The sequence below is a fragment of the Microbacterium sp. genome, from assembly GCF_041641055.1.
In the GTDB taxonomy this organism is placed as follows: Bacteria; Actinomycetota; Actinomycetes; order Actinomycetales; family Microbacteriaceae; genus Microbacterium.
This window is the reverse complement of record NZ_JBEPZB010000024.1, coordinates 1-47,080: the sequence shown is the minus strand read 5'-3', so window position 1 is coordinate 47,080 and position 47,080 is coordinate 1. Positions and strand designations below refer to the sequence as shown.

Sequence of the window (47,080 nt, the reverse complement as noted above, 5' to 3'; positions counted from 1 at the left end):
GTAGTCCGAACACCTAGTTCGAGACTTTACGCGATCCCCCTTCTCGGGTTCGATTGCGTGCATGTGCGCGGCGCTGGCCGACATCTCCGTCGAGGCTCTACTCACCTGTAAACATAGAGTTGGCTCCAGAGACGGCCGTGAGGTGGCTGAGTCCACTGGTGCGCATGTCGTCGTTGAGCTCGGTCGACACGGCGCGGGTGTCTCCGACCGCGAGACCGGGGAGCAGACCCGCCCCGGGCTCCGGAAGCATCGATGACCGCTCCACGAACCCGGCGCGGAGATGGGCGGCCACCGCGAACACCCCGGACGCAGGAGCCTCGACGGCCGCCGCGCTCGTGTACACGACCAGCGCCGACCGCTCCCCCGGATCCGTCGCCGAGGCTTCTCCGGTCACCCTCACCTGTGAGCCGAGGTCGAACCCGTCTGCGGGCTCGATGCCGATTCGCACGGGCGCCGATGCCGGAGCGACATCCCCTGGCGAACCGATCCCGGTGAGCTGCACCTCCATCCACAGCCGCCCGTCGCGCCCGACCGACGCCGAGGAGGTCACCTCCCCCGTCACCTCGACCACCCGACCATCCCACGAGGCCACGCTCTCGCGCGCGGGCGCAGCGGCCAGGACGGTGACGGAGACCGCGGCGATCACGGCGAGAACGACGAGAACGAGCCCCACCACGGATGCCGAGTCGCCAGGACGCCGCATCTTCCACAGCAGGAGTCCCACCGCGCCGAGCACGCCTGCGAGCACGCACCATCCCGCTGCTGGCGGCACGAACACGCAGACAAGGGCGACGAGCCATGCGGCCCCGGCGATCGGCAGCAGACGCAGATCCCGCCTCATGCGGGCACGGCGTCGAGCAGCCGAACCCGCGGAGGACTCCTCATCGTCGACCTGTGCATCAGGACAACCTAGGCGCGCGCCTCCGCCCGCGGGGCCACTTCACCCGCTGAAGGTGGACAACACGTCGGTGCCGGCACGATGTGTAGAGATGCCGAGCGCAACGCGCGGCACCGATGACCGGGCGAGACTTCGACGGCTAGGAACTGCTCGAGTCGATGAAGTGCGCGAGCGTGCTCACTGTCCGAGGCCGACGCGGTCGACCTTGCGGTGGTAGCGCATTCCCGCGAGGCCACCGAGGATCGCGCCGACGAGGGTCACGATCGCCGCGCCGACGGCCGTCAGGATGCCGGTGACGGTCGCGGTCTCAGGAGTGACCGGGATGCGCGGGAACCCCTGCAGGTTCCCCAGGATGTCCCACTGGGAACCGGCGATGGCGGTGACGATCGCGAGGATGATGGCGACGGCGATCGCCCAGATCCAGACGGCGATCCCTTGCTTTGCTCCGCTGAAACGCGCCATGCGGCCGGCGACGTATCCACCGGCGAAGTACGACACCAGCAGCACCAGCCCGATCACGATGATGGCGACGATGCCCCCGGCGCCGAATGCCTGGTCCGCTGCCTCGTCGACCGACGTGCCCACGTTGAGCCCGATGGCCGCGCCGATCGCCGCGGCGAGAGCCGTGAGGAGGACGGTCGTGCCCATGGCGGTCAGCCACCCGAAGAAGGCGGTGCCGAACTTCATGCCGCCGAACTCGTCCTTCTCGCGTCGATGGACGTCGTCGCGGAGGGTACGCGCGTCCACTTCGGCTGCGGCCCTCGCCGACTCCGGGGCCGAACGGGGCGGGGCGGTCTCGACCACATGATCGGTGCGCACGGTGTCCGCCGATGCCGGCACGTACGCAGGATCCGATGCCGGCACGTACGCAGGATCCGAAGCAGGGACGGGCCGAGAGGCGTCGTCTGCGCGGCGGGAGTCATCCGGGGTGCTGTGCGGAGTGGTCATGCGATGAAGCTAGGTCCCCGGCCCGCAGCCGTCGAAGACGCTTGCTCGAACGCGGGAATGCGCGTATCCTTCCCGGCCCGAGCATCGGTGCCTTCACACCTCCGCGCCAGCCCGCTAACGTGTCTCGGGTGAGCAAGGGCGAGCGCGAGGATGCCGGTGACCCGCCGTCGAATGCGCACCGAGCAGACCTCGAGCAACGGCTGGGCGAGCTTCACCGACAGCTCGAGGACCTCTCTCGGGATCGTCTTCGTTGGCCGCAGGGAGCGCCTCTGCATCTGCAGGAACGGTCCGAGGAGCTCGAGGGCGAGGCTGACGAGATCCGGAAGCAGCTCGGACTTCCGGCCGCACTTGGACGGCCACCACGCCGGAGCTGGCCGGGCTGGGTCGTGCTGGTCACCGCAGCCGCACTGATCCTGTGGGGCGTGTACCAGTTCGCGCGATGACCCCGACGTCAGTCCAGGTGCGAGGAGAGCTCTGCGATGATCTCCCCCACGATTCGCCGGGCGCCAGCCAGCTCCCCGACCAGCGCGATGAGATCCGCCAGCCGCGACGACGGCGCCTCATGGGTGCGTGCGATCTGCAGGTTGGCCCTGAGAGTCAACGACACCCCGGACAGCCCGGCCTCCAGCGCCTCCAGCCCGACGGCCAGATCCATGTCGAGGTGACGGTTGCCGACCTCTGCGAGGAGCCGCGCCTCCGGGATGAAGGCGAGACCGATCCTGCCGAGAGCGGCTGTGGATTCGGCTGCCTCTATCGCGGCGTCCCTGACCCGAGGCTCTCGGTCTTCATCGTCGCTCGGCAGCGCCAGGGCCTCGCCGAAGCGCGCAGACACGATGCCGTCGGCCTCGACAGCCTGCAGTGCATCCCCACGCAGCGCCGCCACGCGCTCGGCGCACTCCGCCGCGCGGGGATCATCCGGCGTATACCCCGCGACCATGCTCAGCAGCGACGCTCCGAGGCCGAGCATGACGCCCGATGCCGCTCCACCGCCGGGAGAGCCCTGCGGCTGCCCGAGCGCCTCGAGCCACGCGTCCATGGGCGTGGACGGCGGGATGTCCGGGGAATCTTCCATGCAGGTCAGAATATCCGCCGCCTCCTCCTCGTCCGAGCCACCACCTCACACCCGCACACCGTCGCGGATCCCGGCGAGCATCTTCTCGCCGATCCCTGGCACGCCGAGCAGATCGTCGACGGACTGGAACCGACCGTTCTCCTCCCGCCAGGCGATGATGCGCTCCGCCAGCGCCGGACCGATCCGAGGCAGGGTCTCCAGCGCCGCCTGATCGGCGGTGTTGAGATCGATCAGATCGTCCGCCGGCTGGGGCGCTCCCTCCTCCGCGGCGACGCCGACCACGGGGACGAGGATCTGTTCGCCGTCTGCGAGGACGCGGGCGAGGTTGATGGCCGACAGGTCGGCATCCACAGTGGTCCCGCCGGCCGCCGCCACGGCGTCGACGAGCCGGGAGTCGAGGTCAAGGACATAGAGTCCTGGGCGCTCCACCGCTCCGAGGACATGCACGTACAGCTCACCCGACGGTCCCGGGGACGCAGAACCACCCGTCGTGAGCGGCACGGAATCGCTCGGCGGCGCTTGACCGCGCAGCAATCCGAGCCCGACGGCAGCCGACAGCACCACCAGCGCGAGCACGATCGCCGCGCCGAGGCCGAGCCGGAAGCGGCGTGGCCTCGGCGCTTCGGTCAGGGCGTCGGGCATCCCGCCACGCTAACTGCGGACCGGGACGCCGGACAGACATCCGGCCGCCCTGCGGGGAGAGTCCCCGCGGACGGCCGGATGTGCAGAGCAGGTCTGCAGATTGCGCGGGCGCTCAGCCCTTGACGACGATGCTGACGATCTTCGGAGCTCGCACGACGACCTTGATGATCTCGCGGTCGCCGATCGAGCGGATCACCCGCTCATCGGCACGGGCGAGCGCTTCGAGCTCGGCCTCGCCGATCCTCGCGGGCACCTCGAGCTGCGCACGGACCTTGCCGCCCACCTGCACGACGGCGGTGACCGTGTCCTCGACGAGCAGGGCCGGGTCGGCCGAGCGCCAGGTGACGAGTCCGACCGAAGGCTCGTGACCGAGGATCTCCCACATCTCCTCCGCGGTGTGCGGGGCGATGAGGTCGAGCATCACGGCGACGGTCTCGGCCGCCTCGCGCACCGCCGGGTCCGCCGGGCCGGCGGCACCGTCGATCGTCTTGCGAGTGACGTTGACCAGTTCCATCAGGCGCGCGACCAGGACGTTGAACTTCGTCTGCTCGACGAGCCCGGGAGCATCCGCCAGCAGCTTGTGGGTCGCACGGCGCAGCATCGCGTCTCCGCCGGCGAAGACGACGTCGACGGGAGACGAGACCTCGTGGGCGATGCGCAGCGCGCGGGCGAGGAACTTCTGCGCACCGGTCGTCGAGACGTCGGCCCAGTCCTTGTCGTCCTCCACGGGTCCGGCGAAGGCGAGGCCGACGCGCAGAGCGTCGGCTCCGTAGGCATCCAGCTCCTCCTCGAAGAGGACGAGGTTGCCCTTGCTCTTCGACATCTTCGCGCCGTCGAGCAGCACCATGCCCTGGTTGATCAGGTTGGAGAACGGCTCGGTGAAGTCGATCAGCCCCATGTCGAACAGGACCTTCGTGATGAACCGCGCGTAGAGCAGGTGCAGGATGGCGTGCTCGACGCCGCCGATGTACGAGTCGACGGGCGACCAGCGCGCGGCCTGAGCCGGGTCGAACGCGACGGTGTCGCTGTTCGGCGACAGGAAGCGCAGGAAGTACCAGGAGCTGTCCACGAACGTGTCCATGGTGTCGGGGTCGCGCAGCACCGGGTCACCGGTCGCGGCGTCGACGGTGCGCACCCAGCTCTCGGCCGCGCCCAGCGGCGACGATCCCTTCGGCTTCAGGTCGAGACCCTCGACGCTCGGCAGCTTCACCGGCAGCTGGTCCTCCGGCACCGGGATGATGCGCCCGTCCTCGGCATGCAGCATCGGGATCGGCGTGCCCCAGAACCGCTGGCGCGAGATCAGCCAGTCGCGGAGGCGGTAGTTCTTCGCCGCCCGACCGGTGCCGGATGCCTCCAGCTGCTCGATCGCGCGGGCGATCGCGTTGCGCTTGGACAGGCCGTTCAGCGGACCGGAGTTGATCATCCGCCCCTCGCCGGTCAGAGCGACCCCGGTCGAGGCCGGGTTCTGCTCGTCGAGCGCGGCTCCGGTGTCGATCGGCACCCCTTCGTCATCGACCTCGATGACGGCCATCGCACCGGTGATCGGCGCCGTCGTGTCGACGACGACCTTGACGGGCAGGTCGAAGGCGCGCGCGAAGTCCAGGTCGCGCTGGTCATGTGCCGGCACAGCCATCACGGCGCCGTGTCCGTAGTCGGCCAGCACGTAGTCCGCCGCCCACACCGGCAACCTTTCCCCGTTCACCGGGTTGATCGCATACCGCTCCAGGAATACGCCGGTCTTGGGGCGGTCGGTCGACTGACGGTCGACGTCGGTCGTCTTCTGCACATCCGCCAGGTACGACAGGAAGCGCTCGCGCACCTCGGCCGGGGCATCCGCCGCCAGTTCGGTGGCGAGATCCGAATCGGGGGCGACCACGAAGAAGGTGGCGCCGTGCAGCGTGTCGGGGCGCGTCGAGAACACCGTCACCGGCTCCTCGCGTCCCTCGATGCGGAAGTCCACATCGGCACCGATCGAACGGCCGATCCAGTTGCGCTGCATCTGCAGCACCTTGTGCGGCCAGAAGCCCTCGAGCTGGTTCAGGTCGTCGAGCAGGCGGTCGGCGTAGTCCGTGATCTTGAAGTACCACTGGGTCAGCTTCTTCTTCACGACCTCGGCACCGCAGCGGTCGCAGCGTCCATCGACGACCTGCTCGTTCGCGAGCACGGTCTGGTCGTTCGGGCACCAGTTGACGGCGCTCTTCTTGCGATACGCCAGACCACGCTCGTGCAGCTTCAGGAACAGCCACTGATTCCAGCGGTAGTACTCCGGGTCGGACGTGTGCAGCACGCGCGACCAGTCGAAAGAGACGCCGTAGTTCTGGAAGGCCTGCTTCTGCTGCGCGATGTTCTGGTACGTCCACTCACGCGGGTCTGCGCCCTGACGGATCGCGGCATTCTCCGCGGGCAGTCCGAAGGAGTCCCAGCCGATCGGGTTGAGGACGTTGTGACCGCGGTGACGCCAGAAACGCGCCACGATGTCGGAGTAGAGGTAGTTCTCCGCGTGCCCCATGTGCAGGTCGCCGGAGGGGTACGGGAACATCGCCAGCACGTAACGGCGTGGCCGCTTGTCGTCGTCGCCGCCGGTGAGGAACGTCTCGTTCTCCGCCCAGTACTTCTGCCACTTGGCCTGGATAGCGTGCGCCGAGGAGGACTCCTCGTCGACGGGAGAGGTGGACAGGTTCTCAGACAACGAACGCACGACCAATCTGGAGGGAAACAGGGATCAGTTCAGGATATCGGAAGCCCAGGCCGCGGGCGTTTCCGCGCCCAGCGCTGCCAGGGGCGCCCGTGCCTTCGTCGATACCTCCGCGATCTCGGCCGCGGCGACCGATCGCCAGGTGATGCCGCCCCCGGCTCCGACGATCGCCCGGTCGGGTTCGACGACGATGCTGCGGATGACCATCGCCAGGTCGAGCGCTCCTCCCGCGTCGATGTAACCGAAGCAGCCGGCGTAGATGCCGCGCGGACCGCCCTCCAGTTCGTGCAGCCGTGTCATCGCCGAGAGCTTCGGGGCTCCGGTCATGCTGCCGGCGGGGAAGGATGCATCGAGGAGCGCCCCGACCGTGGTGCCGGTGGCCGCCGTGCCGCTGACGGTGCTGACCAGCTGATGCACGGCCGGGTAGGTCTCGACCGCCCACAGCGCCTCCACCCGGACGGTTCCCGGATCGCACACCCGCGAGAGATCGTTGCGCATGAGGTCGACGATCATGACGTTCTCGGCGCGCTCCTTGACGTCTGCGGCCAGCTCCGCGGCGAGCGCGGCGTCGTGCACCGCATCGCGTCCACGCGGTCTCGTTCCCTTGATCGGGCGGGTGCGGATGACTCCGCCTCCGGCGTGGAGGAACTGCTCGGGGCTCGCGCTCAACAGCGCGCGACCGCCGATGCGCAGGAATCCGCCGTGGTGGGCGGGCGTCGCCGATCGCAGCCGGCGATACGCCGACACCGCGTCATGCGCTCCGGCCACGGTGAAGCGCGTGGTGAGGCACAGCTGGTAGGCGATCCCGGCGCGGATCAGGTCCCGGCAGCGTTCGATGAGCGCGGCGTATTCGTCCGGCGTGTGCCTCGCCTCCACAGCAGGTGCCACCCCGGCGTCCTCCACCGGGCCTACGCGCTCGCCGTGCTGTACGACGAACGACGCCCAACCGTCGAGCTCCGTCTCCGCGGCCAACACCCACACGGTGCCCGTCGCATGATCGAAGGCCGCGTATCGGGTGACCCGCAGCCAGGCGCCGCCCGGGGCATCCGCAGCGTCCGACACCGGTGTCCCCGCGGCGTGCGCCCCGGTCTCGTAGTCGTACCAGCCGACCCAGCCGTCTCGAAGCGGAGGATGAGCGGGATCGGCCAGCACGGCGGTGTCGAGTCGCACGCCCGAGGGGATGGTCGACGGCTCCCCGGTGCCCACGAAGCTCCAGCCCTGCTGCGCCTCGTCACCCGCGTCGAGCCAGAACACGTCCGAGCACTCCTGTTCGAGCGCGAGGAACAGCGCTTCGGGGTCGACGCCGACCGAGAGGACGCGGGCGCTCACACGTTCGGGCACGTTCTCAGCCTAGGCCGCGCCGTCTCCCGTATTCTCAAGGAGTGGACGACTTGGTGCCGTGGCTGATCGACTTCATGCGGTCCATCGACCCGGTCGCCCGCACGCTCATCGCCGGTCTCGCGGTCATGCTCGAGACGAGCGTCCTGATCGGGCTCGTCTTCCCCGGCGACACCGTGGTGCTCGTCGCCTCGATCGGCATCACCAGCATCCCGCAGGCCGTCGCCATGGTCGTGACCGTCGTGATCGGCGCGCTGATCGGCGAGAGCATCGGATTCTGGCTCGGGCGTTGGATCGGTCCGCACATCCGCACCTCATGGGTGGGGCGCCGCGTCGGTGAGGACAACTGGGTCCGTGCCGAGCGCTATCTGGCCCGTCGCGGCGGTATCGCGATCTTCCTCTCCCGCTTCCTGCCGGTGCTGCACTCGCTCGTCCCCCTCACTGTGGGCATGAGCCACTACTCCTACCGTCGCTTCCTCGCCTGGACCGCGCCCGCCTGCCTGCTCTGGGCCACCGCCTACGTGAGCATCACCTCGCTCGCAGCCGGCAGCTTCGACGAGCTCGCGGATCGCGTCCACTATGCGGGCTACATCTTCGTGGGCATCATCGCGCTGTTCCTGATCGCCGTCTTCGTCGGCAAGAAGGTCATCTCCCGCGTCGAAGCCCGTCACCTCGACATCTCGGACGCGAAGGACGCGACCGACGTGAAAGACTGAAGCAATGGCTTCGTCACCCCCGGCGCCCCGGATCCACTGGTTCGCGCGTCTCGAACACCGCCTCCACGTGTGGCGCGAAGGACGAGCGCGCCGTCGCGGTCGTACCGCGACCATCCTGCCCTTCCCCGGATACGGCGGTCCCGGCTGGGTCCGCGTCGTCGGACGCGTGCTGATCGTCCCTCCGGCGCGCAGCACGAAAGACGGCGAACCCGCCAGTGTCCGAGGATGGCGGAGCTTCGTCGGCATCCCGGTGAGCTTCGCCAAGGTGTCGGTGCAGATCGGCGACTCGCTGCACCATGTCGTGGCCGACCGGGGTGGCGTCATCGACTCCGTGATCCACGTCGAGCTGGAGCCCGGGTGGCAGACGTTCACCTTCTCGGTCGAAGGTCAGGAGCCCGTCGAGGCGACGGCGTTCATCGTCTCGGGCTCCACCCACTTCGGCGTGGTGTCCGATGTCGACGACACCGTGATGGTGACCGCTCTCCCCCGCCCGTTCATCGCGGCGTGGAACTCGTTCGTGGTCGACGAGCACGCCCGCATCCCGGTGCCCGGAATGGCCGTGCTCCTCGATCAGGTGCTCCGCGAGTACCCTGGCGCCCCGATGATCTACCTGTCCACGGGTGCGTGGAACGTCGCCCCCACGCTGCGCCGCTTCCTCGGACGCCACCTGTTCCCCGCCGGGTCGATGCTGCTCACCGACTGGGGTCCCACTCATGATCGCTGGTTCCGCAGTGGTCGAGAGCACAAGCTCACCAACCTCCGCCGACTGGCCACCGAGTTCCCGCACGTCAAGTGGCTGCTCATCGGCGACGACGGGCAGCACGACGAGGCGATCTACTCCGAGTTCATGGACGAGCACCCCACCTCCGTCGCCGGCGTGGCGATCCGTCGCCTGCTTCCCGCCGAGGCCGTTCTCGCCGGTGGACGTGCCGGTCACGAGCCGCACTCCGAGGACGTCGCACCGTGGGTGAGCGCAGAAGACGGCGCCGGGCTCCGCGACCTGCTCGGCGAAGCCGGCATCCTGCACTGACATGGACAGCCCCCTGACCCGGGCCACCTGGCTGGAGCGCGAGCGAACGCACCAGGAGCGGGCGGATTCCCTCACCGCCGCCCATCGGGATCGAGCCGCGCGCGGCGAGAAGCATCCGGTCTGGGACTTCCTGTTCACCTACTACAGCTACAAGCCCGCTCAGCTGCGCCGCTGGCACCCCGGGGCGGGCGTGGAGCTGTCGGATGCGTCAGACCGACGGAGCTGGCGGTGGTACTCCCCCGGCACCACCGCCGACGGAGCCGTGCCCGACGCCGCGGCATTCGCGCGCGAGAAGTCAGACCTCGCCGGCCTCATCGAGCGGATGCTGCGCCGTACCGCCTCCCGGCCGGGCCAGTTCGGCTGCTTCGGGCTGCACGAATGGGCGATGGTCTACCGTGCCGACGATCACCGCCACCCCGTGCCGCTGCGCCTCGGACAGGCGGGGACCGACGAGGTGGTCGAGAGCCACGACCTGCGGTGCACCCACTTCGACGCATTCCGCTTCTTCACCGCTGATGCCGTGCCGCGCAACCGCACGGCGCTGACGCGAGACGAGCAGTCGCTCTTCGAGCAGCCGGGCTGCCTGCATGCGGGGATGGATCTCTACAAGTGGGCGGTCAAGCTCGGCCCACTGGTCCCGGGTGAGCTGCTGCTGGATGCTTTCGAGCTCGCCCGCGACATCCGACTGCTCGACATGCAGGCAGCGCCCTACGATCTCGCCGACTGGGGCGTCGTGCCGGTCCCGATCGAGACCGCGGACGGCAAGGCCGAGTATGTACGTCAGCAGCGCGGCTTCGCGGAGCGCGGCGCACGTCTGCGCGGTGCGCTTCTGCACGCATGGCTCGGCGAATCGCGGCCGACGGCGCTCGCCGCGGAGACCGTCGGCGCCTGACGCCTCACTCGACCGGTGCGCAGTCCGGGCAGGGCAGCCACCCGACATCGGCGGAGGCCGACTCGAGGCGGAGTGCCATCACTCGCGTCGCGGCATCGGCCAGCCGGTCCGCCGGCAGGGTCCCCGCGTCGACAGCCGCCGTGATCCCGTCGACGATGTCGCCGGCGGTGTCCGGCGTCGATCCTGCGATCATGAGCACCAGGTCGCTTCCGGCGACGACGGCGCCCACCGCGTTCGCCACCGGATCGGCGTACTCCGCGATGCCGGACGACTGCAGCATCCCGAGGTCGTCCGTGACGATCACGCCGTCGAAGCCGAGCTCATCGCGGGCGATCTCATGCCAGCGCGGTGACAGGGATGCGGGTGCCGCGTCGACGGCCGTGTAGGCCAGATGGCCGAACATCAGCAGCGACGCCCCGGCGTCGATCCCCTCGACGAAGGGCACGGCATCCTTCGCCCGCCACTCCGCGATGCTCTCCGCGGTCGTCGGGATCGCGTGGTGCGAATCCCCGGGAGCTGCACCGTGGCCGGGGAAGTGCTTGAGCGTCGACGCGACGACCTGCTCCTGTGCGACCGTAGCCGCGGCGACGCGATCGCCGGATGACCGGGGATCGGTACCCAGCGCCCTGCCGTGGATGAACGAGGCCGGATCAGAGGTCACATCGGCGACGGTTCCGAAGTTCACGGTGATCCCGGCCTTGGCGACCAGAGCGGCCCTGGCTGAGAACGCCGCCGACGTGTCGGCGATCGGGCGATCCTTGAGCGTGGTGGATGCGGGATACGTGTCGTTCGCGAGGCGAGAGACGATACCGCCCTCCTGATCGATCGCGACGAGCGGGGGCAGCTCGGGGTCGACCGTCAATGCAGCCGTGACGTCCGGCAGGTCGGCCTCGTCGGCGGGGATGTTGGCGCCCATGAGGATGAACCCGCCGAGCCCCTGCGCCATATAGGCGTGCAGGGCCGAAGCATCCGTGCTCGGGATGTGCCCCATCACGATGCTCGCGGCCTGCTCGGCCGTCGACATCTCGGAGACCATCTGAGCCGCCCGGTCCCGAGGGTCACCGATGCCGGCGTGAGTCGAGCCCGCCGAGGTCTGGGACGAACGCACCACGGTTGGCGCTGAGGACTCGGCCGACGCCGTCGCTGAAACGGTCACGGCCGAGAGTCCGACGATCGCCGCTGCTGCGACCGCCAGCGCACGTCGCGGACGCAGCATCGGATCAGGCGCTGAGGGCGTCGGCGATGGGCACCGCCGTGTCGGCCGTGCCGTTGCCGAAGCGGATCGTACGTCCGAAGGTCGACGGATTGCCGATGGTCTCGGCGATCACGGCGGCGACATCGGCACGGGCGACCTCGCCGTGTCCCTCCGGCTCGAGTGCGATGAGTCCCGTGGGCTCGTCGAAGGTGAGGGTGCCAGGCCCCAGGATCGTACCGTCGAGCTCGGTGCCGCGCAGGTGCTCGTCCGCCGCCCACTTCGCGTCGGCGTAGGCGAAGAAGCCGTCGTCCTCCGGCACGCCGTGGTCGGCCTTCGAGCCGATCCACGAGACCATGACGTATCGCCTCACGCCGGCGGCGCCTGCGGCATCCATCGTGCGGATCGCGGCGTCACGGTCGACCGCATACGTGCGGTCGGCTGAACCGCCGCCCGCCCCGGCCGACCAGACGACCGCGTCGTGCCCGCGGATGATCTCGGTCAGCGCATCCGTGTCGAGCTGCTCGACGTCGGCGACCAGCGCCTGGGCGCCCGTCTGCTCGACATCGGCGATGTGGTCGGGATTGCGGATGACCGAGGTGACCTCATCTCCCCGGGCGACGAGCAGCGGGGCGAGAAGCAGGGCGATGCGGCCGTGGCCGCCGAAGACGATGATTCGCGACATGCCTTCACCCTACGCGCCTGCGCCGACACCGGCTCGGCCGGGGGCACTCAGCGGGGGCCCTGAGAGCTGTCGATGACGAACGCCTGCGGATGTGCCGGCAGGTAGCGGACGACGACCGGCTGATCAGAGGGGAGATACGCATCCCGGTCCGGATAGACGGCAGGCGTGAAGAAGTTGCTCTCCACCGTGTAGGTCACCCCCGTCGAGGTCGTGAAGGTGACCCAGTCGCCGTCGAGGGTCCCCGTCGTCGGCTGGCCGTGCTCGTGGATGTAGGCGCGCGTGAGCGGCACCCCGGTCAGGCTCAGGATGCCGATCACGAGGTTCGCCAGCATCACGAACGCGAGGATGCGGAACCCGATCCGACGCACCGTGCCCGCGATCGGGCGGCGGGCCGGTTCACCGACGGGGAGCAGCCCCTCGCGTTCTCTGATGCGCCGCAGGGCCGCGTCGGGCGTCGCACCGGAGGCCGACATCGCGAAGAGCCCGAGGATCGAGAATCCGGCGATGAACACCATCGCGTAGCCGTGCGCGGCCGGGAAGTTGACCAGCCAGATCAGGGTGTCGAGGACGTTCATCGTCCGGCCTCCTGTTCGATCGTGACCGCGACGGTCTGCGGATCCTCGCGACGGTAGAACGCCCAGATCGGCGCCCCCACCTGGAAGTGCGAGATCGCTTCAGGGAAGGCGAACACCATGGTGTCGGCCTCCCACGTCGATGCGCCCTCCGGTGCGAGCAGCACCTTGAGCGCGAGTTCGCTCTGGCCGTCGCGGCGGCGGCCGGTGGGGCGCACCTCGAGCACCGAGGCGGGGACCTGGATGCCGGTGGTGCGCGCCTTCACGAGGCGCGGATCGATGAGACCCCTGTCGATGCGCCACTGCAGCATCGCCTCACGGACGACCGGATCGCTTACGTCGGCGAGCTCGATCGCATCCCGGTGCGTCCCGCTGTACCTGACGGGCACGGGTTGCCCCACCTGCAGCGCGGCGATGTCGGTCGGAGGAACCAGCATCCGCAGCTGCCCGATGAAGTCGTCCCCGGCCCGTGGGGTGACGCGCACGAACAGGTCGTACTGGGGCACGTCGTTCACGCTCAGCCCGGTGTGGGACACCTCGACGATGCGCCCGACGCCGATCTCCGCTTCTCCGGTGATCCGGCTCCGCCGTCCGAGGCCGGTGAGGAGGCCGCCGAAGGTGAGGATCAGCCCCCACGCCACGCCGATCAGGATCGGAGCGCCGAGGGTGTCCTCTCCGGCGAAGGGGAGGATCGACCGGCGCTGGTCGACGCCGAACAGGCCCTCGCCGGTCCAGATCACGAGCCACGCCGACAGCAGCAGCCAGATGACCAGGAGCGCGATGCGGATCATGCCCCCAGCGTAGCGACGGCGGCCCCGCGGGCACCACGGCGGCGCCGATGGGCGCGGCCGTCTACGAGGTGCGGACGGACGCGGTCGCCAGGGCGCGCTGCACGCCTTTCGCCGCAGAGCGACCGGCGCGATTCGCACCGATCGTGCTCGCCGACGGGCCGTATCCGACCAGCTGCACGCGAGGATCCTGCACCGCGGTCGTCCCTCGCCCGTGACGGTCGAGCTGGATGCCGCCCGCCGCGCTGCGCAGATGCAGCGGCGCGAGGTGCGCGATCGCCGGGCGGAATCCCGTGGCCCAGAGGATGACGTCGACCTGCTCGAACGAGCCGTTCGCCCAGCGCACGCCGTCCGGCTCGATGCGCGCGAACAGCGGCCGTCGTGCGGCGTAGGCGCCCAGGCGCTCGGCTTCGCGCTCCTGCGGGCGGAGCATGAGCCCGGTCACGCTCACCACGCTCTCGGGCGGCAGGCCCTGCGCGACGCGCTGCTCGACCAGGGTGACGGCCGCGGCGCCGGCCTCGGGTGTGAAGTCGTCGCTGCGCCAGACCGGCTCCCGACGCGTGACCCAGAGGGTGTCGGTGATCGGGGCGAGTGCTCCGAGGAACTGCACTGCCGATGCTCCGCCACCGACGACGAGGACGCGCTTGCCGAGGAAATGCTCGGGCCCCGGGTAGTCGACGGTGTGCAGCTGCTCGCCGAGGAACGTCTCCATACCCGGATAGTGCGGGAGGAAGGGCTTCGTCCATGTGCCGGTCGCGTTCACGATCGTGCGGGTGCGCCACTGCCGCTCCCCCGCGTGCACGACGAGGACTCCGCCGTCGTCCTCGACAGTGTCGACGCGCACCGGGCGCACCACGGGCAGGTCGTGCGCCCTCTCATAGGCCGCGAAGTAGGCGGGGACCGCCTGGTTCGCCCGCTGGCCGTCACGCGGCGGTGGCGCGTCATCCGGCAGTTCGGCGACTCCGTGCACGTCGCGCATCGTGAGCGCATCCCAGCGATGGTGCCAGGCTCCGCCCGGCTCGTCATCTGCGTCGAGCACGACATGCTCGATGCCGAGGCGGCGCAGATGGTAGGAGGTCGAGAGACCGGCCTGACCCGCGCCGATCACGACGCTGTCCAGGATGTTCACGCTCATCACAACGCCACCATCGCCGCCGTTGTTCCCCTCGGCCCGACGCGCCCGGGAGCATCGCCTCGATTGGTGCTCCGCGCGATGCGTGTAGTACTCTGTTCAAGTTGCTTCGAGCAGTCAGGAAGCGATTCTGGGCCTGTGGCGCAGCTGGTAGCGCACCTGCATGGCATGCAGGGGGTCAGGGGTTCGAGTCCCCTCAGGTCCACAACGAAACCCGCGAGAGATCGCGGGTTTTCTTGTTTTCATCGGCTCTTTTTGAAGCTTCAAGACTTACTCAACGCGCTGCTCGTGCAAGTCTTGCGCCCAGGTCATCCATGACCAACCGCTGTTCGTCGCCATCAACAAGGGCACCTCGCGCATAGGGGTCTCATGACGACAACAAACAACAACCTCATCACCCACGAGTTCCGCGCGGCGGAGAACCTCCCGGACCTGCTCACGGTCAAGGAGCTGGCTACCTACCTGCAGGTGTCGGTCCACACCATCTACTACTGGCGCGGACAAGGCGATGGCCCTGAGGCCGTGCTTCTTGGCAAGCACCTTCGGTTCCCGAAACGCGCAGTCATCGAGTGGTCGCTCGGAACGGCAGCCTGATGGGTCATCCGAAGCCCACCCCCTCTCGTGGGGTGACATCACCTTCAAGACGATGGCGCCCAACAAGGTCGAAGCCCGCGCGTGGTTCATCGACGCGGCCGGCCATGGCCGATACCGACGTGCTAACGGACCGACGAAACCGGCGGCTAAGCGCAAGCTCCTCGCTACCTTGAGAGAGCTCTCGCTGCAGGCCGACGACGCCGCGACGTCACGGAGAGGCGATGCCGGTGCTCGGAGCTTCCAGACCTCTGCGAGGCGTACCTCGAACGCTGGGACGAGAACGAAGCTAACGACAGCACGAAGCACGAGCAGGCCCGCCTCGTTCGCAATGTCATCATGCCGAGCACACTGGGTGACACTCTTTTGGCGTCGCTGCGCGTTCGTGACATCGATGAGTTCTACCAGCCGCTTGCGGACCGGACCCGTGCGCAGGCTCGCAACGTAGTTGTCGAGTTGCGGAAAATCTGCGACCTTGGCCTGACGCTTGGGTACTTACAGGCCAACCTTGCACGAGACTTCAAGCGACTGCGCAAGCGACCGAAGCTGGCGAAGTATGCACCCGAGCCGGCGCCGCTCAACGACCTTCATATGGTCGCCGTCGCCTATCGCACCTGTCCGGACCGTAACGGCCCAGAGCCGTCCATGTTGCTCGAGGACGTCATCAACGTCATCCTTGGCACGTCCGCGCGCATCGGCGAGGCAGTGGGTCTGCGATGGGCGACTATCGACCTCTACTCTGATGTCCCGACAGTGAGCGTCCTCGGTACAGTCATCGAGAAGTCTGCAACGGGGAAGTACTACCAGGACTATCCGAAGACCGCGTCCGGAGAGCGAGCCATCCCGATTCCTGACTTTCTCGTCGCCACCCTTCGGCGCCGCCTGTCTGAGAACATCACCGGCAACCCATTCGTCTTCCACACGGCGACGGGCCGCGTCACAGGACCCCAGGACGTCCACCGCGCGCTACGCAACGTTCGGAAGTGGTCAGAGACGCAAGAGAACCTCCCCACCATCTCGGATGAGATGGTGCCGCGCTCTCTTCGCAAGAGCGTCGCCAGTTTGATTGCCCACAAGGGAACCCTCCGGGCAGCAGCGGACACCCTCGGACACAAGAGAAGCCGCGTCACCGAGGACCACTACGTCAAGAAGGTGAAGCAGGCACCGGACATGAGGCATCTGCTCGACGAGCTGGATCCATGGGCGAACCCGCGCGAACAGGGCGACATGGCGTAGCCGGAGCGCGCGCCGAGTTGGAACTGATGAGCGGGCGAGGTCGATACACAACCCACCGAGACCCATGCCCGATTTACCTCCATCCTCGGCGAGTGCTCCGGGTGTCGCGTTGATGGCTTCGTTGACGGCCCTAACGCCCACGACCGCCCCGCCGGAGGGGCTTGTCGCTGGAGCACTGCACGTTACCGCCTGCGCATGGCGGGGTGCCGGGGCGAGAGCGTCCACAAGTACAAGTACAAGCCCGGCTGCATTTGTTCTAGAATCGCACACATGGCACTAGATACGTCTGTGGTTGGCGCACGCATTGCAGACGCTCGGGAACGGGCAGGACTCACGCAAGCTGAGTTGTCTTCGGAGACGGGAATCGAACGTTCCGCCCTAGCAAAAATCGAGCGCGGTATCCGCGGCGTGCGAGCACTCGAGTTGGCGGCGATTGCGCGGGCGGTTGACTTCCGCCTCGAGTGGTTCCTGTCGGAGCCCCCCGCCGCCTTGGTGTCGTACCGGCTGCGCGCGGACGCGGACCTCGATATCGCGACCATAGACAGAGTGTTGGAACGTCTAGCTCGAGACGTGGAAAGCGTGCAAAGTCTCGCACCTTCGCTGGTCCCGGCTCCCCGTGAGCCCGCACCGCCGCTCAAGAACCAGACTGAAGCGGATGAGCTGGCTGTCAGAGCTCGCGCACTCTGCGGTATCGACAACCGGTCGCCCATTAATGACCTCGTGAAGACAGTAGGCCATATTGGCCTGCTCGCGTTTTCGAAAGAACTCGGCGCGGACACGGCGGACGCGGGCACGATACTTCTCACCCACGGTGCCGTCGCGCTGGTGAACAGCACCAATCACGTCGGACGTCGCAGGTTGGCGCTCGCCCACGAGCTAGGACATTATCTGCTGGCCGACGACTATGCCATCGACTGGAGGGTTGCTGACCAGACGTCCTCCGACGTGGTGGAGTCGCGAATTGACAGGTTCGCGCGGGCGTTCCTTGCGCCCGCGGTGGGCCTCGGCGCCTTCTGGACAAATGCCCGCCAAACGCACACAGTACGCGACGCTGCTGTGCTCGCCGCGAGCCACTTCCGCATCGACATGTCAACGCTCGCACGAAGGCTCCGCGAGCTGGAGCTCGCGGATGGAGCGGAATGCGGCGAGGTTCGAAATACCAAGACGTCCAAGAGTGACTTCATAGAGTTCGGTCTGTTCGACCCACATGAGATGGAGGGCACGAGCGTCCCACCCAACTTTGGTCAGGTGGTAATCAAGCTTTTCAAGCAGAAACGACTTTCAGCAGAACGAGCCCTCAGCCTGCTTCAGGGAACGCTCGAGTATGAGGACTTGCCGTTGGTGGAGCCAGCGCACGAAAGCGAGATTTGGGACCTCCTACTCTGATGTCGTCCGGTGAAATCTACGTGTTTGACGACGGCCCACTGAGCCACTTTGCTGAGGCTGGCTGGCTTGGCCTCCTTGAGGCGTATGTAGACGGGAACGCCGCTCTGCTCCCGGATACGGTGCACCAAGAACTTCAGCAAGGCGTGGATTCACACGCCCACCTTCGTCAGGTCCTGGATGCTCCGTGGCTAAAGCTGGAAGTACTCGCCAGCCTCGAGGACCTCACCGCCCTAAGCACGTTCACATCCCGCCTCTTGGGCGATGATGGCAAGCAAAACCTCGGCGAGTGCGGCGTTCTCGCTTTAGCCAAGACCAGGGGCGCATTGGCCGTGATAGACGACAAGTTCGCCCGTCGTGTCGCAGGCGATGAAGGGGTCCGTCACGTCACGACGCTCGGATTGCTGCTCCAGATTGTTCAAAGCGGCAACCTCTCGATGGAGTACGCGTCCCGCGTCGCGGACCGCCTTCTCGAGACTGAATACAGGCTGCCTATCGGCGAGGGCGGGTTCAGAGCTTGGGCAGCAATCAACGGCCAGTACGACGACGAACAAGAAGAAGAAGGTCGGTTCTCACCTTGATGAGTTCCGAACCTCGGCGAAGGACTGCTCAAGTTTCGCGAAGACGTCGGCTATGGCGCGTCCCGGCACTGTCGCAGTGTGACTGAGTCGACTCGGAAATTCCGCCGTCTAAGCAACGAGCTGCCGTGGGCCTCGATGTGAGGTGTCGGGCGACACCTTTCTGACCTACCGGATGCGTTTTCGTGCTCAGTGAAAGACATCGCTCATGAGCAGTGAGTACATACGTAGGTTTACCCGACCCCCGTGGATGACACCTCCCATACGCAGAACACCCTCGAGAACGAACCCTGCGCGCTCTGCAACCGCGATTGACGGCGCGTTGCCCTCCGCGATTCTCATCTCGACTCGCTGGAACCCCTCGGAGAACGCGACATTGACGAGTGCGGAGACTGCGCGAGTCGCAATCCCCTGACCACGTGCAGAAGCATCAAGCCAGTAGCCAACCTCGACGACATCTTCTTTCCATCGGACGTTCTTGAAGGATATACACCCCACCATCGAGTCCTCTTCGCAGATGGCGAAGTGTATCCCGAGCCCGGCTAATCGAAACCCCTCCGCCATCTCCCCGCACCATGCTTCGGCGAACGCACGCGTGTAGGGCCGAGGCAACGGGAGCCAGCGATGAATGTCGGGGTCCTGACAACTAGCGAAGCAAGCCCCTGCGTGGCGTATCGACACCGGCTGAAGCGAGTATCGCTCGTCGACCGCCACCGTCGTCGACCGAAACGTTGCGTTCTTCATTGTTCCAACTCCAGGTGTCTCACTGTCGGCAACGATATGAATGCACCCATCACGATGCAACCTCCAGCTGCGCCCGCGAACAGCAATACCGATAAGTCCACGGACTCGGCGAGCAAGCCGACGACGAGATAGGACGCTGGCAAGACGAAGGTGGAAGGCAGCATCATGATGGACGTGACACGTGCTATCACCGCGGGGTTGATTTTCTGCTGCACGAGAGTCTCGAACAGTACGTTGCCCAGCTGAATACCCGACCCCGCGAAGAAGCAGAGGACCAGACATACAAGCAACGATGGTTGCGACAGGCCGACGAGTCCGAGTCCGAAGAGCGAAATAGCTGCCGAGGCGATGACTGCGGTGCGACCGCTGCGGAGTCGTCCCGCCAGGAGGCCCCCGGCAAGACCGCCCACAGCGTATGCACTGAGCACGAGTCCGAACGAGCTCTCCCCCCAAGCCGAATTCGACGTGACGATGGGAAGCAACACGCTCCATGCGCCGACCGCCAGGAACATCTGAAACGCGCCGGCAATCATAAACGCCCATAGCCAGGTGGTGTCTCGGAGCGCACGGGCACCATCGGTCAGGCTCGACACGTAGGACTTGAGGGTGAGCGGCGGCCTGGTGCCTTCGGGCCTCACGGCGCGCACGCGTGCCAGCGCAAGGGCACTCAGCGCGAAGCACCCGCAATTTACCAGCACCCCCCAGATGGGGTCGGCGACAAGGACCAGCAACCCTGCGAGCGCGGGCCCGGCGACGGCGACCACATTCCGGGTCACAGCACTGATGCTGTTCGCGCTCAAGAGGTCACCCTTGGCAAGAATGAGAGGAAGCAACGCGCGTGCACAGGGCATGAACACCGATTCCGCAAGACCGGTCACGACGACCGCAGCAATCGACAACCAGAAATGTCCAGAAACGATACCCAATGCGACCGTAGCCGTTGACCCGACACGAACGAGGTCAGTGAGCACCATCAGTCCGCGAGGGCTGAAGTACGTCGATAGCCCACCGAGCGTTAGGAACCCGACGAACATGCCGACCGAACGGCCCGCAAGTGTCGCAGCCACGATTCCGGCCGTTCCCCCGCGGTCTAGGACCGCAAGACTCGCGGCAACCGTCATGATGGACGCGCCAAGCATGCCCGCCGCTTGGCTTATCCACACACTGCGAAACTCGTCGCTACTCCGCAGCACGTTCCCCGATGGTGCGCTTGTCACGCGAGAACTCTCAATCGCTGGCGCGAATTCTTCATCATCTCGTCCGTTCCACAGTCGAAGTACGCTTTCGGGATATTGAGCTCGATGATGTCCGGACGTCGATGAGCTGCCGCCTCGATGACGCTGTCGCAACGGTCTAGCCCTGCTCGGAAGAGGTCGTCGACAGTGAGTGCATAGCGCCCGATGTACCGTCGTTCGGTGCCGGCCACCGAGCCACCGCTAGGGAACCGGCCGCCAGCGGCGACTCGCATCTGCGCTACTGGACGCCGAATCAACTGCAACTCGTTGTCGAACCCAGCGCTCGAGACGCCGACCACCGGGCTGGTGAAGCGTTCGGAAGCGACACCATACAACGCCGGATGAGAGTTCAGACAGACTTCGTCCGCGTGAACGATTAAGACCGTCTCTCCGACGTGAACTACCTCTTTCACCGCCGCGCACGGATTCTCAGCATTCGTGGTTATCAGTTGCGCGGACGCCGCTGCCGCCGGCCCCTCATACAGGTCGCGGACCGTGTCGTTGACGATGCACAGAGGTGCGACTCCAAGCTCCTGCACCTCGGCGAATGCGTGTTCCAACAGTGACCGACTTCCGAAGCGCGTTGCCGCCTTGTGCCCGGCGGGTACCGCGGTCAACCGGCTCCCCCGGCCGCCGGCCAGAATGACGGTCTTCACCGCTGACCTTCAGCGAAGAGTTGACGCCCAAGTGTCGCGAGCGTCTCTATCTTGTCGCGGTCGAGATGCTCGCGGCCGCGCGAGTATACGCAGCCCGCGCTTGCAAAGAGCGTCTCCACGACGGCGAGCCCGTTGTCGCGTAGAGTTCGTCCAGTCATCACGGCATCAACCGCGTACCGGGCGAGACCTGAAGTGACGTACATCTCTGCAGCCCCATCGATGGGCACGAGCGTCGCCCGTCTGCGCTTCCCCTGCCCGAGGCCCCCGCCTATCCATCGAGAGGCGATTGCGGGGTACTGGCTTACGACAACTACCGGTTCCAGAGCGTCATTCTCCTCTGTGACCGACTCGGCTGCCGCAAGTACACAGAGGTTTGTCGCTTGAAAGCCAAGGTCAATGATTTCCTCGACTTCGTCCTCCACCCCAGCCTCGATTACGTAGTCACGTCCGGTCACGCAGCCGTCAACGATGCCAGCAGCAAGCATTCTGGGAAGGTCGGTAGACCGCGCAAGCAGAATCTCGACCTCCGGCGTCGTGAACACCATCTTGCGGCTCTCCTCCGTCCACTCTGGCCACGCCAGCGCGGCGCGCGTCTGGCTGAGCAGACGCCCCTGATTTGGCACTCCGAATCGGGTGCGCGACAGGCCACCTCTCGGAGTCGCGTGAAACGCGTCTGTATCCAACTGAACGAACATCATTTCCTCCCGATACGAAACACACGACGGTGATAGGTGAGGTAGGGCCCATCCACAACCAGCGCACGGACGGAACCGATGTCGGGGCCGGCTGCCATCGGCACCTCGAACGAGCGCCTGAGCGTGTCGCCGGTGAAGTTGACCGCTTCGTTCAATATCGGGGCGCGTTGCGACTTGTCACGTATCTGAATGTGCGCGGTGGACTGACCTGTCAGGTTTTCAGTTCCTAGCACCAGAACGGCAGGGCACCCCGGATACACGTCGGGTGGGAAATTCAGTGTCTCAACGTTCGCCTCGTCCGCAAGGCCGATGAATTGGACTCCGCAGCCCACACACCATCGAGTGACAACCGTTCGACCGCTGAACACCGAACCCTCGTTTTCCCACAACTCGCCAGAGCACGTCTCACACCGTGACCCCAGCGGGCGTGCAACTTCCGGATTTGGACCGCTTCCCATCCCAAGTGCGCTTTGAAAGACGTCGCCGAAGCTCGTCCCCACGGTCACGTCAAACTCTCCGGACACGACATCGTTCCAGAGGGCCCCGGCTGCTAGCCCTGCACGCGACAAAGGTTCTGCGAGAGACCGAGCGGACTGAGCGGACTGTTCCATCGCGTCAGCGGTGGCGAGAAGGCGCCGCAGCGCACCGAGTAACATCACCTGGCGCGCGAGCGTGCCTCTCGTCTGGATTCCAACGGTCGCTCGCCTCTCTAACATGCTCGTCACGGCGAGAGCATGGTCGAGTCGTACGCTCAATCGCTGTACAGGAAGCCTCGAGACTGGCGACTCCAAAGAGTGACCTATAGTCGAGATTTCGCTGTCGAGATTCACGTCCGCGATTCGGCGGCCGGGGTCGCCCAGGATGAACAATCCCGACGGCATGCCCGGCAGGTCGTTGAGCCGCTGCACAATCTCGCCGACAGTACTTCCGTTGTTCCACCATCGTTTTGCATCTTCGACGTCGCTTGGAGAGAACGCGATTTGCCGCGCACTCCCAACCACCGTCGAGAAGCCTGCGTGCTCAATCAAGGTTCGAGCGATGCTCAATGAGGGTGACGCCTTTTCGACAGTTCACGGGATAGGCGCAGCCGCACGATGCGTCCGCTCCTGGAGCCACTCCGCACAGCGCCGACGCTCCGATTTGCATGTGCATCCCGTCGCCGTGCCCCCAAAAAAAGAGCACCCCTCGGGACGCTTCGAACGCTCGCTGCCACGCGGGAGCCGTTCGGGTCGACACCAGAGGTGTCGCGGCTAGCGGATGAACAGCAAGCGCGTGAGAGGCTGACGCGCGGCAAATCTCGGCCTGCAAATAGTCAAACGATAGAGGGCCGACCGTCGTCGACAACTCATCCATACCGAGGCTCCAAGACGCGCGCGAGTGGCCTAGCGAGAAGTGCGAGCCGAAATCGTTCGGACAAGCGAGTCCTCAGTCGAAAGCGGTCTGAAACGTAGTCTCCCGGCAGGACCCTCTCGGCGAACAATGCCCGCTGGCGTTCGGTAAGAGTGACCGGCCGGTCGATGCCGCTCTTGAGTTCGTCCAAGAAGCCAGCGCTGACCAGGTCGTCGTTTACCGACTCAAGAGTTGTGGGCTCCGACCGGATACGCCTGAACGGCAAGTCGGTCGGCAGTTCTGAAGCGCTGGCTGAGAAAATGACCGATGAATCGCGAGTCACGGAAACAGGGCGGCCTGTTGAATCCGTCCAGACCCGTCCAGCCAGCCCAAGGACAGCGTGCATCCAGATTCGGGACGTTTCTGACGTGAGTCCCGCCGTGCGCCGGAGCAACGCTCGCACATCGACCGGGTCGATGGACTCTGCGCTCCTGAGCGTGGTCGGAAGGCGCTCCTCCGCTTCCTCAACCGTGATTTCGTTGTCGAGCCCCACACCAGCAATGGACAACGTTGCTCCCCCAAGAGCGTCAATGTCCTCTAGTAAGCGCAGTGTCGCGCTCTCCAGGAGCGGGCTCCGCAGCCATGGACTGCCCGGCCCACACAGAATGTCCCCGCCCGCGTCGATGACACGCACTTGTCCACCAGCCAAGATGCGTAAGGCGTCCAGCGTCTCTCGCGCCGATGACAAATCCCGCGAATCGAGGCAATAGAAGGCGCCGTTCAAGCACTCCGCGAGAATGCAATGCTCTGGGCCCCGCAAGCTCGGTCGTGCAATCCAACCCTCGCTGCGTATCTCGAGTCCGTGCGCTCCTTCCAACGCCACAGGGCCGGAGCATCGAGCGTCCCGTTGCCACAGGAAGCTCACGAATATCGGACTGGAATCGGTGGCAGCAAGCAATCGAGCGACCACCAGGTCACCTGGGCCCCCTGCTGCTACATACAGCATCCAACGCCTCGCTTCTTTGTCGGTCTCTGCTGACACCTGCTCCCCCAAAAGGGGGAGCAGGCGATTTTTCACCAGCTGAAGCTCACGGTGTTCTCAGGGCCGGGAACTGCCGTCGTGCTGACGGCCTCGATTTCTGCAATGAGGTCGTTGATGTCGGTTGTCGTGCTCATGTAGTCACCTCCTCTGCGGTGTCTGCGATGCTCCGGCCCGATACGGCCGGGCGTTGTTCCCGCGCCTACCTTCGCGCGGCGAGTCGAGCCGTCTAGATTCGCACTCTTCTAGTTCGACATCAGCTCTCGAGCGCCTAGGGCCTTCAATCGGCGCAGCCTTGCGGAAAGCTCGTCGGCGCTGATTCGCTTTAAGGGCTCCAGCGGCTGACCGTCGGAGGCCAGCGAAAAGCTTCTGCGGGGGGCAGACTGAGCGACAAGGGTGGCCGTAATCGTGCCCAGTGGCGACGATGCAGTGTGGAACGTACCGCTGTCGATGGTGTAACGGCCGTTCACGGGCATGCTTTCCAGCCATCCCAAGGCGAGTCTGGATGCATGCCACTCCTCATCTCGGTCGGCAGATGGAATCGAGATGCTATGGAATCGGTACTCCTCCCCCTTCGCGGAGGGGAAGTACAGGCGGGTTTGAAGTTCACCCGCTAGGACGAGCGACGAGAAGTCGAATCGATGGTTATGAATCGTTCCCCAATCAGCATCTTGCTCCCACCAGACGTCCAACTTGACCAGAGTGCCGTCCGCACCCTGGCCGAGAACAATTTTGTCGAATCCCATAGGGTGCCGAATTGAACGCGTAGCAATCGATTCTAAGAATTGGTCATCGCTGAGAATAAAATCGCACAGGTCGCTTAACGACTGGTCCACAGAAAACTGCTCCAGCATCTGCTGCGTCGTTCCCGCGAATTCGGCTCCCGATAAACCGCCTGCGCGGATTAGTGAATCGATGGGCCCCATGAGACTGAACGGCGTTGCGGACACGATCACTCCTAGCTGACATGCACCATCGGAGGCTGACCTCGCGCGGCGCGAAATGAGACGGACGATATGGCGCACGACTAGCCCCGAGAAGGGCTGCGGCTCGTGCGAGCGTCAGGGAAAGACCCTTAGTATGACGGCCCGCTGACAACACATTGGCTGAGCAGTTGGCGCGGAATGCGCACACGCGACCTATGGAAAAGCAGCCACACAGAATCCCCCCGGAATCGTCGTCCTCGCTGCTTTGCGATGGACTCGCAGCTATTGTGCTCGCCCCGCGCCGAATTTGCAAACTTCAGTGTTATCTACGGCGTGTCGGTAGAATATCAGCATATTCACGTCATAAAACATCAGCCGTTGGGTCTTGCATTATCCGCCACAAAATCGACCCCGACGCGCACCGCCATCCACCTCTCCTCCGACTCAGCCGACCGCGTTGGAGTCCGGCGTGCCGACACCGGGAATCGCCAGTTCCGCGACCGGCGTGAAGGCGACCTGACCGCGGGACTACAATCGCGGTGTGCCGTCCCGCTCGAGTGGACATGGAGCCCGTCTGCGGTTCTCGCTCGACTTGCAGTCGCCCTCGAGGTTGAAGTTGCGTCGCTCCTACCGAGCAATGGCTCCGTGCAGTTCGACTTGCGGCATTACATCTCAGTCGGTCCACCCCTGCGTGCCGGTGGTCTGGCCCGCTGCGACGATTGTGGCCGCGCATTTCACACGGGCGCCAAGGCGCGGAACCTATTCGCCTGTCTGCGCGGGGCGCCCCGACTGAATCCACTCAATGGAATCCAGCCAGTCTCGCCATACTTCGCTCCCCACAGCAGCGTTCTCGGAAGCAAACGCGATACGAACTGCCTCGACTGCCCGCGCGATATTGTTTCCCCCGGGTCTGTTTGCGATGCGCCACAAGTACTCGGTCATCGCGAGGAAACCCTCAGATACCGTCACCTCATGGTCCCGACGGACCACGCCATCGACCTCTCGCGGCCCTTCGAGTCGTCTCGTTTCGTGCGCCCACCACTCGCCGACACCGTCCGAGCCCGTATGGGGCTCATGCCCCGCAACAACCCAGTCGAGAGACGATAGCCAGTCGTACCAGCTCGCTTCGTCGAAGGGCACTCCGTCGAGAGCAACATCCGTGTCACCGAGCAACGTGATGAGGTCGTTCCCGTCGGCCCGAGTTACAAAGCGCCAGAGATACTCGCTCATCGCGCGTCCTGCCACAAGAGGCGAATAGGTCACGCTTGCTCGCACCACCGGAACGCTCTCCTGGTTGCCCACCGTCCACCTTGACAAGTCATCACCTTCCAGTTGGTTCGGAGCGGGCGCTCGACACCGATGGTGGGCCTAGTGGATTGGCTCCGCCACCGAGAACAGCGTGCGGAACGGAACTTCGCCCCCGCCCCATTGCGGCCCCAGACCAAACGACCGCGACCAGTGCTGACCGATGCTGCCAAGTTGCCGGATGAAGGTCGGAAGGTCAGCGGGGTCATCTGCCAGCAGGAGCTCGCTGCGCCGTATGACGGTCAGGTATCCCTTTGCAGGCATGGCTTCGAGCTCCGTCATGCTCTCGTGGAATGCCGCCCAGTTGTCGCCGAAATAGTCGGGAAATTTGAACGCGCTGGCGAACACTCCGAAGAGCGTCGGCGCCGTGCGCATGAGACTTCCTTCAAGGGTCACGACCGTGCCGGGCCAACCACTTGCCCGATTGAGAAGTTGCGCGACCAAGCTCTCATCGAGTCGGTGCACCCATGGCGAGGCGGTTCCCGAGATGTCATTCCACGTTGTCATCCAGTCCACCTCACGAAACTCTAGTCGTCTTCGGCCCGGCACCTTCCGAGCAGTGTCGACCCGAGGGTCGGGTCCCAACGCTTCGTTTGAACGCAATTCAGTGATTGGGAATTCAGGTGTCGGCGATTGGTTTGTGTGCAACGAGTCGAGAGCCCACCTCATATGCCCCCATACAACTGGCAGTCGGCAGAGCCACATACAAGCTAAGCGGCTCACGCGCGAACGACTGTTCGCGACGACTCGTGTAGGCAATTCCCACTCGTCTAGAACGTCCGGTTCGTTCAAGATTGGCTAAGTCCGTGGTGCACCGGTTTCGTCATAGGCTCTAAGCAAGACACTGAGCGACTCGCCCGCGAAAGAGCGGTCCTCGCCGACTCGTGTCTCAAACTCCCAGTCATCCAGGGCCTCGAGTGCCTCACGGATGGCGCTAGCCAGAAAAGCGACTTCGGCACGCGTGAGCCGAAGCGTCAGGAGTCCGGACTCGTCAGCGACTGCAGGTCGTTCGTCCTCCTCCAAGCGCAAGAACTCCATGTCCACCTTTCGTATCCCAAAATGAAACTAATCTTCATCGCCGTCGTCATCGACAGGGTACTGAGCCAACAAGTCTTCCAGTGCGAGGACCGCGTCCCCGACGGCTCGCTCCAAGGAGGGGTCCCACTCTCTGGGCTGCGCGTCGTCGGACATCAACGCGAGCGCCGTCTCGAGCGAGAACCATTCTTCCCGGTATCGGTTCGTCCATGCCTCGTCTAGAGAGAATTCAGTCCAGAGGGCGTCCAGGTTCGACACGAGCTTTCGTAGCGAGACTCGCCCGAGCTCATAGTCGCGGAGTATTGCCCTCGCGAGGCGAAGCTGACGCCTATCCCGTGCGCTGGCACTTCTGTTCATATCATCATCATTTCGGCATAATCTGTCGAATCAGCCCGTAGTCGACGGTAACAACCTCATGTGAGGCCTACCTCACGACGTGATGTCCGATGGCGCGGGCCACGTCGCCGAACCAGACAAGCGCGAACGATATGGCGGAATCGGGGTCGGAAATAAGTGACTCAAGATTATCGACGCTCTCACTGAGTTGACCGATGGTCAATTCTCCTGGAGGCTTGGTTACATCATAGATGTCGTCGGCGGGGATGGACCAAAAATAGTCCGCGTCGAGGAGCACACTTGCACCTGCAGCATCCTCGAGGTGTCCGATAAGGACTTCGAAAGCACTGCGGAGCATCGGTATCGTCACTTCAACGGGATGGCTCATGAGTAATATTCCTTAGCTTTTTTATCTCGTGCTGGAAGCCGCGAGTTTCGCGCAACTCGTCGCCGGGCTCGCCCGTGTCCGGGAACATTGCTGTCACACGACAGCACCTCGGTCCAGTCCGGGATGCCATCGGCATCCTCGTCCTCCGTGCCCACCGCGCACGTCGCCGTGCCGCACACCTCACGTTCGACGACATCGGGAATCGTGTCGTCGTCAGCGTCCTTGACGTCCGCGGCCGAGCTGAGCACCGAGACATCCGTAGTCGCGAACTCCGCCGTCGAGGCGGATGCCGCGCCAGCGCTCAGGAAGCTGGCGCAGAGAACTAGCAAGAATGCAGACACAGCCGATGCGCGGCGCAGCAGAGACTTCACAAGGTTCCCCCGAAATCGTCTACCCGACGACTTCGACGGCGGGTTTATGCAGTCACTGTGCCCATAAACGTGGACTTAAGCAAGTCTCGAAACGCAGTTCAACGCAGATGATTGCAGTTTGATAAAACCGCGTAACGAATGCGCGGCAACCGACTCTCTGTGCCGACACCTTCGCACGGTGCGACCAAAATCTTACCCACGAACAGAATACCGATATTACGTGGCGAGTTACCGGAGCTCGGAAACCACAACAGCCTCGGCTGCCCGATTCATCCACGGGCTGGGGTCAATCAGCAGGCAGTCTCGGCCGGGCCTTAACATCGCCAGCCACGTGCGTGCCGGTACCCGAGGGCCGGACGAGCAGTACCTCGAGTCGAACTGCCGAGCTCGAACGCCGAGGGCGCGATGAATACCGCGCCGCATCGACAAATGATGAACCAGTCCGTCCGAGCACGCGACGCAACACCGAACTGGTCACTCGTCCAGCGGCACGGCGATGCGGCCGCGTCGAACAACGTCTTTCGGCCCTAACTTAGAATCGGTCTACCTGACTTCCCAACTCCGGAAGTACCTCAACTGGTTCGACCAACTCGCCGACCGGCACGCGGGAGCACGGTCAGCACCCTTCCCTCCGCGAAGCGGGACTTGCGACGCAACATGCACCACGGCAAGAATCTCTCGCGGAGGCGAACCGGGATTCGTGCATGCCTGCGGAGCACTCTTGGATGATGCCGCAGCCCCTCGCCGACACACACGACGAGGGCATCCGCTTCATTCGCTACGTGTCGGCCCCGGGGAGCGGTGGTTCCACCCCTATCCGTAGGCGAACGTGAAGCGCACGGGCTGCGAATCCGGCGTCGCGGCTACGCACGTTCCCACCGCGAGCGCCGAGAGGTCCCAGTCCTCGACCACGAATCCATCGATGACGGACTCGTTGATTCCCTTTGCCCGGACCGAGGCGTCAAACCGGAGAATCTTCTTATTGCGACCGAACCGGTCCCGGACGAACTCACGTGAGGGAGCATCGAACAGTCGGAAAGAGAAGACGGTTCCGAACGCCGAGAGTACGGACATCGCCATCTCAGCACCGTACATCGCCTCTACCTGCTTGACGTTTTGCGAACCGACGATGAAACGCAGACCGAGCGAGCGCCCGAAGTTCAACCCGTTCGTGAGGTGCGTCAGCTCGGGCAGCAGAGCGAACTCATCGAGCACGAAGACGACTCGCCCGAGCGCGCGAGTGCGTGACATTGCTTCTTTCATCGCAATGTCCAGCATCGTCTTGTACACGGGGCTAAGCATTGAACCAGACGCGATGTCGTACTCGAGGAAAAGGGCGTGACCGCCCTTCTCACGAAGAAAACGACGGATTGAAAAGTCTCCTGGTCGACCAAACGAAGACCGGAATGACTCTTGAATCACCTGCTGCATGAACGCGACCGTAGCCCCCGTGGACGGCGAGCCTTCTCGGGCGATGTAGTGCTTAGCTCCACGAAGGTCTTCATTGCCTGACCGGTCAAGAATCTCGTGCATCTCGGTCACTGACATCCCCGCAATCCCGACGCGGATGTCCGCGTTCGAGCGGGCGTCGGACTCACGCAGCCGTGCGGTGAGCAAGGCAACGAATAGGTCCCGAGCGGCGCTGACGAAGTACACGTTGTCGCCGGAGTTTGCCAAGAGGTTGGCGAACAGGCCGTTGACTACTTCATAGATTTCGTCCTCGACGTCCCGTCCGGCGGGCACAGAGCGGAATTCCTCGAAGACGTTCCAGGTGACCGGCTTTGAACGATGTTGGTTCTGCGTAGCACCAATGACGACGTCGTCCGGGCGGCCGAACGCGTCCACATAGTCGCCCTTGGTGTCGAAGAAGACGAGGACGTCCTCCGGCCCCAACGCAGCGCGTATTGAGTGAACGAGTGAATGCATGCCGACGGACTTGCCGGTTCCGATTCCGCCCAAGAAAAGAACGTGCCGACCGAGCATCGCATCGGTAATGCCTACAGAGGTTCCGCCTACGCCGCGCACTCCGAACTCGCACGGGATTGGCCCGATGTGACCAACCGCATCAATAAGAGTGAGGCCACTGACGATGTCTTCCGTTACGTTTACCATCCGCTAGGTCCAAACTCTTCCTCGGGCTCGGGTTCAGACTCCTGGTGACGCTGCTCGCCCGGCGCCGGCTCGTCGTCAGGCTCGCCTTCTGGCTCCGCCTCGACCGCAACGTCGGGCTCGGGCTCAGGCTCCGTTGCCTGCTCTGGCTCTGGCTCAGGCTCAGCCCCTGCCTCCGCGTCTGGCTCAGGCTCAGGCTCAGGCTCAGGCTCAGGCTCAGGCGCTTCGCTGCTGGACTCGTCTGCGGCGTGCGGTTGCGCTCGTTGCTGGGCGTCGCTCGCATCCGGACTTAGGCCCACACGTGAGGCATCAGGCTCGTCGCGGGTCGGTAGGCTCCGCTGAGCCAGGTCATCTGCGGGTTGCGCCGCCGTCGCCGGCGAGGGGTCAGCATCATCCGCCCCGTGCTGCGCCACATGCGCTTCCTGACCCGGAGCGTGCCCTAGGCCGTGCTCAGTCCCCGCACTATCGCGCCGCCGAGATTCGGGACCGGCTTCATACTCAACGGCCGACGCCTCTTCGCGCCCCAACGGTGAGTTTTCAACCGACGGTGCACTACTCCCGGGGATGGACGTACTCTCGACCGCCCCCGCCTCGGACAGGTCCTCATCCTGCTCGGGTGAACCCGGCATCGGATACGCTGAGCCGTTTGCGGAGCCAGATTCAGCGCTGACGATGTCAACGACGAAAGGCCCCGTGCGTTCAGCTGGCAGAACTCCACCACCGGGAGGGCCACCGCCGCCTGCTCCAGCGGAGTTCTCGCGGGGAGTGCTGTCGAGATTCTTCCGCAAATCGTCTCGTTTGGAGGTTGACGAGGCGACCTGGCGGACTACCTTACCGGTCGTGTCGAAAACCTCAGCCTGAGGGGCGCTAACGGGGCTCGTAGGCTGACCGAGCGAAAGCGCAACCCCAGCAACCGCGGCCACTTTTCTGAGTCCCGGAGGCAGCTTGGGCCGCCCGGAGCTTGACGAGTCACCCATCAGTCGGTGGGCTCGAGAGTTGCTGCGCCCGCGCTGCGGAAGGACGCTATCAGCTCAAGCGCCGCATCAGCGAGCAGCTGGTCAAGAGTCCGCCCGGTTACTTTTTCAGCCTCCGTCGCCCACTCCCTATCTGACGCGTCCTCGAGCAGTCCTTCGCGAACCGCTGCGGCGATTGTGGACAGGTCGCGGCGACTGTCGACCAACAGTGCGAACCGCATCGCCAGGTCGGAGAGGTCAATTGTCTTGTCTCCGCCTACGCGAACGCGATAGCCGCCGTCGCCGAGGTCAGAATCAATGACCAAGTCCTTTCGCATCACCGGGACGACATCATCCAGCTCACTCAGCGCGCCCCCTTCGGGTAGCAGGGCCACCAGACGCTTGTTCGCCATGTCGACCAACAGTTGCTGTTCGGGACGAGGAACGTCGCGCTCGACTGCTTGGGGGTGCAGAGCGTTCAAGAAATCTCGGAACTTAGTCTCGAGTATGAACCCCCGCCTGTTGCCGCCTCGGAAATCTCCGATGGTCTGTACAGCTTTCCCCTCACTATCGGCGATGTAGCCAAGAGGCAACACGTGCACCGGATGGTCGAACACAGTGAGGTCGTACGAGTGCGGAACCATATCGTATTCTCTCCTGAGATGTGGTCGCGGATGCGTTGAGCCTAGTCGGGTGGATTCATGGCAAACGAACTAACCCTGTACCCTGCGGCGATGCCTAGCTCGTGGCGAGCGTACCGCGAGCCTGCGCATCGAGGATGACGGCGCCCGCATCGAAGGCGATGGCATCCAGGTTTGCGGAGCCTGCGTATAAGAAGGCGTCGGACGCGCGAAACACCCCCAATGCCCTAACGCCCGCCCAGCAGAGCAAAGCGACACCGATGAGCGGACCAAAGAGCAGGATGAGCAGGACGACGACACCAATGGTGAGCCAGTCTCTGTCCTGCGCCAGCGATACGAACCCGTTTGGTGCGAGAACGCCGAGGAAACCTCGCGGGCGCGCCAACGCCAGTACTACCACTGCGCCTAGTGCCAATGAGGCGACGAGCACAACCGTCGAAGCAACGGTGACGATGCCCGCCGCCTGGGCACCGGGTGAAGTTGTGTACATCCCCAATCCATTGGAGCCGCCCGCCAGCAACGCGGCAAGGGACGCCCCAAAGACGCCGATGAGGGCGGCGTTCAGCACGATGGCCACAGCTATGCCAGCACCGAGAGCATCAAGGCCGCGATGACGTCCTGCCTGGATGCCATCCACCTTGTCGAGTCTGTACTCGCTCGACACGGTGGACGAAGAAAAGGCGGTCTTGCTTTCCGCGGCATAGACGACGCGCGAGTCGGTGACAAACAGAAAGCTCACTAGCTTTCCGAGTGGACGCGTTACCGAGGCAACTGGGTAGCTTGCGATGACGCGCTCACCGTCGATAAGGCGGAACGGGTACTGCGGCGCGAGTGCGACGGGCGCCTCGGCATCTGGCATTGGCAGGGTCTCATGTGCATCATCGGCGGATGTACCGGGTTCAAACATCGTGCTCCTTTACTTGACGGGTTCTCGTGAGGTCAACGGCGTGCGATGAATCACCCGGCGCGGGAACTGAGCATCCATGAGGGAAGCAGGCACTGACCGCAACGGCTCTGCTCGGACCATGAACAGGCCGCCGGGCGGGGTGGAGCGCGTAGACCGAGGCTGCGCAAACAGCGCCCCATCAGGTCTCCAAGTGGAAGTCGTTTCCACGAGGGCGAACAGCGACTGCGCCACGTCCTTTGCGCGCTGAGCCGTTGGCTGTGGGGCGCTCGCTAGTGCCGAGTCTCCGACCGACGAAATCGAAGAACGCGCGACAAGCGCCCGACGATTGCGCGCGAGTAGGAACACGCCAGCGGCTGCAGCGAGCATGAGCGTGCCCATGCCAACGAGACCCGCGAGCGTGAATCCAGCGGAGCGAACTTCGACCATGCCGCTTCCAGACGCCTCCGCCGAACCTGCGCTCACCCATGAGCCGAAAGGGAGTTCGAGTATCGCGGGGTCAGGGGCCTCGACGATGTGGGTGCCAATGACCGAGGACGCCGCCGGGGTGAAGCTGTAAAACTCGCTCGCCCAGAAAATGTTCCCGCCGTCGGCTGATGTCGAGCTGAGACCGCCGCCTTCTGCCCATGCGCTGTACGCGGCGTTGAACTCGTCAATCGACCCTCCCGAGACTGTCACGGCATATGTCGTCTGTCCATCGACCTCGGAAGTGTTCAAGCTGCCGCTGCCTGCGGCCGGAGCCAGCAAGTCGATGAACCCATCGCCGACGAGCGCAACAGCATCCGACGGCACAGAGAAGCGAGCGGTAGATGTGACATCTCCGAACAGACCGATTGTCACTTTCTGAGACAACGAGGTAAACGCCGGTACGTACTCCAGTTCGGCCGTCTCCCCCGCTTCTAGGTCCATCGTGAAACTAGCCGGCGACATGTCCGATGCTGCAGAGATGTCGTCGACGAGCGGTGGGGCGTCAATGCTGCAAACGTTCTCACAACTGCTTGCGTTCACGAGCGAAACCGCGAGCGATGCCGGGTCCCCCTGTGCGCTTTTGACCTCCAAGCTGAACTGAGACTCGGAACCCATCACGTCGCTCGTCGCTTTCGCGACGGCGTCCGCGTTGCCCTGAATACTCACGGACCATGTTCCGTCGGTACGCCGAATGTCTGCACCCTTGGGTGTGTGCTCGGCAAAGTACTCGTCGTAAACGGCGGCGTCCACGTCCCCAGCGCCGACAAAGTCGATGGTCCGATGGATGGTATCGGTGTCGGAAATATCGGTATGCATCGCGACTTCGGTGAAGCCATTGTCTTCCACCGACGTTGCGGAGATGAATCCGCTCGAGACAGCGAGGTCTGCCCCATCGAAAGTCATCGATGTGGTGCCGAGCTCCGACAAGTTACCGCGGCTGCCGGACTCGACGATGCCGTCCTCGACCAGACCGTCGAACAACCAGCCAAGAAGCGACTGAGAACTGAAGCTCTCGGTAATACTGACGCCGGACACGAGTATTGAGTCGGAAACGTCGAAGTCAACGGCGCCAGACGTGTCTCCACCGGCCTTCAGCAGAGCTGAGACCTTATCGGCATAGTCGGCAGTGCTGTCGAATGCGAGCGTCAGAGTCAGTGTCAGGGCGCCGTCAGGGCCAGTCGTGATGCCGGTATATTCCATCGATTCGGGAAGGTGGGAGCGAATCGACGCGTCCGCCGCAGTGCTGCCACCGGCGAGATTTTCAGCGTCCTCCGCGCTCAACGACAGCGTCATCGTGCGGGTGCCTGACCCATCACGATTAACTGCGAGGAGCGTGTCGACCACCGCTCCACACCCGGTCAAACACACGATGGAGAGCAATGCAAAGGCCGCGAGCACAAAGCGAGGTATCGTTTGCCGTTCGCGCGTCTTCGCCTGCATTGTTCCCCCCAGAGCAACATGCGGTACCGCCTCGTCATGAGACGGCGCTGCCAACCATAGGTGGCACGGTCGATTCGTGCAACGAGTGGCGGGACTGCGACACGAGACAGCGCAAGTTCACGCGGCTGCACGAGCGGCCGAAGGCGGCGAAGTATGCGGCGTTCGACGACGAGTGTCGCTGCCTCATCGCGGGGCGCGGTTACTCCACAGAGGGGTTGCGCTCAGAGCTACTTGAACGCATACCTCGCATGACGGCGTATGAAACCAGCAGCAGGCGCACATGGCTATGCTCCCGCAGGAAGGCTCGCGCCGCCGAAGCACGTGCGCGATGCTGGTGCGATGACCAGACTTCTCACCCTCGAGGAGCTCATCGCCGCCCCGCGGGAGACGCCCTTTGAACCATCTCCCAGCTTCACTAACGCATGGTGGACGCGACCCGATGCGCCTCAGGGCCGCAACGTCCGATACTTCCAGGTAAGGGACGGCTTGCTCGACGTTGTCCGCCTCCGGGTGTTCGACCCAGCCGTTATCTGGCCGCAGTTTGACGATTTCGACGCTGACAAGTGCACCGTCGAAATCGACCGCATCGAGACGCGAGTGGAGTCGCGATTTCAAGGGTATGCACGGTCGGCACTGACCCTCCTATGTGAGGAGTTCGACACGTGCCAGGTCGTCGCATTCTCTCACGCCGACGAGTTCTGGGAGCGAACCGGCTTCGCGAAGAAGCATCGTCAGGGCGGCACCGGCCGCGAAGCGGCCTTCTTTGTCTGGCCACCGATGCGATAGGCGCTGGGTCTGGGTCGCCGCCGCCACGTCGGGTGGGCATCGACCCCACCGAGTCAAGTCCCAGGTAGCAGCGCGACGACGCGGACGCGCCCCGTACGGTCATCGTTCCACCCGTCCAGAAGTCGTCGCTCCGCCTGCCGGCCCCTCCCCGCTCCGCGCAAGTCTTGAGTAAGTCTTCAACCGCCGCCCGGCGCGACCAACCACAACGTCGGAACGAACAAGCACTGCGGAACACGGGGATTCGCGACGAACCATGAGACTGCATGGCATGCAGGGGGTCAGGGGTTCGAGTCCCCTCAGGTCCACAACGAAACCCGCGAGAGATCGCGGGTTTTCTTGTTTTTATCCGTGCCTCGAGGATTCAAGACCGTCGCTCTGAATCGCTCGTGAAGTCGGGCGTGCGAGTCATTCACAAGCGAGACCTATTGGCCTGAGGAGCCGGCGCCTTTCCGGCAATTGTCGGAAAGCACCAGCTGTCATGGCGCGAAGAAGACGACCGTCACTCGAGCATTCCCGCCGCCTTGGACCTTCTGCGGCACCTTTGATGAGCGCGACCGATGCGACTTCGGACAACTCCGAGGCGGGTTCAGTGATACATCGGAATGCGATCTCCCCACGACCTTGCCTAGTTGGACGCGGTCCATTTGAATCAGGGCACCGCAAACGCTGGGCTGTCGCGGAGTCGCTGATGAGCGTCACGCGCTCAGCCGTAGTGGATGCTTTGGAACAAAGACTAGAAGCTCGACCAACCGTGTTCCTTGTCGGAGCTCAGCTGCCGGCAGATACCGCTATGTCGCCCGTTGCAGTGAAAGTGCGCTAACCCCGCCTGTCGCGCGTCGCCTCGATCTGCCGTTCACCACACGAAAGATGAAGATCCATTCCATGCTTGCTGACGATCGCGATTTTGAGAACGTATGGGACGAACTGCTTTGGCGCGGACTTGTCCACGTCTCGACCGATCGACACGCGCTACGAACCCTCTTGGCGAATCCACCCGTTGTGTTCTACTGCGGTTTCGACCCGACGGCTCCCAGCTTGCATCTGGGGCACCTCGTCCAACTGTTGCTTCTGCGGAGACTGCAGCTGGCTGGCCATAGGCCTCTCGCTCTCGTCGGCGGATCGACGGGTCTGATCGGTGACCCTCGTCCCACGGCGGAGCGCACGCTCAATACGCGGGAGACGGTCGAGGAGTGGGTGGGGCGCCTGCGGACGCAGGTCGAGCGATACCTGAGTTTCGAGGGCGACAATGCCGCGCGCATCGTCAACAACCTCGACTGGACGGCGCCGCTGTCGGCGATCGACTTCCTGCGCGAGATCGGCAAGCACTACCGGGTCGGCACGATGCTGAAGAAGGATGCGGTCGCTGCGCGGTTGAACTCGGACGAGGGCATCAGCTACACCGAGTTCAGCTACCAGATCCTGCAGGGGATGGACTTCCTCGAGCTGTACCGGCAGTACGACTGTGTGCTGCAGACCGGTGGGTCGGACCAGTGGGGAAACCTGACCAGCGGTACGGATCTGATCCGTCGTGCTGAGGGGGTCTCCGCGCACGCGATCGGCACGCCGCTGATCACGAACAGCGACGGCACCAAGTTCGGCAAGAGCGAGGGCAACGCGATCTGGCTCGACGCCGACATGTGCAGCCCATACGCGTTCTACCAGTTCTGGCTCAACAGCGATGATGCCGACGTGGTCGACCGGTTGAAGGTCTTCACCTTCCTCACCAGGGCCGAGATCGAGGAGTACGCGGCACAGGTCGAGAGCGAGCCGTTCCGTCGTGCCGCGCAGAAGCGTCTCGCACTGGAGGTGACCGCTCTGGTTCATGGCTCAAGGGCGACTCAGTCAGTGATCGACGCGTCGGATGCCTTGTTCGGCGACGGAGAACTCGTCGATGTCGACGCGAAGACACTCGCTTCGGCACTACGTGCGATTCCGAACGCTCTACTACCCGTGGGGACGTCGGTCGTGCACGCGCTGATGGCCACGGGACTGGTGTCCTCCGTGTCAGAGGCGCGCCGTGCCATCGCGCAGGGTGGAGTGTCTCTCGATGGTGTCCGGGTCAACCGGGAGGACACACCAGTTCTCGGTTCACTCCCTGGTTCTGTTTCCGTGTTGAAACGTGGCCGCAGGACCCTCGCCGGTGTCTTCACCATCGCTCTCGCGGTGTAGACGACGATTCGCCTCCCGCTGCAACGTCGAGGTGCAGCCGCTCCCTGCACAGGTCGATGCCTCCCGCGCCAGGGACTTGCCATCGTCCCGGCATCCCGGGTAGGAAGGACCAGGCCGCCGGGCATCAGCGGGGCGGCCTTCGACGAGGGGGAGACACAGTGCTCGGACTGTTCCGACGACCGCAGACCATGTATGACGAGACGGCTCCTCGACTCGAGCCGCTCGAGCCAGGACTGTGGTCACGCGGCTTCGGCCTGGCCGCCACCCGCAGCCTGCAGACACTCGCGGTGCTCGCTCTCGTCGCGGTCGGCGTCCTGGTGATCACGCAGCTCTCGCTCGTCTTCATCCCCGTCACGATCGCGCTGATCCTCGCGTCGGCGATCCATCCCCTGGTCGCCGTCATGCGCCGGCGCGGTGTGCCCTCGATCCTCGCGACCTGGATCGCCCTGATCGGCATCCTCGCGATCCTCGGCGGCATCGTCTGGGTGATCGTCCTCACGGTGCGCTCGCAGTGGGACGACCTCATCACCTCGGCCACCGACGGCATCACCCAGATCACCGCCTGGCTCGACACGCTGCCTTTCGACATCGCCGCCATCGACCTCGACGACGTGTGGGCGGGTGTCGGCGACTTCCTCACCAGCGCCTCGTTCGGCCGCGGTGCCCTGGCCGGGGTGTCGGCGACGGCGAGCTTCTTCACGGGCCTCGCCCTGATGATCGTGGTGCTGTTCTTCTTCCTGAAGGACGGCCCGCGCATCTGGGAGTTCCTGCTCCGACCGTTCACGGGCGCGAGCTACGACAGGGCGCGCCGGATCGGCGACAAGACCGTCGATGTCTTCGGCGGCTACGTCCGCGGAACCTCGATCGTCGCGGCCGCGGATGCCCTCGGCATCGGCATCGGCCTCGCGATCCTGCAGATCCCGCTGGCCATCCCGCTCGCGGTGATCGTCTTCCTGACCGCGTTCATCCCGCTCGTCGGGGCGACAGCCGCCGGCATCCTCGCAGCCCTCGTCGCTCTGGTCACCCACGGGCCGGTCGCCGCACTGATCGTCGTCGGCATCGTGGTGCTGGTTAATCAGCTCGAGGGCAACTTCCTGCAGCCGGTCGTGATGGCCCGATCGCTGAAGCTGCATGCTCTGGTGATCCTGCTCGCGTTGACCACCGGCACCATCCTCGGCGGGATCGTCGGGGCCGTGCTGTCCGTGCCGATCGCCGCGGTCGCGTGGGGCATCATCACGGTGTGGGATGGCCCGCACACCCCCGCGCGTCCCTTCCGGAAGAAGCGCCCCGAGACCGTCTGAGAGGTGAGGAGCTACTCCTCACCGGCGCGGACGTCAACCCGCTCCCCCACCGGTGGAGTCGGTCCTATCGTGGCGCGCACATCACACGAGAGGAGTCAGCGATGACGAACAACCCGATCCCCCCGCTCGTCCCCCGACCCGACGACGACGCAGAGGTCGACGGCGTGCCGCACCGCGAAGTCGACGGCGAGCCTGTGCTCGACACGGACGCGGATGCCGACCAGGTCGACGGCGTCGCTGCCGATCGCCTGGCCGCCGAGCACCCCGCCGAGGAAGACTGAGTCCAGGACGAGCCTTCGCGGGGGTCGGGTCCGCGGACCCGGCCCCCGCACACCGTCAGGTCGCGAGCAGCGGCGGCAGGTGCGGAATCGGGATGGGCCGTGTCGACCTGCTGGAATCCTGCACGCGGGTCACTTCCTCGAGCACCTCGTACGGCGTCGTGTATCGCACCGCGAGCGGCAGATCACGCAGCCAGACGACTTCGACCTCGGTGTCGGCGTACTCGTAGACGGAAGCGACCACGTGCCGCGGATCGCTCGCCTCATAGCGCCGATCGTTGATCACCCATTCCGACGGCGTGACGCGATGCAGCACGTATCTCGGCTCTGGATCTCCGGACATGTGATTCCCTCCAAGACTCTCTCCCCACTTCAGAGCATGCGCCTCGGAGGCGAAAGCTCACAGGGGCTTGACAGCCAGAGGGAGAGGCTTCAGGATCACCGTTCAGCCGGTGGGGCGGATCGTCAGGTCGGTGAGCGCGGCGTCGTCGGGCAGATCGAGTGCGGTCAGGATCGTCGTCGCGACGGAGTCCGCCGTGATGAAGCGCTCCGGCCGGTACTCGCTGCCTTCCTGCTGGTGCACCCGCTCCTGCATCGGCGTGGCCGTGCGTCCGGGGTAGATGGAGGTGACACGCACGCCGTGCTCGGACTCCTCGGAGCGCAGGGCGTCGGCGAGCGCCTTCAGGCCGTGCTTGGAGGCGGCATAGGCCGACCAGCCGGCGTGCGCGTGCAGGCCTGCGCCGGAGTTCACGAAGACGATGCGTGCACGCGAGACGCGCAGCAGAGGCAGCAGGAGCCGCGTGAGCTCGGCTGGGCCCACGAGATTGACGGCGAGCTGACTCTCCCAGAGGTTCGCGGGCAGATCGGCCACGGGCCCCAGGTCCACGACGCCGGCCACATGCACCAGCGAGTCGATGCGCTCGGGCAGGGGCTGCTTCGACAGCGCCCACGAGAGGCGTCCTGGCTGCGACAGGTCGCCGACGAGAGCCGTGGCACCCGGCAGCGCTGCGGTGATCTCCCTGGCGCGACCCACATCGCGCGCCAGCACCACGACCTGATCACCCCGGTCGAGCAGGCGACGCGCGACCGCGGCGCCGATTCCGGATCCGGCACCGGTGATCAGGTGGACGCGCATGTCAGCCGCGGTCTGCGGCGGCGTCTGCGAGCTCGAAGGGAACGACCGGGCAGTCCTTCCAGAGCCGCTCGAGACCGTAGTAGACGCGCTCCTCCTGGTGGAACACGTGCACGATCAGGTCGCCGAAGTCGAGCAGCACCCAGCGGGCCTCCGCTCGACCCTCGCGACGGACTCGCTTGTGCCCCGCCTCGACAAGACGGTCCTCGACCTCGTCGGCGATCGCGGCGACGTTGCGCTCGCTGTTCCCGGTGACGAGCAGGAAGATGTCGACGAGCGGCAGGGGCTCCGAGACGTTCAGCGCGACGAGGTCCTCACCACCCTTCGACACGGCGGCGTCTGCAGCGATCTGCAGCATCTCTTCGGCGGTTTCAGGTGACTGCATCAGAACACATTCGTGGTGAAGGCGACGATCAGGGCAACGCCCAGCGCGAGCGCGAGACCACCCGCCACGATCGCGAGGATGAGCATGAGTTTGTTGCCCTTTTCGGGGGCCGGCGGTCGGATGATCTCGCCAGCGGGCTTGATGGTGCTGACAGCCGAACTGGCGGCGATCGGCGTGGGCGAGGATGCGGGAGCGAGCTCGCCGTCGATGAGGACGGCGTCGACATCCTTGCCGTCGGTGGTGCCGTGCGCGTGACCCTGCGAGCCGAGGCCCTTGGGCAGCTCGTACGAGCCGGTCACGAGGATCTCCCCGGTCGAGGCGACCGGGCCGGACAGCGAACCGTCGCCCGCCGACGGGGTGAAGATCAGGGTGTTGGGCGCCAGGTGCTGCGAGCCCGTGGAGTCGCCGACCGTGAGCAGTTCGTCGAACGACGGCACGAACGGCTTCTTCGCCTCGGCGGGGTCGCTCAGCAGCTCCTGGCCGAAGGCCGGGTTCACCGTGGGGCGCTCCCCCTCGGCGACGTCCTGGTCGTCGGAATCCTGCACATCCGCGAGGACGTCATCGGTCTCGACGGCGTCGTCGTCGTGCGGCTCGACCTCGATGCCGAGTGCCGCGACGGCCTCTGCCGCGTCTGCGGTCTCGAGCGGCTCCGACTCGCGCTCGTCGGCTCCAGAGTCGACCGCGGCGGTCTGAGGCTCGATCGTGGTCTCGTCGTGGTCCACGACGCCCGACGCACTCACTGGCGTAGGAAGGTCGATCTCCTCGGCGGCCTCGGCGTCGGTGTCCTCATCGAGGTCGTCGGCGGGGACGCTCTCATCGGCAGGCACGGGAGGCGTGAACGCGGGCACTGCGGTGACGAGGGCCGGAGCCTCGGGGAGTGTCGGGAGCGGCGTGACGGCGGGAGCCTCCTCGACAGGGGCCTCCTCGACAGGGGCCTCCTCGACGGGAGCCTCCTCGGCAGGAGCTTCCTCGACAGGGGCCTCCTCGACAGGAGCCTCCTCGGCAGGAGCCTCCTCGGCCGCCACGGGAACGGACTCGGTCGTGACGCGCTCGCGCTCGCGAACCTGGCGACGCGTCAGGGGAACAGCGCCGTTCCCCGCATCCGACTCGTCCGATGCGGGCGGCTCCGGCGTCGGAGCCGGTGCGATCTCGACCGGCTCGGCTGCGCGCGGAAGCGGCGGTACCGGCGGCGCGGCGGCCGCTGCGGCCTCTTCGGGCGTGATGACCGGCGTGGATCCCGTCAGCCTGATCTCACGCAGCTGCTTTCGCGTCAGCGGACCCTGACCCTGCTGATCCGATGTACTCATGCCTTGCTCCGATACAGATGATGCTTCGCGATGTATTGAACGACTCCGTCGGGAACGAGATACCAGACCGGCTCGTCTTCGCGAACCCGCGCGCGGCAGGCCGTCGACGAGATGGACAGCGCCGGCACCTCCAGTTGGCTGACGTTGTCGCTCGGGAGGCCGTCGGTGCTCAGAACGTGTCCTGGACGCGAGACCGCGACGAAGTGGGCCAACTCCCACAGTTCATCATGGTCCCTCCAACTGAGAATTTGCGCCACGGCATCGGCACCGGTGATGAAGAAGAGCTCCGCGTCGGGGCGCCGTTCCTTGAGATCGCGCAGAGTGTCGATCGTGTAGGTGGGTCCAGCGCGGTCGATGTCGACCCTGCTGACCGTGAACTGCGGGTTCGATGCGGTCGCGATGACCGTCATGAGATAACGGTGCTCGCTCGGCGTGACGTCCGACTTCTGCCAGGGATGCCCGGTGGGGACGAACACGACCTCATCGAGGTCGAACGAGTGCGCGACCTCGCTGGCGGCGACCAGGTGCCCGTGATGGATGGGGTCGAAGGTGCCGCCCATCACACCGATGCGCGCCGGACGCGAGGTCGTGTCGTTCATAGGGGCCTAGTGGCCGTGCCCTGCCTCGTGGCCGTCCTTGCCGTGCTGCGCCGCCCATGCGTCGGCCTTGGCGGAGTGGCGGTTCGCGACGTTCTTGTACGACAGCGTGACGAGGCCGAGGAAGGCGAAGACGATGATGGCGATCACGCCGAAGATCAGCGTCTCGAGCTGCACGTTGCCGTAATGCTCGGTTTCAGCAGCGGCCATCGCGATCTGTGCGACGAGATTCATCCTGACTCCGTTTCGTGGCTGGCGGGCGTGACTCACGAGGAGCCACAGCGCCCCCTAGTCTAGCCCTCAGGCGCGTGTCTGCCCTGCCCCACGCGCCAGCCATTTCGTGCTGGTCAGCTCGGAAAGCCCCATCGGTCCGCGTGCGTGCAGCTTCTGCGTGGAGATGCCGACCTCCGCCCCGAAGCCGAACTCGGCCCCGTCCGTGAACCGGGTGGACGTGTTGACCATGACGACGGCGGAGTCGACCTCGGCGAGGAAGCGCTCGGCGTTGCGGGTGTCGGTGGTGATGATCGATTCCGTGTGCCCGGTGCTGTAGCGACGGATGTGATCCAGCGCATCGTCGAGCGTGTCGACCACCTTGATCGCGATATCGAGGCTCAGGTACTCCGTCGCCCAGTCCTCCTCCGTCGCGGGGATGACGTTCGTGACGAGCCCTACGACCATGTCGTCGCCGTGGATGGCGACGCCCTCGCTCTGCAGCGCGCTCGCGACCAGCGGCACCAGACGCGGCGCCGCCTGACGCAGGACGAGCACGGTCTCGACCGCGTTGCAGACACTCGGGCGCTGGACCTTGGCATTCACGACGATGTCGGTCGCCCAGTCATCCGGCGCGGTCTCGTCGAGGACGATGTGCACGTTCCCGGCGCCCGTCTCGATGACCGGCACGGTCGATTCCGTCACGACGGTCTCGATCAGGCCGGCGCTGCCGCGCGGCACGAGGACGTCGACGAGTCCCCGTCCGTGCATGAGGGCTTTCGCGCCGTCTCGTCCGAAATCGTCGACCGTCTGCACGGCCTCGGGCGTGACGCCCGCGCTCTGCAGCGCATCTCGCATGATCTGCACCAGGACGGAGTTCGAATCCCGAGCCGCGCTGCCTCCCCGCAGGACGACGGCGTTGCCGGAACGCAGCGCGAGGGCGGCGATGTCGACCGTGACGTTCGGACGCGCCTCGTAGATCGCCCCCACCACGCCGAAGGGCACGCGCACCTGCTCGAGCGCGACGCCGTTGGGCATCCGATGCCCTCCGACCACACGTCCGACCGGATCCGGCAGCGCGGCGACCTCTCGCACCGCCGATGCGAGCGCCGCGACGCGCTTCGCGTCGAGTCGCAGCCGATCGATCAGCGAATCGCCGATGCCGTCGGCCTGCCCGCGAGCGATGTCGCGACCGTTCGCCTCGATCACCGCTGGAGCATTCTCCTCCAGTGCGACCGCGATCGCCTCGAGCGCACGGCCCTTGTCATCGCTGGTGAGCGCGGCAGTGGCTCGGGAGGCCTCTTTGGCGCGTTCCAAGCGCACCTGCGGGGTCTGGTCGGTCATCCGCCCAGTCTAGGAGAGCGCGGGCTCGAACCAGGTTCCTATTTCGGCGCCCGACAGTGCCTGTTCGACGAGGTCGGCGCTCGTCACCAGCACTCCGATGCCGGAGGCTGCCGCCAGGCGCGCGGCCGAGACCTTGGTCGCCGCTCCCCCGGTGCCGACGCTGTTCACGACGGTCGATCCGAACTCGAGCCCCGAGAGGTCGGCGTCCGGTGCGACCACATCGATCGGCTCGGCAGTCGGGTCGGACGGCGGCTTGGTGTACAGCGACTCGATGTCGCTGAGGAGCACGAGCGCGTCGGCCTCGATGAGCTGTGCGACGAGCGCCCCGAGACGGTCGTTGTCGCCGAACCGGATCTCCTGCGTCGCCACGGTGTCGTTCTCGTTGACGATCGGAAGGATTCGCAGACCGAGCAGGCGCTCCATGGCGCGGCGCGCGTTGCTGCGCGAGGTCGGGTTCTCGAGGTCGCCGGTGGTGAGGAGAACCTGTCCTGCGACGATGTCGTACGGGCGCAGCGACTCCTGGTACCGATACACGAGGATGTTCTGTCCCACTGCCGCGGCGGCCTGCTGCGTGGCGAGGTCTGTGGGCCTCGCGTCCAGGCGCAGGAAGGGTATGCCGGTGGCGATCGCGCCGGACGAGACGAGGATGACCTCAGCGCCGCGTGCGTGCGCCGCGGCCAGGGCCTCGACCAGCACCGGGATGCGCCAGGAGGACTCGCCGCTGATCGACGAGGACCCGACTTTCACCACGATCCGGGAAGCGGTCGCGAGATCCGCCCTGGTGCGGGCGGTCACTCGCCTTCCTCGCGGTACGCCGCGCGTCGCTGAGCCTCGACCTCGGCGCGAGCCTCGGCCTTGGCATCCATGCGCTCGTAGTACGTCTCACGACGCTCGGAGGTGGTGCGACGGCTGTTGGGCGCCAGACGCGGGTCAGTGCCTCGCGGCGCGGTCATCAGCTCGGCCGCCGAGGTCATGGTCGGCTCCCAGTCGAAGACGATGCTGTCGCCCTCGCCGATCACGACGGTCGAGCCCTGCACCGCGCCCAGGCGGAAGAGCTCGTCCTCGACGCCCAGCTTCTCGAGCCGGTCCGCGAGGTAGCCCACGGCCTCCTCGTTCTGGAAGTCGGTCTGCTGGACCCAGCGCACCGGCTTCTCGCCGAGAATGCGGTAGACGTTGCCGTAGCTTCCGCCCTCGACGCGGATCTCGAAGCCCTTCTTGGGGCCACGCGGGCGGAGGACGACGCGCTCGCGCGGGACCTCGTTGGCGGCGAGCTCGGCACGGTGCTTGTCGACGATCTCCCCGAGGGCGTAGGTGAGAGGACGCAGCCCCTCGTGCGAGATCGTGGAGATGTCGAAGACGCGGAAGCCTCGAGCCTCAAGGTCGGGACGCACGAGGTCGGCCAGCTCGCGGGCCTCCGGCACGTCGATCTTGTTCAGAGCGATGAGCTGCGGGCGCTCCAGAAGCGGAGTCTGCCCTTCCGGGACCTCATAGGCGGCCAGCTCACCGAGGATCACGTCGAGGTCGGAGATCGGGTCACGGCCCGACTCGAGCGTCGCGCAGTCGAGGACGTGCAGCAGCGCGGTGCAGCGCTCGACATGCCGGAGGAACTCGAGTCCGAGACCTCGTCCCTCGCTCGCGCCTTCGATGAGACCCGGCACGTCGGCGACGGTGTACCGCGAGTCGCCCGCCTGGACGACACCGAGATTCGGGTGCAGCGTCGTGAACGGGTAGTCGGCGATCTTGGGGCGCGCGGCGGAGATCGCGCCGATCAGGCTCGACTTGCCCGCCGACGGGTAGCCGACCAGGGCCACGTCGGCGACGGTCTTGAGCTCGAGGACGACGTCGGTCTCGACCCCGGGGGTGCCGAGCAGTGCGAAACCAGGCGCCTTGCGCTTCGGTGTGGCCAGCGCGGCATTGCCGAGGCCGCCGTGTCCGCCCTTGGCGACGACGAACCGCTCGCCGGGCTCGATCAGGTCGATCAGCACCTCACCGGCCGCGTTCTTCACCACGGTGCCGACGGGGACGGGGAGTTCGAGGTCCTCGCCCATGAAGCCGGCACGGTGGTCGCCCATGCCGGGGCCGCCGTTGCCGGAGCTGCGGTGCGGAGAGTGGTGGTATGAGAGCAGCGTTCCCGTCTGCGTGTCGGCGACGAGCACGACGTCGCCGCCGTCGCCGCCGTTGCCGCCGTCGGGGCCGCCGAGCGGCTTGAACTTCTCGCGGTGCACAGAGACACAGCCGTTGCCGCCCTTGCCCGCACGCAGATGAAGCGTCACGGTGTCGACGAAGCTGACCATGTCTCTCTCCTCACTAGATGTCGGCCGTGACGAGTCTCGGCCTAAACGCAGATTCGGGACGGGCCGAAGCCCGCCCCGAATCGGATGACTGTTGTCGTGCTGTGATCACTCAGCAGCGGCGACGATGTTGACGACCTTGCGGCCGCCCTTCGCGCCGAACTGGACCGCACCGGCGGCCAGAGCGAACAGCGTGTCGTCGCCACCACGGCCGACGTTCACGCCGGGGTGGAAGTGCGTGCCGCGCTGGCGGACGATGATCTCGCCGGCGAGAACCTGCTGTCCACCGAAGCGCTTGACGCCAAGTCGCTGAGCGTTG

General features: G+C 65.4%; 49 protein-coding genes and 1 tRNA gene. 13 read left to right on the top strand and 37 right to left on the bottom strand.

Annotation, left to right across the window (positions count from 1 at the left end; all coding sequences use genetic code 11):
- Positions 1-97: 97 nt before the first annotated feature.
- Entirely contained in the window at positions 98-841 is a 744-nt protein-coding gene (locus ACESK8_RS13945) for a hypothetical protein (protein ID WP_372969153.1), read from the bottom strand.
- A gap of 234 nt (positions 842-1,075) precedes the next feature.
- On the bottom strand, positions 1,076-1,846 hold the full coding sequence (locus ACESK8_RS13940) for a hypothetical protein (protein ID WP_372969152.1): 771 nt from the start codon (positions 1,844-1,846) through the stop codon (positions 1,076-1,078).
- Positions 1,847-1,974: 128 nt separating this feature from the next.
- On the opposite strand from ACESK8_RS13940, the gene ACESK8_RS13935 reads away from it, so the two are divergent.
- Complete coding sequence (locus ACESK8_RS13935) at positions 1,975-2,289, top strand: hypothetical protein (protein ID WP_060926158.1); 315 nt, start codon at positions 1,975-1,977, stop codon at positions 2,287-2,289.
- Positions 2,290-2,297: 8 nt separating this feature from the next.
- Here ACESK8_RS13935 and ACESK8_RS13930 read toward each other — a convergent pair whose 3' ends face one another.
- The 4 genes from ACESK8_RS13930 to ACESK8_RS13915 form a co-directional block, all read right to left on the bottom strand.
- Complete coding sequence (locus tag ACESK8_RS13930) at positions 2,298-2,918, bottom strand: cyclodeaminase/cyclohydrolase family protein (RefSeq protein WP_372969151.1); 621 nt, start codon at positions 2,916-2,918, stop codon at positions 2,298-2,300.
- A 45-nt stretch (positions 2,919-2,963) separates the two neighbouring features.
- Entirely contained in the window at positions 2,964-3,560 is a 597-nt protein-coding gene (locus tag ACESK8_RS13925) for a helix-hairpin-helix domain-containing protein (protein ID WP_372969150.1), read from the bottom strand.
- A 112-nt stretch (positions 3,561-3,672) separates the two neighbouring features.
- Entirely contained in the window at positions 3,673-6,249 is a 2,577-nt protein-coding gene (leuS, locus tag ACESK8_RS13920) for a leucine--tRNA ligase (RefSeq protein ID WP_372969157.1), read from the bottom strand.
- Positions 6,250-6,282: 33 nt separating this feature from the next.
- A complete protein-coding gene (locus ACESK8_RS13915; protein WP_372969149.1) occupies positions 6,283-7,596 on the bottom strand; it encodes an anthranilate synthase component I family protein in 1,314 nt (437 codons plus the stop codon).
- 41 nt (positions 7,597-7,637) lie between these two features.
- Between ACESK8_RS13915 and ACESK8_RS13910 the strand changes: the two genes are divergently transcribed.
- The 3 genes from ACESK8_RS13910 to ACESK8_RS13900 are packed head-to-tail and all read left to right on the top strand — an operon-like array spanning position 7,638 to position 10,231.
- Entirely contained in the window at positions 7,638-8,309 is a 672-nt protein-coding gene (locus ACESK8_RS13910) for a DedA family protein (RefSeq protein WP_372969148.1), read from the top strand.
- Positions 8,310-8,313: 4 nt separating this feature from the next.
- A complete protein-coding gene (locus ACESK8_RS13905; RefSeq protein ID WP_060926164.1) occupies positions 8,314-9,339 on the top strand; it encodes an App1 family protein in 1,026 nt (341 codons plus the stop codon).
- 1 nt (position 9,340) lies between these two features.
- Positions 9,341-10,231, top strand: a complete 891-nt coding sequence (locus ACESK8_RS13900; RefSeq protein WP_372969147.1) for a 3-methyladenine DNA glycosylase — start codon at positions 9,341-9,343, stop codon at positions 10,229-10,231.
- 4 nt (positions 10,232-10,235) lie between these two features.
- On the opposite strand, the gene ACESK8_RS13895 is transcribed toward ACESK8_RS13900, so the two are convergent.
- The 5 genes from ACESK8_RS13895 to ACESK8_RS13875 all read right to left on the bottom strand — a co-directional run bounded on the left by ACESK8_RS13895 (position 10,236) and on the right by ACESK8_RS13875 (position 14,597).
- A complete protein-coding gene (locus ACESK8_RS13895; RefSeq protein ID WP_372969146.1) occupies positions 10,236-11,447 on the bottom strand; it encodes a glycoside hydrolase family 3 N-terminal domain-containing protein in 1,212 nt (403 codons plus the stop codon).
- A gap of 4 nt (positions 11,448-11,451) precedes the next feature.
- Positions 11,452-12,108, bottom strand: a complete 657-nt coding sequence (locus ACESK8_RS13890) for an SDR family oxidoreductase (RefSeq protein ID WP_372969145.1) — start codon at positions 12,106-12,108, stop codon at positions 11,452-11,454.
- 47 nt (positions 12,109-12,155) lie between these two features.
- The gene (locus ACESK8_RS13885) at positions 12,156-12,683 is read right to left on the bottom strand and encodes a hypothetical protein (RefSeq protein ID WP_372969144.1); all 528 of its coding nucleotides are present in this window, start codon (positions 12,681-12,683) and stop codon (positions 12,156-12,158) included.
- On the bottom strand, positions 12,680-13,471 hold the full coding sequence (locus ACESK8_RS13880) for a hypothetical protein (protein ID WP_372969143.1): 792 nt from the start codon (positions 13,469-13,471) through the stop codon (positions 12,680-12,682). Before ACESK8_RS13880 ends, ACESK8_RS13885 begins: the two co-directional genes overlap by 4 nt.
- 61 nt (positions 13,472-13,532) lie before the next feature.
- A complete protein-coding gene (locus tag ACESK8_RS13875; protein ID WP_372969156.1) occupies positions 13,533-14,597 on the bottom strand; it encodes an FAD-dependent oxidoreductase in 1,065 nt (354 codons plus the stop codon).
- Between the two features lie 135 nt (positions 14,598-14,732).
- Here ACESK8_RS13875 and ACESK8_RS13870 point away from each other — a divergent pair.
- The 5 genes from ACESK8_RS13870 (at position 14,733) to ACESK8_RS13850 (ending at position 18,391) form a co-directional block, all read left to right on the top strand.
- Positions 14,733-14,805 (top strand) — tRNA-Ala (locus ACESK8_RS13870).
- Positions 14,806-14,969: 164 nt separating this feature from the next.
- Positions 14,970-15,194 carry a helix-turn-helix domain-containing protein gene (locus ACESK8_RS13865; protein ID WP_372969142.1) on the top strand — a complete coding sequence of 75 codons (225 nt, stop codon included), beginning with the start codon at positions 14,970-14,972 and terminating at the stop codon, positions 15,192-15,194.
- A gap of 336 nt (positions 15,195-15,530) precedes the next feature.
- Complete coding sequence (xerC, locus tag ACESK8_RS13860) at positions 15,531-16,427, top strand: tyrosine recombinase XerC (RefSeq protein WP_372969141.1); 897 nt, start codon at positions 15,531-15,533, stop codon at positions 16,425-16,427.
- A gap of 270 nt (positions 16,428-16,697) precedes the next feature.
- Positions 16,698-17,813 (top strand): helix-turn-helix domain-containing protein, encoded by a 1,116-nt coding sequence (locus ACESK8_RS13855; protein ID WP_372969140.1) that lies wholly within the window; start codon positions 16,698-16,700, stop codon positions 17,811-17,813.
- The gene (locus tag ACESK8_RS13850) at positions 17,813-18,391 is read left to right on the top strand and encodes a nucleotide-binding protein (protein WP_372969139.1); all 579 of its coding nucleotides are present in this window, start codon (positions 17,813-17,815) and stop codon (positions 18,389-18,391) included. Before ACESK8_RS13855 ends, ACESK8_RS13850 begins: the two co-directional genes overlap by 1 nt.
- Before the next feature lie 186 nt (positions 18,392-18,577).
- On the opposite strand, the gene ACESK8_RS13845 is transcribed toward ACESK8_RS13850, so the two are convergent.
- From ACESK8_RS13845 to ACESK8_RS13770, 16 genes are all read right to left on the bottom strand, one after another.
- Entirely contained in the window at positions 18,578-19,132 is a 555-nt protein-coding gene (locus ACESK8_RS13845) for a GNAT family N-acetyltransferase (protein WP_372969138.1), read from the bottom strand.
- A complete protein-coding gene (locus ACESK8_RS13840) occupies positions 19,129-20,349 on the bottom strand; it encodes an MFS transporter (RefSeq protein ID WP_372969137.1) in 1,221 nt (406 codons plus the stop codon). Before ACESK8_RS13840 ends, ACESK8_RS13845 begins: the two co-directional genes overlap by 4 nt.
- On the bottom strand, positions 20,346-21,023 hold the full coding sequence (locus tag ACESK8_RS13835) for an NTP transferase domain-containing protein (protein ID WP_372969136.1): 678 nt from the start codon (positions 21,021-21,023) through the stop codon (positions 20,346-20,348). The genes ACESK8_RS13840 and ACESK8_RS13835 overlap by 4 nt, the downstream gene beginning before the upstream one ends.
- Positions 21,020-21,718: an ATP phosphoribosyltransferase gene (gene hisG / locus ACESK8_RS13830; RefSeq protein ID WP_372969155.1), complete on the bottom strand. Its 699-nt coding sequence runs from the start codon at positions 21,716-21,718 to the stop codon at positions 21,020-21,022. Before hisG ends, ACESK8_RS13835 begins: the two co-directional genes overlap by 4 nt.
- Entirely contained in the window at positions 21,718-22,764 is a 1,047-nt protein-coding gene (locus tag ACESK8_RS13825) for a hypothetical protein (RefSeq protein ID WP_372969135.1), read from the bottom strand. The genes hisG and ACESK8_RS13825 overlap by 1 nt, the downstream gene beginning before the upstream one ends.
- 299 nt (positions 22,765-23,063) lie before the next feature.
- Entirely contained in the window at positions 23,064-24,053 is a 990-nt protein-coding gene (locus tag ACESK8_RS13820) for a DUF1152 domain-containing protein (RefSeq protein WP_372969154.1), read from the bottom strand.
- A 278-nt stretch (positions 24,054-24,331) separates the two neighbouring features.
- Entirely contained in the window at positions 24,332-25,036 is a 705-nt protein-coding gene (locus ACESK8_RS13815) for a hypothetical protein (RefSeq protein WP_372969134.1), read from the bottom strand.
- 735 nt (positions 25,037-25,771) lie between these two features.
- Positions 25,772-26,242 carry a hypothetical protein gene (locus ACESK8_RS13810; protein ID WP_372969133.1) on the bottom strand — a complete coding sequence of 157 codons (471 nt, stop codon included), beginning with the start codon at positions 26,240-26,242 and terminating at the stop codon, positions 25,772-25,774.
- A gap of 138 nt (positions 26,243-26,380) precedes the next feature.
- Complete coding sequence (locus ACESK8_RS13805) at positions 26,381-26,824, bottom strand: barstar family protein (RefSeq protein ID WP_372969132.1); 444 nt, start codon at positions 26,822-26,824, stop codon at positions 26,381-26,383.
- A gap of 558 nt (positions 26,825-27,382) precedes the next feature.
- Positions 27,383-27,709, bottom strand: a complete 327-nt coding sequence (locus ACESK8_RS13800; protein ID WP_372969131.1) for a hypothetical protein — start codon at positions 27,707-27,709, stop codon at positions 27,383-27,385.
- Positions 27,710-27,776: 67 nt separating this feature from the next.
- Positions 27,777-28,076 carry a hypothetical protein gene (locus ACESK8_RS13795; RefSeq protein ID WP_372969130.1) on the bottom strand — a complete coding sequence of 100 codons (300 nt, stop codon included), beginning with the start codon at positions 28,074-28,076 and terminating at the stop codon, positions 27,777-27,779.
- Positions 28,073-28,447: a hypothetical protein gene (locus tag ACESK8_RS13790; RefSeq protein ID WP_372969129.1), complete on the bottom strand. Its 375-nt coding sequence runs from the start codon at positions 28,445-28,447 to the stop codon at positions 28,073-28,075. Before ACESK8_RS13790 ends, ACESK8_RS13795 begins: the two co-directional genes overlap by 4 nt.
- 813 nt (positions 28,448-29,260) lie before the next feature.
- Positions 29,261-30,559 carry a type IV secretory system conjugative DNA transfer family protein gene (locus ACESK8_RS13785; RefSeq protein ID WP_372969128.1) on the bottom strand — a complete coding sequence of 433 codons (1,299 nt, stop codon included), beginning with the start codon at positions 30,557-30,559 and terminating at the stop codon, positions 29,261-29,263.
- 973 nt (positions 30,560-31,532) lie between these two features.
- Positions 31,533-32,153 (bottom strand): hypothetical protein, encoded by a 621-nt coding sequence (locus ACESK8_RS13780; RefSeq protein ID WP_372969127.1) that lies wholly within the window; start codon positions 32,151-32,153, stop codon positions 31,533-31,535.
- 94 nt (positions 32,154-32,247) lie between these two features.
- Positions 32,248-33,057, bottom strand: coding sequence for a hypothetical protein (locus ACESK8_RS13775; protein WP_372969126.1), 810 nt, complete (start codon positions 33,055-33,057; stop codon positions 32,248-32,250).
- A 9-nt stretch (positions 33,058-33,066) separates the two neighbouring features.
- Entirely contained in the window at positions 33,067-34,962 is a 1,896-nt protein-coding gene (locus tag ACESK8_RS13770; RefSeq protein WP_372969125.1) for a hypothetical protein, read from the bottom strand.
- A 339-nt stretch (positions 34,963-35,301) separates the two neighbouring features.
- Here ACESK8_RS13770 and ACESK8_RS13765 point away from each other — a divergent pair, with 339 nt between their 5' ends.
- From ACESK8_RS13765 to ACESK8_RS13750, 4 genes are all read left to right on the top strand, one after another.
- Positions 35,302-35,748: a hypothetical protein gene (locus tag ACESK8_RS13765; RefSeq protein ID WP_372969124.1), complete on the top strand. Its 447-nt coding sequence runs from the start codon at positions 35,302-35,304 to the stop codon at positions 35,746-35,748.
- Positions 35,749-36,615: 867 nt separating this feature from the next.
- Positions 36,616-37,917, top strand: coding sequence for a tyrosine--tRNA ligase (gene tyrS / locus ACESK8_RS13760; RefSeq protein WP_372969123.1), 1,302 nt, complete (start codon positions 36,616-36,618; stop codon positions 37,915-37,917).
- Positions 37,918-38,105: 188 nt separating this feature from the next.
- Complete coding sequence (locus tag ACESK8_RS13755) at positions 38,106-39,218, top strand: AI-2E family transporter (protein ID WP_372969122.1); 1,113 nt, start codon at positions 38,106-38,108, stop codon at positions 39,216-39,218.
- Between the two features lie 101 nt (positions 39,219-39,319).
- Positions 39,320-39,499 carry a hypothetical protein gene (locus tag ACESK8_RS13750; RefSeq protein ID WP_372969121.1) on the top strand — a complete coding sequence of 60 codons (180 nt, stop codon included), beginning with the start codon at positions 39,320-39,322 and terminating at the stop codon, positions 39,497-39,499.
- A gap of 55 nt (positions 39,500-39,554) precedes the next feature.
- Here the strand turns inward: ACESK8_RS13750 and ACESK8_RS13745 are convergent, their stop codons facing one another.
- The 10 genes from ACESK8_RS13745 to rpmA all read right to left on the bottom strand — a co-directional run.
- A complete protein-coding gene (locus ACESK8_RS13745; RefSeq protein ID WP_060927365.1) occupies positions 39,555-39,839 on the bottom strand; it encodes a hypothetical protein in 285 nt (94 codons plus the stop codon).
- A 102-nt stretch (positions 39,840-39,941) separates the two neighbouring features.
- A complete protein-coding gene (locus tag ACESK8_RS13740) occupies positions 39,942-40,631 on the bottom strand; it encodes an SDR family oxidoreductase (protein WP_372969120.1) in 690 nt (229 codons plus the stop codon).
- Position 40,632: 1 nt separating this feature from the next.
- On the bottom strand, positions 40,633-41,013 hold the full coding sequence (gene rsfS, locus ACESK8_RS13735) for a ribosome silencing factor (protein WP_060927363.1): 381 nt from the start codon (positions 41,011-41,013) through the stop codon (positions 40,633-40,635).
- Complete coding sequence (locus ACESK8_RS13730) at positions 41,013-42,320, bottom strand: hypothetical protein (RefSeq protein ID WP_372969119.1); 1,308 nt, start codon at positions 42,318-42,320, stop codon at positions 41,013-41,015. The genes rsfS and ACESK8_RS13730 overlap by 1 nt, the downstream gene beginning before the upstream one ends.
- Positions 42,317-42,919 carry a nicotinate-nucleotide adenylyltransferase gene (gene nadD / locus ACESK8_RS13725; RefSeq protein WP_060927361.1) on the bottom strand — a complete coding sequence of 201 codons (603 nt, stop codon included), beginning with the start codon at positions 42,917-42,919 and terminating at the stop codon, positions 42,317-42,319. The genes ACESK8_RS13730 and nadD overlap by 4 nt, the downstream gene beginning before the upstream one ends.
- A gap of 6 nt (positions 42,920-42,925) precedes the next feature.
- On the bottom strand, positions 42,926-43,150 hold the full coding sequence (locus ACESK8_RS13720; RefSeq protein WP_372969118.1) for a hypothetical protein: 225 nt from the start codon (positions 43,148-43,150) through the stop codon (positions 42,926-42,928).
- 66 nt (positions 43,151-43,216) lie between these two features.
- Entirely contained in the window at positions 43,217-44,470 is a 1,254-nt protein-coding gene (locus ACESK8_RS13715) for a glutamate-5-semialdehyde dehydrogenase (RefSeq protein WP_372969117.1), read from the bottom strand.
- A gap of 9 nt (positions 44,471-44,479) precedes the next feature.
- Complete coding sequence (proB, locus tag ACESK8_RS13710; RefSeq protein ID WP_372969116.1) at positions 44,480-45,265, bottom strand: glutamate 5-kinase; 786 nt, start codon at positions 45,263-45,265, stop codon at positions 44,480-44,482.
- Entirely contained in the window at positions 45,262-46,764 is a 1,503-nt protein-coding gene (gene obgE, locus ACESK8_RS13705) for a GTPase ObgE (RefSeq protein ID WP_372969115.1), read from the bottom strand. Before obgE ends, proB begins: the two co-directional genes overlap by 4 nt.
- Positions 46,765-46,869: 105 nt before the next feature.
- Positions 46,870-47,080, bottom strand: a 211-nt coding sequence (gene rpmA, locus ACESK8_RS13700) for a 50S ribosomal protein L27 (RefSeq protein WP_372969114.1), incomplete at its 5' end; no start/stop codon positions are given.

Coding starts and splice junctions, on each gene's coding strand:
- ACESK8_RS13945 (WP_372969153.1), bottom strand. CDS start 841: ATGAGGCGGGATCTGCGTCTGCTGCCGATCGCCGGGGCCGCATGGCTC.
- ACESK8_RS13940 (WP_372969152.1), bottom strand. CDS start 1,846: ATGACCACTCCGCACAGCACCCCGGATGACTCCCGCCGCGCAGACGAC.
- ACESK8_RS13930 (WP_372969151.1), bottom strand. CDS start 2,918: ATGGAAGATTCCCCGGACATCCCGCCGTCCACGCCCATGGACGCGTGG.
- ACESK8_RS13925 (WP_372969150.1), bottom strand. CDS start 3,560: ATGCCCGACGCCCTGACCGAAGCGCCGAGGCCACGCCGCTTCCGGCTC.
- ACESK8_RS13905 (WP_060926164.1), top strand. CDS start 8,314: ATGGCTTCGTCACCCCCGGCGCCCCGGATCCACTGGTTCGCGCGTCTC.
- ACESK8_RS13900 (WP_372969147.1), top strand. CDS start 9,341: ATGGACAGCCCCCTGACCCGGGCCACCTGGCTGGAGCGCGAGCGAACG.
- ACESK8_RS13895 (WP_372969146.1), bottom strand. CDS start 11,447: ATGCTGCGTCCGCGACGTGCGCTGGCGGTCGCAGCAGCGGCGATCGTC.
- ACESK8_RS13890 (WP_372969145.1), bottom strand. CDS start 12,108: ATGTCGCGAATCATCGTCTTCGGCGGCCACGGCCGCATCGCCCTGCTT.
- ACESK8_RS13885 (WP_372969144.1), bottom strand. CDS start 12,683: ATGAACGTCCTCGACACCCTGATCTGGCTGGTCAACTTCCCGGCCGCG.
- ACESK8_RS13880 (WP_372969143.1), bottom strand. CDS start 13,471: ATGATCCGCATCGCGCTCCTGGTCATCTGGCTGCTGCTGTCGGCGTGG.
- ACESK8_RS13865 (WP_372969142.1), top strand. CDS start 14,970: ATGACGACAACAAACAACAACCTCATCACCCACGAGTTCCGCGCGGCG.
- xerC (WP_372969141.1), top strand. CDS start 15,531: ATGCCGAGCACACTGGGTGACACTCTTTTGGCGTCGCTGCGCGTTCGT.
- ACESK8_RS13855 (WP_372969140.1), top strand. CDS start 16,698: ATGGCACTAGATACGTCTGTGGTTGGCGCACGCATTGCAGACGCTCGG.
- ACESK8_RS13850 (WP_372969139.1), top strand. CDS start 17,813: ATGTCGTCCGGTGAAATCTACGTGTTTGACGACGGCCCACTGAGCCAC.
- ACESK8_RS13845 (WP_372969138.1), bottom strand. CDS start 19,132: ATGAAGAACGCAACGTTTCGGTCGACGACGGTGGCGGTCGACGAGCGA.
- hisG (WP_372969155.1), bottom strand. CDS start 21,718: ATGTTCGTTCAGTTGGATACAGACGCGTTTCACGCGACTCCGAGAGGT.
- ACESK8_RS13820 (WP_372969154.1), bottom strand. CDS start 24,053: ATGCTGTATGTAGCAGCAGGGGGCCCAGGTGACCTGGTGGTCGCTCGA.
- ACESK8_RS13810 (WP_372969133.1), bottom strand. CDS start 26,242: ATGAGCGAGTATCTCTGGCGCTTTGTAACTCGGGCCGACGGGAACGAC.
- ACESK8_RS13805 (WP_372969132.1), bottom strand. CDS start 26,824: ATGACAACGTGGAATGACATCTCGGGAACCGCCTCGCCATGGGTGCAC.
- ACESK8_RS13800 (WP_372969131.1), bottom strand. CDS start 27,709: ATGAACAGAAGTGCCAGCGCACGGGATAGGCGTCAGCTTCGCCTCGCG.
- ACESK8_RS13795 (WP_372969130.1), bottom strand. CDS start 28,076: ATGAGCCATCCCGTTGAAGTGACGATACCGATGCTCCGCAGTGCTTTC.
- ACESK8_RS13785 (WP_372969128.1), bottom strand. CDS start 30,559: ATGGTAAACGTAACGGAAGACATCGTCAGTGGCCTCACTCTTATTGAT.
- ACESK8_RS13780 (WP_372969127.1), bottom strand. CDS start 32,153: ATGGTTCCGCACTCGTACGACCTCACTGTGTTCGACCATCCGGTGCAC.
- ACESK8_RS13775 (WP_372969126.1), bottom strand. CDS start 33,057: ATGTTTGAACCCGGTACATCCGCCGATGATGCACATGAGACCCTGCCA.
- ACESK8_RS13770 (WP_372969125.1), bottom strand. CDS start 34,962: ATGCAGGCGAAGACGCGCGAACGGCAAACGATACCTCGCTTTGTGCTC.
- ACESK8_RS13765 (WP_372969124.1), top strand. CDS start 35,302: ATGACCAGACTTCTCACCCTCGAGGAGCTCATCGCCGCCCCGCGGGAG.
- tyrS (WP_372969123.1), top strand. CDS start 36,616: ATGAAGATCCATTCCATGCTTGCTGACGATCGCGATTTTGAGAACGTA.
- ACESK8_RS13755 (WP_372969122.1), top strand. CDS start 38,106: ATGTATGACGAGACGGCTCCTCGACTCGAGCCGCTCGAGCCAGGACTG.
- ACESK8_RS13750 (WP_372969121.1), top strand. CDS start 39,320: ATGACGAACAACCCGATCCCCCCGCTCGTCCCCCGACCCGACGACGAC.
- ACESK8_RS13745 (WP_060927365.1), bottom strand. CDS start 39,839: ATGTCCGGAGATCCAGAGCCGAGATACGTGCTGCATCGCGTCACGCCG.
- ACESK8_RS13740 (WP_372969120.1), bottom strand. CDS start 40,631: ATGCGCGTCCACCTGATCACCGGTGCCGGATCCGGAATCGGCGCCGCG.
- rsfS (WP_060927363.1), bottom strand. CDS start 41,013: ATGCAGTCACCTGAAACCGCCGAAGAGATGCTGCAGATCGCTGCAGAC.
- ACESK8_RS13730 (WP_372969119.1), bottom strand. CDS start 42,320: ATGAGTACATCGGATCAGCAGGGTCAGGGTCCGCTGACGCGAAAGCAG.
- nadD (WP_060927361.1), bottom strand. CDS start 42,919: ATGAACGACACGACCTCGCGTCCGGCGCGCATCGGTGTGATGGGCGGC.
- ACESK8_RS13720 (WP_372969118.1), bottom strand. CDS start 43,150: ATGAATCTCGTCGCACAGATCGCGATGGCCGCTGCTGAAACCGAGCAT.
- ACESK8_RS13715 (WP_372969117.1), bottom strand. CDS start 44,470: ATGACCGACCAGACCCCGCAGGTGCGCTTGGAACGCGCCAAAGAGGCC.
- obgE (WP_372969115.1), bottom strand. CDS start 46,764: ATGGTCAGCTTCGTCGACACCGTGACGCTTCATCTGCGTGCGGGCAAG.